At 68.0% G+C, this 55,948-nt stretch carries 54 protein-coding genes, 1 tRNA gene and 3 pseudogenes (1 of these 58 cut by a window edge); 26 read left to right on the plus strand and 32 right to left on the minus strand.

Features of this window, described 5'->3' with window-relative positions:
- A partial coding sequence (locus SALPAC6_RS0100005) for a hypothetical protein (protein WP_018251389.1) occupies positions 1 to 206 on the minus strand: 206 nt, incomplete at its 3' end.
- A 90-nt stretch (positions 207 to 296) separates the two neighbouring features.
- On the opposite strand from SALPAC6_RS0100005, the gene SALPAC6_RS0100010 reads away from it, so the two are divergent.
- On the plus strand, positions 297 to 1,259 hold the full coding sequence (locus SALPAC6_RS0100010) for a phosphatase PAP2 family protein (RefSeq protein WP_026189173.1): 963 nt from the start codon (positions 297 to 299) through the stop codon (positions 1,257 to 1,259).
- A gap of 15 nt (positions 1,260 to 1,274) precedes the next feature.
- On the opposite strand, the gene SALPAC6_RS0100015 is transcribed toward SALPAC6_RS0100010, so the two are convergent.
- From SALPAC6_RS0100015 to SALPAC6_RS0100025, 3 genes are read right to left on the minus strand one after another with little or no spacing between them, the layout of a single operon-like run.
- Positions 1,275 to 1,835: an AfsR/SARP family transcriptional regulator gene (locus SALPAC6_RS0100015; RefSeq protein ID WP_018251391.1), complete on the minus strand. Its 561-nt coding sequence runs from the start codon at positions 1,833 to 1,835 to the stop codon at positions 1,275 to 1,277.
- 4 nt (positions 1,836 to 1,839) lie between these two features.
- The gene (locus SALPAC6_RS0100020) at positions 1,840 to 3,042 is read right to left on the minus strand and encodes a TIGR02679 domain-containing protein (protein WP_018251392.1); all 1,203 of its coding nucleotides are present in this window, start codon (positions 3,040 to 3,042) and stop codon (positions 1,840 to 1,842) included.
- Positions 3,039 to 3,245: a hypothetical protein gene (locus tag SALPAC6_RS0100025; protein WP_018251393.1), complete on the minus strand. Its 207-nt coding sequence runs from the start codon at positions 3,243 to 3,245 to the stop codon at positions 3,039 to 3,041. Before SALPAC6_RS0100025 ends, SALPAC6_RS0100020 begins: the two co-directional genes overlap by 4 nt.
- A gap of 53 nt (positions 3,246 to 3,298) precedes the next feature.
- Between SALPAC6_RS0100025 and SALPAC6_RS0100030 the strand changes: the two genes are divergently transcribed.
- Positions 3,299 to 4,141: an IS5 family transposase gene (locus SALPAC6_RS0100030; protein ID WP_018251394.1), complete on the plus strand. Its 843-nt coding sequence runs from the start codon at positions 3,299 to 3,301 to the stop codon at positions 4,139 to 4,141.
- 479 nt (positions 4,142 to 4,620) lie between these two features.
- Positions 4,621 to 6,294 carry a recombinase family protein gene (locus tag SALPAC6_RS27025; protein WP_080635978.1) on the plus strand — a complete coding sequence of 558 codons (1,674 nt, stop codon included), beginning with the start codon at positions 4,621 to 4,623 and terminating at the stop codon, positions 6,292 to 6,294.
- On the opposite strand, the gene SALPAC6_RS0100045 is transcribed toward SALPAC6_RS27025, so the two are convergent.
- A tRNA-Leu gene (locus SALPAC6_RS0100045) sits at positions 6,276 to 6,359 on the minus strand. The genes SALPAC6_RS27025 and SALPAC6_RS0100045 overlap by 19 nt on opposite strands.
- A gap of 212 nt (positions 6,360 to 6,571) precedes the next feature.
- On the opposite strand from SALPAC6_RS0100045, the gene SALPAC6_RS0100050 reads away from it, so the two are divergent.
- The 5 genes from SALPAC6_RS0100050 (at position 6,572) to SALPAC6_RS0100070 (ending at position 15,163) form a co-directional block, all read left to right on the plus strand.
- On the plus strand, positions 6,572 to 7,834 hold the full coding sequence (locus SALPAC6_RS0100050) for a tetratricopeptide repeat protein (protein ID WP_018251396.1): 1,263 nt from the start codon (positions 6,572 to 6,574) through the stop codon (positions 7,832 to 7,834).
- A 147-nt stretch (positions 7,835 to 7,981) separates the two neighbouring features.
- Positions 7,982 to 10,585: a fibronectin type III domain-containing protein gene (locus tag SALPAC6_RS0100055; RefSeq protein WP_018251397.1), complete on the plus strand. Its 2,604-nt coding sequence runs from the start codon at positions 7,982 to 7,984 to the stop codon at positions 10,583 to 10,585.
- Positions 10,586 to 10,610: 25 nt separating this feature from the next.
- A complete protein-coding gene (locus tag SALPAC6_RS0100060) occupies positions 10,611 to 11,603 on the plus strand; it encodes an AAA family ATPase (RefSeq protein ID WP_018251398.1) in 993 nt (330 codons plus the stop codon).
- Between the two features lie 3 nt (positions 11,604 to 11,606).
- Positions 11,607 to 12,821 (plus strand): DUF58 domain-containing protein, encoded by a 1,215-nt coding sequence (locus SALPAC6_RS0100065; protein WP_018251399.1) that lies wholly within the window; start codon positions 11,607 to 11,609, stop codon positions 12,819 to 12,821.
- A complete protein-coding gene (locus tag SALPAC6_RS0100070; protein ID WP_018251400.1) occupies positions 12,797 to 15,163 on the plus strand; it encodes a DUF3488 and transglutaminase-like domain-containing protein in 2,367 nt (788 codons plus the stop codon). The genes SALPAC6_RS0100065 and SALPAC6_RS0100070 overlap by 25 nt, the downstream gene beginning before the upstream one ends.
- On the opposite strand, the gene SALPAC6_RS0100075 is transcribed toward SALPAC6_RS0100070, so the two are convergent.
- Both SALPAC6_RS0100075 and SALPAC6_RS0100080 read right to left on the minus strand, forming a co-directional pair.
- On the minus strand, positions 15,051 to 15,959 hold the full coding sequence (locus tag SALPAC6_RS0100075) for an SDR family oxidoreductase (RefSeq protein WP_018251401.1): 909 nt from the start codon (positions 15,957 to 15,959) through the stop codon (positions 15,051 to 15,053). The two genes, SALPAC6_RS0100070 and SALPAC6_RS0100075, sit on opposite strands and share 113 nt — an antisense overlap.
- Positions 15,956 to 16,930 carry an LLM class F420-dependent oxidoreductase gene (locus SALPAC6_RS0100080; RefSeq protein WP_018251402.1) on the minus strand — a complete coding sequence of 325 codons (975 nt, stop codon included), beginning with the start codon at positions 16,928 to 16,930 and terminating at the stop codon, positions 15,956 to 15,958. Before SALPAC6_RS0100080 ends, SALPAC6_RS0100075 begins: the two co-directional genes overlap by 4 nt.
- A gap of 100 nt (positions 16,931 to 17,030) precedes the next feature.
- Here SALPAC6_RS0100080 and SALPAC6_RS0100085 point away from each other — a divergent pair, with 100 nt between their 5' ends.
- Positions 17,031 to 17,909 carry a DUF1028 domain-containing protein gene (locus SALPAC6_RS0100085; protein WP_026189175.1) on the plus strand — a complete coding sequence of 293 codons (879 nt, stop codon included), beginning with the start codon at positions 17,031 to 17,033 and terminating at the stop codon, positions 17,907 to 17,909.
- Between the two features lie 13 nt (positions 17,910 to 17,922).
- Here SALPAC6_RS0100085 and SALPAC6_RS25155 read toward each other — a convergent pair.
- Positions 17,923 to 18,309: pseudogene (locus SALPAC6_RS25155) on the minus strand (maleylpyruvate isomerase N-terminal domain-containing protein); the annotation flags it as partial.
- A 3-nt stretch (positions 18,310 to 18,312) separates the two neighbouring features.
- Positions 18,313 to 19,194 (minus strand): phosphatase PAP2 family protein, encoded by an 882-nt coding sequence (locus tag SALPAC6_RS0100095; RefSeq protein ID WP_026189176.1) that lies wholly within the window; start codon positions 19,192 to 19,194, stop codon positions 18,313 to 18,315.
- 263 nt (positions 19,195 to 19,457) lie between these two features.
- On the opposite strand from SALPAC6_RS0100095, the gene SALPAC6_RS0100100 reads away from it, so the two are divergent.
- Positions 19,458 to 21,575: an MMPL family transporter gene (locus tag SALPAC6_RS0100100; RefSeq protein WP_018251406.1), complete on the plus strand. Its 2,118-nt coding sequence runs from the start codon at positions 19,458 to 19,460 to the stop codon at positions 21,573 to 21,575.
- A 34-nt stretch (positions 21,576 to 21,609) separates the two neighbouring features.
- On the opposite strand, the gene SALPAC6_RS0100105 is transcribed toward SALPAC6_RS0100100, so the two are convergent.
- Complete coding sequence (locus SALPAC6_RS0100105) at positions 21,610 to 23,067, minus strand: MFS transporter (protein ID WP_026189177.1); 1,458 nt, start codon at positions 23,065 to 23,067, stop codon at positions 21,610 to 21,612.
- 368 nt (positions 23,068 to 23,435) lie between these two features.
- Between SALPAC6_RS0100105 and SALPAC6_RS0100110 the strand changes: the two genes are divergently transcribed.
- Entirely contained in the window at positions 23,436 to 24,350 is a 915-nt protein-coding gene (locus SALPAC6_RS0100110; RefSeq protein WP_026189178.1) for a PhzF family phenazine biosynthesis protein, read from the plus strand.
- A 378-nt stretch (positions 24,351 to 24,728) separates the two neighbouring features.
- Here the strand turns inward: SALPAC6_RS0100110 and SALPAC6_RS0100115 are convergent, their stop codons facing one another.
- Positions 24,729 to 25,370 carry a hypothetical protein gene (locus SALPAC6_RS0100115; protein WP_026189179.1) on the minus strand — a complete coding sequence of 214 codons (642 nt, stop codon included), beginning with the start codon at positions 25,368 to 25,370 and terminating at the stop codon, positions 24,729 to 24,731.
- A gap of 158 nt (positions 25,371 to 25,528) precedes the next feature.
- A complete protein-coding gene (locus SALPAC6_RS0100120) occupies positions 25,529 to 25,879 on the minus strand; it encodes a histone-like nucleoid-structuring protein Lsr2 (RefSeq protein WP_018251410.1) in 351 nt (116 codons plus the stop codon).
- A gap of 452 nt (positions 25,880 to 26,331) precedes the next feature.
- Here SALPAC6_RS0100120 and SALPAC6_RS0100125 point away from each other — a divergent pair, with 452 nt between their 5' ends.
- The gene (locus tag SALPAC6_RS0100125) at positions 26,332 to 27,882 is read left to right on the plus strand and encodes an MFS transporter (protein ID WP_018251411.1); all 1,551 of its coding nucleotides are present in this window, start codon (positions 26,332 to 26,334) and stop codon (positions 27,880 to 27,882) included.
- Between the two features lie 4 nt (positions 27,883 to 27,886).
- Here SALPAC6_RS0100125 and SALPAC6_RS0100130 read toward each other — a convergent pair whose 3' ends face one another.
- From SALPAC6_RS0100130 to SALPAC6_RS0100150, 5 genes are all read right to left on the minus strand, one after another.
- Positions 27,887 to 28,678: a YaaA family protein gene (locus SALPAC6_RS0100130; protein WP_018251412.1), complete on the minus strand. Its 792-nt coding sequence runs from the start codon at positions 28,676 to 28,678 to the stop codon at positions 27,887 to 27,889.
- Between the two features lie 152 nt (positions 28,679 to 28,830).
- Positions 28,831 to 31,227, minus strand: coding sequence for an arylsulfatase (locus SALPAC6_RS0100135; RefSeq protein WP_026189180.1), 2,397 nt, complete (start codon positions 31,225 to 31,227; stop codon positions 28,831 to 28,833).
- A gap of 60 nt (positions 31,228 to 31,287) precedes the next feature.
- Complete coding sequence (locus SALPAC6_RS0100140) at positions 31,288 to 31,962, minus strand: hypothetical protein (protein WP_026189181.1); 675 nt, start codon at positions 31,960 to 31,962, stop codon at positions 31,288 to 31,290.
- A gap of 131 nt (positions 31,963 to 32,093) precedes the next feature.
- A complete protein-coding gene (locus SALPAC6_RS0100145) occupies positions 32,094 to 33,359 on the minus strand; it encodes a DUF2254 domain-containing protein (RefSeq protein WP_018251415.1) in 1,266 nt (421 codons plus the stop codon).
- A gap of 207 nt (positions 33,360 to 33,566) precedes the next feature.
- Positions 33,567 to 34,076: a GNAT family N-acetyltransferase gene (locus SALPAC6_RS0100150; RefSeq protein ID WP_026189182.1), complete on the minus strand. Its 510-nt coding sequence runs from the start codon at positions 34,074 to 34,076 to the stop codon at positions 33,567 to 33,569.
- Positions 34,077 to 34,334: 258 nt separating this feature from the next.
- Between SALPAC6_RS0100150 and SALPAC6_RS0100155 the strand changes: the two genes are divergently transcribed.
- Complete coding sequence (locus SALPAC6_RS0100155; protein WP_018251417.1) at positions 34,335 to 34,805, plus strand: DUF6328 family protein; 471 nt, start codon at positions 34,335 to 34,337, stop codon at positions 34,803 to 34,805.
- Here SALPAC6_RS0100155 and SALPAC6_RS0100160 read toward each other — a convergent pair.
- Entirely contained in the window at positions 34,795 to 35,730 is a 936-nt protein-coding gene (locus tag SALPAC6_RS0100160) for a formylglycine-generating enzyme family protein (RefSeq protein ID WP_026189183.1), read from the minus strand. The two genes, SALPAC6_RS0100155 and SALPAC6_RS0100160, sit on opposite strands and share 11 nt — an antisense overlap.
- A 247-nt stretch (positions 35,731 to 35,977) precedes the next feature.
- Between SALPAC6_RS0100160 and SALPAC6_RS0100165 the strand changes: the two genes are divergently transcribed.
- Positions 35,978 to 37,195 carry a globin domain-containing protein gene (locus tag SALPAC6_RS0100165; RefSeq protein WP_033666728.1) on the plus strand — a complete coding sequence of 406 codons (1,218 nt, stop codon included), beginning with the start codon at positions 35,978 to 35,980 and terminating at the stop codon, positions 37,193 to 37,195.
- A gap of 72 nt (positions 37,196 to 37,267) precedes the next feature.
- On the opposite strand, the gene SALPAC6_RS0100170 is transcribed toward SALPAC6_RS0100165, so the two are convergent.
- Entirely contained in the window at positions 37,268 to 38,050 is a 783-nt protein-coding gene (locus SALPAC6_RS0100170) for a YwiC-like family protein (RefSeq protein ID WP_018251420.1), read from the minus strand.
- Positions 38,047 to 38,745, minus strand: coding sequence for a helix-turn-helix transcriptional regulator (locus SALPAC6_RS0100175; protein ID WP_018251421.1), 699 nt, complete (start codon positions 38,743 to 38,745; stop codon positions 38,047 to 38,049). The genes SALPAC6_RS0100170 and SALPAC6_RS0100175 overlap by 4 nt, the downstream gene beginning before the upstream one ends.
- A 176-nt stretch (positions 38,746 to 38,921) precedes the next feature.
- Here SALPAC6_RS0100175 and SALPAC6_RS0100180 point away from each other — a divergent pair, with 176 nt between their 5' ends.
- On the plus strand, positions 38,922 to 40,331 hold the full coding sequence (locus tag SALPAC6_RS0100180; protein WP_018251422.1) for an acyl-CoA synthetase: 1,410 nt from the start codon (positions 38,922 to 38,924) through the stop codon (positions 40,329 to 40,331).
- A gap of 10 nt (positions 40,332 to 40,341) precedes the next feature.
- On the opposite strand, the pseudogene SALPAC6_RS28745 reads toward SALPAC6_RS0100180, so the two are convergent.
- A pseudogene (locus SALPAC6_RS28745) lies at positions 40,342 to 40,479 on the minus strand (chlorophyllase); the annotation flags it as partial.
- On the opposite strand from SALPAC6_RS28745, the pseudogene SALPAC6_RS27030 reads away from it, so the two are divergent.
- A pseudogene (locus SALPAC6_RS27030) lies at positions 40,469 to 40,681 on the plus strand (TetR/AcrR family transcriptional regulator); the annotation flags it as partial. The pseudogenes SALPAC6_RS28745 and SALPAC6_RS27030 overlap by 11 nt on opposite strands.
- A 72-nt stretch (positions 40,682 to 40,753) precedes the next feature.
- Here the strand turns inward: SALPAC6_RS27030 and SALPAC6_RS0100190 are convergent.
- Complete coding sequence (locus tag SALPAC6_RS0100190; protein WP_018251423.1) at positions 40,754 to 41,722, minus strand: TerC family protein; 969 nt, start codon at positions 41,720 to 41,722, stop codon at positions 40,754 to 40,756.
- A gap of 288 nt (positions 41,723 to 42,010) precedes the next feature.
- Here SALPAC6_RS0100190 and SALPAC6_RS0100195 point away from each other — a divergent pair, with 288 nt between their 5' ends.
- Both SALPAC6_RS0100195 and SALPAC6_RS0100200 read left to right on the plus strand, forming a co-directional pair.
- Entirely contained in the window at positions 42,011 to 42,340 is a 330-nt protein-coding gene (locus SALPAC6_RS0100195) for a helix-turn-helix transcriptional regulator (RefSeq protein ID WP_018251424.1), read from the plus strand.
- Between the two features lie 52 nt (positions 42,341 to 42,392).
- Positions 42,393 to 42,935, plus strand: a complete 543-nt coding sequence (locus tag SALPAC6_RS0100200) for an AAA family ATPase (protein ID WP_018251425.1) — start codon at positions 42,393 to 42,395, stop codon at positions 42,933 to 42,935.
- A gap of 25 nt (positions 42,936 to 42,960) precedes the next feature.
- Here the strand turns inward: SALPAC6_RS0100200 and SALPAC6_RS0100205 are convergent, their stop codons facing one another.
- The gene (locus SALPAC6_RS0100205) at positions 42,961 to 43,458 is read right to left on the minus strand and encodes a GNAT family N-acetyltransferase (protein WP_018251426.1); all 498 of its coding nucleotides are present in this window, start codon (positions 43,456 to 43,458) and stop codon (positions 42,961 to 42,963) included.
- A gap of 140 nt (positions 43,459 to 43,598) precedes the next feature.
- Between SALPAC6_RS0100205 and SALPAC6_RS0100210 the strand changes: the two genes are divergently transcribed.
- The 4 genes from SALPAC6_RS0100210 to SALPAC6_RS28750 all read left to right on the plus strand — a co-directional run bounded on the left by SALPAC6_RS0100210 (position 43,599) and on the right by SALPAC6_RS28750 (position 45,765).
- Positions 43,599 to 43,979, plus strand: coding sequence for an ArsR/SmtB family transcription factor (locus SALPAC6_RS0100210; RefSeq protein WP_018251427.1), 381 nt, complete (start codon positions 43,599 to 43,601; stop codon positions 43,977 to 43,979).
- Positions 43,980 to 44,104: 125 nt separating this feature from the next.
- Positions 44,105 to 44,887, plus strand: a complete 783-nt coding sequence (locus tag SALPAC6_RS0100215) for a bestrophin-like domain (protein ID WP_018251428.1) — start codon at positions 44,105 to 44,107, stop codon at positions 44,885 to 44,887.
- Positions 44,888 to 45,303: 416 nt separating this feature from the next.
- The gene (locus SALPAC6_RS0100220) at positions 45,304 to 45,573 is read left to right on the plus strand and encodes a DUF4190 domain-containing protein (protein ID WP_026189184.1); all 270 of its coding nucleotides are present in this window, start codon (positions 45,304 to 45,306) and stop codon (positions 45,571 to 45,573) included.
- A 45-nt stretch (positions 45,574 to 45,618) separates the two neighbouring features.
- A complete protein-coding gene (locus tag SALPAC6_RS28750) occupies positions 45,619 to 45,765 on the plus strand; it encodes an AAA family ATPase (protein ID WP_223874314.1) in 147 nt (48 codons plus the stop codon).
- A gap of 3 nt (positions 45,766 to 45,768) precedes the next feature.
- Here SALPAC6_RS28750 and SALPAC6_RS29830 read toward each other — a convergent pair whose 3' ends face one another.
- The gene (locus SALPAC6_RS29830) at positions 45,769 to 46,365 is read right to left on the minus strand and encodes a hypothetical protein (RefSeq protein ID WP_018251430.1); all 597 of its coding nucleotides are present in this window, start codon (positions 46,363 to 46,365) and stop codon (positions 45,769 to 45,771) included.
- Positions 46,366 to 46,472: 107 nt separating this feature from the next.
- On the opposite strand from SALPAC6_RS29830, the gene SALPAC6_RS0100230 reads away from it, so the two are divergent.
- Complete coding sequence (locus SALPAC6_RS0100230; RefSeq protein ID WP_026189185.1) at positions 46,473 to 47,057, plus strand: AAA family ATPase; 585 nt, start codon at positions 46,473 to 46,475, stop codon at positions 47,055 to 47,057.
- Between the two features lie 367 nt (positions 47,058 to 47,424).
- Here SALPAC6_RS0100230 and SALPAC6_RS0100235 read toward each other — a convergent pair whose 3' ends face one another.
- Together SALPAC6_RS0100235 and SALPAC6_RS0100240 are read right to left on the minus strand one after the other, a co-directional pair.
- Positions 47,425 to 48,267: an IS5/IS1182 family transposase gene (locus SALPAC6_RS0100235; RefSeq protein WP_018251432.1), complete on the minus strand. Its 843-nt coding sequence runs from the start codon at positions 48,265 to 48,267 to the stop codon at positions 47,425 to 47,427.
- 220 nt (positions 48,268 to 48,487) lie between these two features.
- On the minus strand, positions 48,488 to 48,928 hold the full coding sequence (locus SALPAC6_RS0100240; protein WP_026189187.1) for a hypothetical protein: 441 nt from the start codon (positions 48,926 to 48,928) through the stop codon (positions 48,488 to 48,490).
- Between the two features lie 570 nt (positions 48,929 to 49,498).
- Here SALPAC6_RS0100240 and SALPAC6_RS0100245 point away from each other — a divergent pair.
- Together SALPAC6_RS0100245 and SALPAC6_RS0100250 are read left to right on the plus strand one after the other, a co-directional pair.
- On the plus strand, positions 49,499 to 49,861 hold the full coding sequence (locus tag SALPAC6_RS0100245; RefSeq protein WP_018251434.1) for a type II toxin-antitoxin system RelE/ParE family toxin: 363 nt from the start codon (positions 49,499 to 49,501) through the stop codon (positions 49,859 to 49,861).
- Positions 49,858 to 50,175 carry a helix-turn-helix domain-containing protein gene (locus SALPAC6_RS0100250; RefSeq protein ID WP_018251435.1) on the plus strand — a complete coding sequence of 106 codons (318 nt, stop codon included), beginning with the start codon at positions 49,858 to 49,860 and terminating at the stop codon, positions 50,173 to 50,175. The genes SALPAC6_RS0100245 and SALPAC6_RS0100250 overlap by 4 nt, the downstream gene beginning before the upstream one ends.
- Before the next feature lie 426 nt (positions 50,176 to 50,601).
- Here SALPAC6_RS0100250 and SALPAC6_RS29290 read toward each other — a convergent pair whose 3' ends face one another.
- The 3 genes from SALPAC6_RS29290 to SALPAC6_RS0100260 form a co-directional block, all read right to left on the minus strand.
- Positions 50,602 to 50,961 (minus strand): hypothetical protein, encoded by a 360-nt coding sequence (locus SALPAC6_RS29290; protein WP_162561561.1) that lies wholly within the window; start codon positions 50,959 to 50,961, stop codon positions 50,602 to 50,604.
- A gap of 484 nt (positions 50,962 to 51,445) precedes the next feature.
- Positions 51,446 to 51,919: an NUDIX domain-containing protein gene (locus tag SALPAC6_RS0100255; RefSeq protein WP_018251436.1), complete on the minus strand. Its 474-nt coding sequence runs from the start codon at positions 51,917 to 51,919 to the stop codon at positions 51,446 to 51,448.
- On the minus strand, positions 51,916 to 52,638 hold the full coding sequence (locus SALPAC6_RS0100260) for a helix-turn-helix domain-containing protein (protein ID WP_026189188.1): 723 nt from the start codon (positions 52,636 to 52,638) through the stop codon (positions 51,916 to 51,918). Before SALPAC6_RS0100260 ends, SALPAC6_RS0100255 begins: the two co-directional genes overlap by 4 nt.
- 290 nt (positions 52,639 to 52,928) lie before the next feature.
- On the opposite strand from SALPAC6_RS0100260, the gene SALPAC6_RS29835 reads away from it, so the two are divergent.
- Positions 52,929 to 53,162 (plus strand): flavin reductase, encoded by a 234-nt coding sequence (locus SALPAC6_RS29835; protein WP_223874409.1) that lies wholly within the window; start codon positions 52,929 to 52,931, stop codon positions 53,160 to 53,162.
- Positions 53,163 to 53,578: 416 nt separating this feature from the next.
- Here the strand turns inward: SALPAC6_RS29835 and SALPAC6_RS0100270 are convergent, their stop codons facing one another.
- The 3 genes from SALPAC6_RS0100270 to SALPAC6_RS0100285 all read right to left on the minus strand — a co-directional run.
- Positions 53,579 to 54,067, minus strand: a complete 489-nt coding sequence (locus tag SALPAC6_RS0100270) for a hypothetical protein (RefSeq protein WP_018251438.1) — start codon at positions 54,065 to 54,067, stop codon at positions 53,579 to 53,581.
- 3 nt (positions 54,068 to 54,070) lie between these two features.
- On the minus strand, positions 54,071 to 54,466 hold the full coding sequence (locus tag SALPAC6_RS26855; protein ID WP_162561562.1) for a hypothetical protein: 396 nt from the start codon (positions 54,464 to 54,466) through the stop codon (positions 54,071 to 54,073).
- 1,049 nt (positions 54,467 to 55,515) lie between these two features.
- Positions 55,516 to 55,948, minus strand: partial view of an RHS repeat-associated core domain-containing protein gene (locus SALPAC6_RS0100285; protein ID WP_109746774.1) — the end only. The gene runs 6,392 nt beyond the window's last position; 433 of the gene's 6,825 nt are visible here — the last part of the coding sequence; its start codon lies off the right edge, out of view; the stop codon is at positions 55,516 to 55,518.

Genomic DNA, 55,948 nt, shown 5'->3' on the forward strand with positions numbered 1-55,948 from the left:
AGGCGGCCCTCGATGCGGCCGACCCGCGTCATGAGCCCGGGGCGGCCGTCGGGGAGGCCGGGGCGGGGTGGCTCGCCGACGAGGTCGTCAACGAGCCGGGACACCTTGCGGCTGGTGGTCAGCGTCCCGCGGGCGGCGCGGCGCAGCACCTCGCCGGCGGCGCCGACGGCGGCGATTACCGCCGAGATGTAGAGCAGTGTCTCCACCGCGGACTCCTGACGTGCGGCTAGCTAGCCTTGACGGTCATGACTAGCACCATTCCTCGGAACGAGAGCGGACAGCAGCCCCACCCTCCGGTGACCCACCGCCGGATGTTCGCCCTGTCGCTCTGGACGGCCGCGTTCGCGATCTCCGCGGTCTTCCTCGGCGTACCGACCAGCGATCCGTTTCTCCTGCTCGGCTGGCTGTGGATGGCGACGATCGCGTGGAACAGCCACCTGCCGTGGCGGAGTCACCTAGCGTTTGTCCGGGACTGGGCGCCCGTCCTGCTCATCCTTTTGGTCTACAACATCTCCCGGGGGTACGCGGACGGGCTGTCGGCGCCGCACGCCATCGAACTCGTCCGGGCCGATCAGTGGCTGTTCGGCTGGCTCCTCGGTGGCGATGTCCCGACTGTCTGGTTGCAGCGGCACCTGTGGCAACCGGGGTCGGTGCAGTGGTGGGAAGTCGCGGTCTCGCTAATCTACTTCTCGCACTTCCTGGCGGTGCCGGCCGCCGCCGTGATGCTCTGGGTGCGGTCGAGACAGCGATGGAAGCGGTACATGTGGCGATGGATCGTGCTGACGCTTGCGGGTTTGGCCACCTATTTCGCCTACCCCGCGGCGCCCCCGTGGTGGGCAGCACAGCCGCAGCACGGCTCCCTCATCGCCCCGGTGGAGCGCATCTCCACAAACGGTTGGGAGGCGCTCGGGCTGCATAGCGCGGGCAATGCCCTCAACGCGATGCAGGTGGAGGCATCGAACCCAGTCGCCGCCATGCCGTCCCTGCACACCGCCTATGCGCTGCTGGTCATCGCGTTCTTCCTGCCGACCGTGCAGCGACGGTGGTGGCCACTACTGCTTGCGTACCCGTTGGCCATGGCTTTCACTCTAGTATACACCGCTGAGCATTACGTGATCGATATCCTGGCCGGCTGGACCTATGTGGGGGTCACCTTCATCGTCGTCGGCCGAGTGGAACGGTGGACCCGATCTCGCGATGAGGGGGAAGCCGAACAGGGGCGGCCGGCCATGCCGGCCGCCCCTGTTCGACAACAGTAACGGTTCGGTGTGCGGCTACAATAACGTCTGGCCCGTGAGAATTGCGACATGCGCTTTTTTGAGGTCGGGTCCGGGTTCAATTCCGAGGTCGCCGACAAAAAGCTGATGGGTGGTCTGATAAAACGCCAAGGCCTCGACCGAACGTCCGCTCCGATAGAGGGCGACCATGAGCCGCAGACGTAGACCCTCGTCGTAGGGGTCCTCAGCGAGGCGTTTGATCAACTCGGGAGCCACCGCGGCGTGTCTGCCGAGCGAGAACTCGAGATCTACGAGCAGGAGCAACGCCAGTCGCTGCCGCTCGCGGAGCATCGTCCGGCATTCGTCGGCGAAGGGAGCGTCGACGTCGGCCAAGGCGGGGCCACGCCAGAGATTGAGCGCGCCCCGCAGCCTCGTGGCCGCCCGCTCTCGGCAGCCTTTGGCCGACTGCCGCTCCGCTTCCGCACAGATGTCCTTGAACTGGCGCACGTCGGTGTCAACCTGCGCCTCCGCCAGCCGATATCCCCCGGGGAGCGTCTCGATGACGTGCCGCGGCTGGCCGAGGCGTTCGAATGTGCGCCGCAGCCGCGAGACGTGCACTTAGCTATGGCTCGGCTCCGTCGGTCATGGCGTGGCGAGACAGCCCCCGGAGCCGGACCACCGGGTCAGTTGTCGCGCGGCTGGTTGGAGTGAGGTCGGCGATCAAGGCTTCGAGCCGGGCTTCCTCGTACAGGCCGTCGGCGTCGGGCAGCCATTCGGTGGCACCGGGCAGGGCGAGCATTTCGGTGAGGAAGCTGCGGCCTGCGGTGTCGCGGTCAGCGGTGACCCGTAGTTGGACGCCGGCGGCGGCGAGGTCGCGCAGCAGTGTCCATGCCGCTGAGGAGGGTCGTCCGTAGATGCACACCAGCGGTAGGCAAGCGGTGCCGAGTCGATCGGCGGCGGCCTCGGCGACGGCGGGGTTCTCGCAGACGCGCACTACGGTCAGTCCGGATGCGAGCGCCCAGTCTGCGCGCAGGCTGCGGCTGGTCAGCCATACCGGTTCGCCATGTTCGGCTGCCGCGCCCGCGATCCGGGCTGCCGGGGCTTTCCCGGTCAGGGGGAGGTTGAGAATCAGGACCGTGGAGGAGACTCCATCGCAGCTGATGCCGTGCTCGGCCCACACTTGTCGCCACTGGTCAGCGGTCAGCGCGGTGTCGGCGGCGGAGGCGGCCTGGTCGGCGGTGGCGGTGGTGGCTGCGAGCAGGCGGGCGGCGGTGCGGCCGAGGTCGTGGTCACGGTCGAGGCGGTGCGGGTCCCCGTAGAGGGTGTTGGCGATTTCAGCGAGGGGTCGGCCGGTGCCGGGCAGAGCGTGCCACAGGTGCTGCAGGTCGTCGGAGCGGCGGGTGGCGGTGTCGGGGTCGGTGCCGAGCCAACGGCGTTTACGGGCAAGCTGTACGGCGTGGTCGGGAAGGCCTGTGGTGGTGAGGCTGGTGTAGGCGGCGTCGATGGTGGCTGCGGTGCGGGCGGCGGCTTGTTCGCGGCGGCCGCGGACGTCGTCGATGGCGCCGCCAGTGCGGGTCAGTAGGTCGAGCAGGTCGTCGCCGGTCCGGGTGAGGGCGGTGCGGAGTTTGCCGAGGGTTACGGGCTGACCGGATGTGTCCCACGCCACGCCAAGGTAGCGGGCCACTTGGGCTCGTTCGGTGGCGGTGAGCTCGACGCGGACGGTGACGCCGTTGCCGGTGCGGCGGTCCTGCAGCAGTTCCCGGACCGCGGTGAGAACCTTGTGCGGGCCGGGCTGAGCGGCCCACCGGTCGGTTGCCGCGCTCATGTGGGCTCACTTTCCTCGATGCCAGCCGCGTCCGGGGATTCCTCGGTGCCGGTGTGGTGGGCGCCGTTGGTGTGCGGTGGCTCGACCGGTGCCGGGTCGGTGAGCATCGTGGCGAACAGGTCAGGGCCGAGATCTTCGGTGCTGCGGCGTGGGGTGAGAGGGTGGTTCGGTAGCTTTCGTCCCTTGTGGGTTTGGGTTGGCATGTGAATGTGAGCCGTAGTCGTAACCGGGGAGGCCCGGCCGCGTTGGGCTGATCATGAATGGACGTGCGGCGTATCCGAGTGACCTGACCGATGATCAGTGGGCGGTGGTCGGGCCGTTTCTGCAGGCGTGGAAGGACCGGCATCCGTCGGTGTCGGGGCATCAGGGCCGCTACGAGTTGCGGGAGATCGTGAACGCGATCTTCTACCAGAACCGGACCGGGTGTCAGTGGGCGTACCTGCCACACGACCTGCCGCCGAAGTCGGCCACCTACTACTACTTCGCCCTGTGGCGTGATGATGGCACCGACCAGGTGATCCACGATCTGCTGCGCTGTCAGGCGCGGGAGCGGGCCGGCCGCCGGGAGGATCCGACCGCGGTGGCGCTGGACACCCAGTCGATCCGGGCGGCCAACCACGTCCCGGCCGCCACGACCGGCAAGGACGCGGCGAAGAAGGTCCCGGGGCGCAAGCGAGGCCTCGCGGTCGACGCCCTCGGGTTGATCATCGCGGTGGTGGTCACCGCCGCGTCGGTCACCGACAACACGATCGGTGTGAAACTGCTGGACAACGTGGTAGCGCACACCCCGACGGTTACCAAGGCGTGGGTCGATGCCGGGTTCAAAGACGACGTGCAGATCCACGGCGCCATCCGAAATATCGACGTCGAGCAGGTCCTTCGGTCCGACACGACGGCCGGGTTCGTGCCGGTGAAACGCCGGTGGGTGGTGGAGCAGACCCACGGCACCCTGATGCTGCACCGCCGCCTGGTCCGCGAGTACGAGAGCCGACCCGCCTCCGCGGTGTCCCGCACCTGGTGGGCCTCCACAGCGAACCTCATCCGCCGGCTCACCGGCACCGCCACCACGTCCTGGCGCGACACAGGCCAGCAGCGGTGACCCCGCCGTCGCTACTGACCCTGCTCACCGAACGCGAAACCGCCGCCGGCCTCACCGTCGAACGGCTCCGCGCCCAAATCGCCACCCTCAACGAACAGCTCACCACGGCCGAGACCGAAGTCNCCGAACTCGCCATCACCCGCAAAACGCTCCTGAGCCTCGGCGACCCACTCGACGCGGCACCACCCGCTGACCCGACCATCGCCAGCCCCGCCTACCAACAGATCCTCACCGTGTTCCACACCGCCACCACACCGATGCGCGCCAAGGACATCTGCCAGGCCCTGGGCACCGGCACCACCGCGAAGGACACCGAGAACCTCCGCGCCAAGCTCAAACGCCTCGTCACCCGCCAGATCCTCACCGAACCCGAGGCCGGACTGTTCACCCTGACCCCACCGTCGACGTAACCCCGACCACCAAGGCCCCTAATGAGCGGTCAAACCCAGTCCGGACATACGCTTCCGAACCACCCTCTGATGCCCACCCCTCAACCAAAACCCTTCGCCTTCTACGGACGCGTGTCGACCGAGGACAACCAGGACCCCGAGTCGTCCCGGAGCTGGCAACTCACCCGGGCGACCACCATCATCCGCCCGCACAGTGGACAAATCGTCACGGAGTACTTCGACGTCGGCCAGAGCCGCTCCCTCCCCTGGCAACGCCGGATCCAGGCCAGCCGTCTTCTCGCCGCGCTCCGCGATCCACGTCGCGGGTTCTCTGCCGTCGTGGTCGGCGAACCCCACCGCGCGTTCTACGGCAACCAGTTAGTGCCACTGTTCACCCACTACGGCGTCGAACTGTGGGTGCCCGAAATCGGCGGTCCGATCGACCCTGACAACGAAGCCCACGAACTGGTCATGTCCGTCTTCGGCGGCATGAGCAAAGGCGAACGTAACCGGATCAAACTGCGCGTCCGCACCGCCATGGCCGCCCAGACCCTCCTCGAGGGCCGCTACCTCGGCGGACGCCCGCCATACGGCTACACACTCCGCGAACTCGGACCCCACCCCAACCCGGCCAAAGCCGCCAACGGCAAACAACTCAAAGGCCTCACCCCAGACGAACAGACCGCCCCGATCGTCCGGCAGATCTTCACCGAATTCCTCGCCGGTATCGGCCTGTTCGCCATCGCTGAAGGACTCACCGCCAACCACGTGCCCTGCCCCTCAGCCCATGACCGCGCCCGCAACCGGCACCGCAGCGGCATCGCCTGGTCCAAAAGCGCCGTACGGGTCATCCTCACCAACCCCCGCTACACCGGCCGGCAAGTCTGGAACAAACAACGCACCGACGAGGTACTGCTCGACGTCGACGACGTCGCAATGGGCCACACCGGCGTCATGCGCTGGAACCCCCGCGACAAATGGGTGGTCTCCAAGGAGATCACCCACGAACCACTCATCGACGACACGACCTTCGAGCAAGCCCAAGCGATACTGCGACATCGCGGACGGGGAACCGGCGGCCAACACCTCCGGCAGCGCACTCGCAACCCGTACGTCTTCCGCGGCATCATCTACTGCGCCGCCTGCGACCGACGCATGCAAGGCCAGTACAACCACGGCGACGCCTACTACCGCTGCCGATTCCCACAGGAGTACGCCCTCGCCAACCATCTCCCACACCCCCGCAACGTGTACCTACGCGAGGACGCCCTCACCGACCCACTCGACACCTGGCTCGCCTCCGCCTTCGCCCCCCAACGCCTCGAACACACCATCACCGCGATGGCCGACGCCCAACCAGTAGCCCATCCGCCCGCAACCGGCATACCAGCCCAGACCATCATCACCGAGTGCGACGCCAAGCTAGAGCGCTACCGCGCCGCCCTCGACGCTGGCGCAGACCCGACGGTAGTTACCACCTGGATCACCCAGACCCAGGCCGACCGCGCCCGCGCCGAAGCAGAACTACACGCACTCGCGAGCACCACCCCACACCGGCTGACCCGAGCAGAAATCACCGCCCTGGTGACCGCACTCGGGGATATCGCCGCCGTGCTCCGCGACGCCGACCCAGCCGACAAGGCCAAGGTCTACCGGCAACTCGGCCTCCGGCTGAACTACCAGCCCGAAACGCAAACGGTGCGCGCTGAAGTGAATCTCAGCGCGCACCGTGGGGAAATGGTTTGTGTCCGAGGGGGGACTTGAACCCCCACGCCCTATACGGGCACTAGCACCTCAAGCTAGCGCGTCTGCCATTCCGCCACCCGGACTTGCGTTGTCCAGCCTACCGCGATGACCGAAGTGATCTTCTCACCTGTCGGCTACCCAGCGGGCCGCACGAGCAGTTACTGTACACCGCCCGGATGGATCATGCACATCGGCACTCGGCGGGCGGCAATACCGGACAGGAGGGCTGTTGCAGTAGCGTCGGGGCACGTCGGGCCGGCAGCATGACCACGTGTCGTATCCCTCGTCCTCCCCCTTGGCCGCGGTGCAACAGCGGGCTCTCGCTCTGCGTCACGTCGGTGACCTGGCCGGCGCGCGTCGACTACTCACCGACAGCGTGGAGTCGGCCCATCCGCCACCGTACGGCCTGGATCATCCCGACGTGCTGGACACCGCGCACCTCCTGGCGCGACTGCACCGGGAGGCGGGCGACCCGAGCGCCGCCCGCCGGGTGTTGGAGGAGGCGCTCGCGGCGGGTGAACGCCTCCGGTCGGATGCCGACCCCCTGTTGCTGGCGCTCGTCTTCGAGCTGGCGACCGTGGCGGACGAACTTGGCAACCGACACGAGGCCCGACGCAACTTCAACCGGATCCTGACCGCCGGTCCGGGCGCGCTCGGGGCCGACCATGCGTCGGTCCGCGCGGCGCGGGCCTACCTCAACGAGGCCGGCCTGGCTGACGGCTCGTCCGGCACGCCGAGCCCTCCGCTTCCCACGCAGCACAGTCCGGGGCGCCCGGGGGCCGGGACGGTCGCGGCGCAGCCCTCGGACGTTCGGCGGGCGCAGCCGCTGGTTCCACCGGTGGCCGCCCCGGGTCCACCGGGTCCGTTTCCCGATCATGCCGGCCATGCGACACCACAGTGGCCGGCGGTCGGACCGAGGCCGGACGGGCACGGCGGCAGGCGACGGCCCCGACCAGACCAATCCTGGGGGCCGCGATCCCCGTACAACTCTGTCGACGCCCGCCCCGCACCTGGGGTTCCGGCCAGTGAGCCCGCGCCGGGCCCGTCCCGGATGGGCGGCGACACCGTTGTCGGTCTGCTGTCCGCCGCACAGCCGGCTCGGGAGCCGCAGCGGCACGGCCGGAACTGGACCGTGGGGGTGGCGGTGCTCGCCGCCACGGGCGTGGCCGCGGCGGCGATCGTCGGCACGGGCGTGGTGATGCACTTTCGGGCCGGTCCGGAGGCCGCTCCGCTGCCGGAGACGCTGCGGGCGTCGGCGGGGGGAATGCCGAGCGGGGCGCCGAGTGCGCCGCCGCCGACGGAACTGAGTTTGCGGGACGACCTGACCTCGGTGACTCTCACCTGGACGGATCCCTCCGGCGGCACCGTTCCGTTCGTGGTTGCCGCCGGTCAGGCGGGGCAGCAGCTGGGGGCGAAGGGGCAGGTGGAGCCGGGGCGGACCAGCTACACGCTCAATGGTCTGAGTGCCGAGGTGGACTACTGCTTCACGGTGTTGGCGGTGTATTCGACGGAGACGTTCACCACGTCCGGGCAGGTGTGCACCAATCGCGAGCGGTAAATTGCCGGGAAGTGCGCTGCGTGCACACCGGTGGACGGTACGGGTTTCCTTGCCGATACAAGCCAAATAGGATGGCACCCGACTTCTGGGAGGGCCGCCGTCTTCGGACCCGTCACCTGCTCAACCGACACGGGGAGGCAATTGGTTGTGGCCACCGTCAACGATGTTGTGACTCCACGTCGCCGGCTTCGTGGTGGGCTGGTCACCATCGCCACGGTGACGGCGCTGCTGGCCGCGATGGGGCTCACCGTGCTCGGGGTGGGTGCCGCCGACAACGCGGTGGCCACCTTCGACGCCAGTTCCTGGCTGTGGAGCAGTGTGCGCGGTGAGTTGGCTCGGGTCAACGGGGTGACGGCGCGGGTGGACACCCGGCTGGAGGTTCCGGGTGCGCGGCAGCATCCGGTGCAGGTCGCCCAGACTGACCGGCTGCTCGTTCTGCGGGATCTGAGCACGGGCCAGGTCAGCTCGCTGGACCTCGCCACGTTGCGGATCCTCGCGACCTCCCCCACCACACCCGGTTTCGGGGTGAACGTCGTGCTGCACGAGGAGGCGGCGTTCGTGGTGGACGCGGTGCAGGGCGTTGTCCGGCAGCTCGACCCGCGTTCGCTGGCACCGATCGGCAATTCGGTCCACTTTCCTCCCGGCATCACCGGTGGTTCATTTGACGGTAAAGGTCGACTGTGGATTGCGGTGCCGAGTGAGGGAACCGTCTCGGCGATCAGTGCCGCGCCGCTGCCGTCACCATCGGCCTCTAGCGAGGGGGGCCTGAACCCAGAGCTGATCGAGACGTACGACATCACCGAACCGCATCACGAGTTGATCGTCTCCGCGCTGGACGACGGTGTGGCGGTGCTCGACCGGACGGCGGGCTCACTGATCATGGTGCGCCAGGGGGATGTGACGCGGACACCGCTGGAGACCTCCGCGCCGGCGGTGCTGCCCGCCCGTACCAACGGGTCGGCGGTGCCGGTGACGGTGCCGTCGCAACGGCAGGTGCACGTGGTCGCCGGCGGGGTCGTCACGAACTTCACGGTTCCCGGTGATGGGGGCGACCTCAGTCCGGCGGTGTCGTGGGCGGGCCGGTTCTACTGTGCCGACGAGGCGACCGGCACCGTCTATGTGCTCGACGAGTCCGGCCGGCTGGTCGATTCGATGTCCGGCGCACCGCTTGGTCCGCTTGAGCTGGAGGTTCGGGAGAACCACCTGTTCATCAACGCTCCGGACGCGTCGACCGCCCGGGTGGTGGACGACCGGCACCGCATGCGGGAGGTCGACAAGTACGCCAACGACGTGCTGGGCGGCGACCCGCCGCCCGCTCCCCCACCGCCGCCCCCGCCGCCGAAGAAGCCGAAGGAGAGCCGGCCGGGTCCACCGCAGGCGGTCACCGCGGCGGCCGGGGACGCCCGGGCCCGGGTGAGCTGGCGGGCCGCCGCCGCCAATGGCGCCGAGATCATCAAGTACGTGGTGTCCGGTGGTGGGCAGCGTGTCGAGGTCGGCGCCAACCAGCGGGCGGTGGAGCTCAAGGGGCTGACCAACGGGGAGACGTACGCGTTCTCGGTGTTCGCGGTCAATGCCAAGGGGGACGGACCGGCCCGGACCAGTAACCCGGTGACGCCGACGGCGGAGGTGCCGGACCCGCCGGCGAGCGCGACCGCCGAGGCGCGCCCGGACGGGACGGTCGCGGTGCAGTGGCCGGCGGCGAACGGGCAGGGCAACACGATCGACCGGTACGTGGTGACGGCCACCTCGGCCGGCACGAACTCCCTGGCCGGGGAGGCGACCGGGACGGAGCTGGTGGTGCCGGCGGGCGAGTTGGAGTTCGGCCGGCAGTACGCGTTCTCGGTCGTCGCGGTCAATGACAAGGGTGCGGGTTCGGCGGCCTCGCCGGTGAGTAACACGGTGGTGCCGTACGCGCCGCCGGGGGAGCCGGGGGAGCTACAGGCCACGACGGTGGCGGAGCAGCCGGGGACGGTCGCGGTGCGGTGGGGACCGGCGGCGGCGAATGGCCGGCCGGTGACGGCGTACCTGGTGGACGTGGGTGGTCAGCAGAGCGAGGTGACCGACACCCGGACGACGGTCGGCGGGCTGGGCGACGGGCAGCAGGTCACGGTCAAGGTCCGGGCGGTCAACGAGGCCGGGCCGGGGCCGGAGTCGACGGTCACCGCGCGGACCGTGGCCGCGCCGAAGGTGACGGTGACCGGTTCGTCGGCGACCGCCACGTCGGTGACGGTGAACTTCACTGTGGATGCCGGCGGTGGCAAGGCGACCTGCGCGCTGAGCACCAGCGGCAAGCCGGCGCAGTCCGGCCCGTGTTCCAGGATCACGTTCTCCGGGCTGACGCCGAGCACGGCGTACACGTTCACGGTGACGGCGACGAACGCGGCCGGCCCGGGCAGCGCGACCCGGGCGCAGTCGACCGCGGTGCTCTACGGGACGGCGACCTGCGAGAACGGCGACTCCGGGGACCAGGCGACATACTGTGACGCCGAAATTGACGGCCACCGCAACGGCAATGAGGTCTTCTCGGTGCCGCGGCAGGATGACCCCCGGCAGGTTGGCTGGGCCAAGCCGGGCACGCGGTTGAAGGCCTACTGCCGGCAGGCGGGCGAGGAGGTCTACGCCTTCGTCTACAACGGGCACAAGAGGAGCACGTGGTGGGTGCAGGTCGATTTCCAGGGGCGCAACTACATTCCGTGGGCCTGGCTGAACCTCGACGGTGGTGACGACATCAACGTTCTGCCGACCTGCTGACCGACGCCAGGCAAGGAGCACCAGCGTGAGTTCCCCCGAGTTGCTCAGTCAGTCGGAGGTGCAGGGCTTCGCCGCCCTCGCCGCCCGGCTGGCCGAGAACATCAACGCGGTTGTCCTGGGCAAACCGGAGGTGGTCCGGTTGGCCCTGACCGCCCTCTTCGCGCGGGGTCATGTGCTGCTGGAGGATGTGCCGGGGGTCGGCAAGACGACGCTGGCCCGGGCGGTCGCCGCCACGGTGCAGGGGCAGTGGCGGCGGATCCAGTTCACCCCGGACCTGCTGCCGTCGGACGTGTCCGGGGTGACGATCTACAACCAGGCCAGCCGGGAGTTCGAATTTCATCCGGGCCCGGTCTTCGCCAACATCGTCATCGCCGACGAGATCAACCGGGCCTCGCCGAAGACCCAGTCGGCGCTGCTGGAGGTGATGGAGGAGCGCACGGTGACGGTGGACGGGGTGCGCCATCCGGTTCCGCAGCCGTTCCTGGTGGTGGCGACGCAGAACCCGGTGGAGATGGACGGCACGTACCGGCTGCCGGAGGCGCAGTTGGACCGGTTTCTGGTGAAGTTGTCGGTCGGCTATCCCGATGAGGCGGTGGAGGTGGAGGTGCTGCGGGGCGCTACGGCGCGTTCTCCCGAGGCGCTGACCCCGGTCACCGACACCGCGGCGGTCGAGGAGATGGTGCGGATGGCGCGCCGGGTGCACATCGCCGAGCCGTTGTACGCGTACGCGGTGCGGATCGCCGCGGCGACCCGGGACCATCGGCAGGTCCGGGTGGGGGTGAGCCCGCGTGGGGTGATCGCGTTGACCCGGGCGGCCTGCGCGTACGCGCTGATCGACGGGCGGGGTTGGATTATGCCGGAGGATCTGAAGCTGCTCGCGGAGCCCGTGTTCGCGCATCGGCTGCTGCTCACCCCGGAGGCGCAGGTGCGGGGGGTGACCCCGACGGAGGTGTTGCGCCAGGCCATCGCTTCGGTGCCGGTGCCGCTGCCGTCCGGGCAGGCCGCGGCCCGCGGTTGAGCTGTGGGGGTTACTGCCCGGGGAATCGGGTTGTGTGTCGCTGCCGCTGCCCTGCTGGCAGCGGGCTTCGGGTTCGCGTACCCGGAGTTGGCGTTGCTGGGCGCGGCGGGGGCGACCGCGGGCGGCTACGCGTTGGCCGTAGCCGCGTGGCGGCCCCGGTTGGCGGTGGTCCGCCGGGCCGAGCCGGACCGGGTGGGGCGCGGTGAGCCGGCGACGATGACGGTGACCGTCCAGAACAGTGGCCGGCTCCGGTCGGCGAACCTGGTCGCCGAGGACCGCTGTGGTGGGGTGCCGGTGTCGGTGCCGGTGTTACGGCTGCGACCGGGGAAGGACACCACGGCCCGGTACGACGTGCCGACGACCCGCCGGGGCGTGGTGCCGGTCGGGCCGCTGCGGGTGACCCGGCGGGACCCGCTGGGCCTGGTGTCCTTGTCCCGCCCGTACGGCGAGACGGTGCCGGTCTGGGTTCACCCGCGGGTCCATCCGCTGGATGTGATGCCTACCGGCGCGGGGCGCAGCCTGGACGGCCGGGTGGATTCCGTCCCGCACGGTTCGATCACCTTCGACTCGCTACGGGAGTACGTGGTCGGGGACGAACTGCGTCGGGTGCACTGGCGGACCAGTGCCCGGGTGGGTGAGCTGATGGTCCGGGAGAACATGGACACCAGCCTGCCTCGCCTGGTGGTGTTGCTGGACAACCGGGCGGTGGCTCATCCGCAGCGGTCGGCGGGGCTGGCGGAGTCGTTCGAGTCGGCGTGTGAGGCGGCGGCGTCGGTGCTGACCGCCGCGTACCGGGCCGACCTGCCGGTGGTGCTGGTGCTGGTGGCCCCGGATGAGGAGGTCAACGCGACCGGTGCACCGGCGGCCGGGGTGGTCGGCCTGGAGCAGGAGGTCAGCGCGGCGGGTGCGCCGGATGCCGGGGTGACGGGCCCGCTGGACCGGTTGGCGGCGGTGGGACTCGGTGCCGACACCCTGGACGCCACCCTGACCCGACTGCGGGGGGACCGCCTCGGCGACACGCTGATCGCGCTCACCGGTCCGGGTGGGCGGGCGACGCTCGGCCGGTTCGGTGCGCTCCGCGGCGCGTACGCGTCGGTGGTTGTCGGGGTTTTCGGGGCGGCGGAGCCGGCGCAGCCGCCGACGACCGGCTTGGTGGTGATCGACGCTGTGGACGGGGCCGCGTTCGCCGCCGAGTGGGATCGGGTGCGACGGTGGTGAGGATCGCCGAACGCGGTGCCGGCCTCCCCGCGGGCAGGAGATCACTGCTGGCCTCGGAGCTGCTGCTGGCGGTGGTGCTGGTCGTGCTGGTGGCGCTGGCCGGGGTCGTCCTCGGGCGGATGTACGCCGGGGGTTTGCTCCCGCTGCTGGTTGCCGGTGCCGCGACCGGCTCGGTGCTGGTGGGGGTGCTCTGCCGGCGGCTGCCCTCGTGGCTGGTGGCGCCGCTGTCCGTCCTCGGGCTGGCGGCGTGGACACTGTGGTCGTTGCGGCTCACCGCCGATCGTGCCGACCTGCCCGGCCCGCTCGTGGAGATCGCTGGCGAGGCCGCCCGCAACGGCATTCCCCGACTGTTGACCGCCATGATTCCGGTGGAGCCGACGCCGGACACGGTCCTCGTTCCGGTGGTGGCCGCCTGGTTGGCCGGGCTGGCCGCGAGTGAGGTGGCGTTGCGGGCGGGTCGGGTGCTGCTCGGGTACCTGCCGCCGGTGCTGCTCTTCGCGGGCGCTGTCTACCTGGTCGGGCCGAACGCCGAGCCGGCGGTCGGGCCGACGCTGGTCTTCGTGGCGGTGGCGGTGCTCGGGCTCGCGTTGCCGGGACGGGGCCGGCCGGCCGCTGCGGACCGGATGGCCGGGCTGCCGCCGAAGGCCCGCGCGGCGACGCGGATTCGGCTCGTCGGGGCGTCCACGGCCGGTATGGCGGTCGTGGTGGCACTGGCGGTCCTGCTCGGTCCCGCGCTCGTCGGCATGGTCGGCGGCCGGCCGGTTGATCCGCGCCGGTACGTGGAGCCGCCCCGCGTGGACTCGCTGGACGAGAATCCGTTGATCCGTATCTCGGGTTGGGCGCTGCATCCGGAGCAGAAGCTGCTGGACGTGACGACCCTCGCCACCGCCGGGGCAGACCCGGCCACCAACGGGGCAGACCCGGCCGGCGCCGGGGCGCGGATCCGGCTGGCGGTGCTCAGTGACTATGACGGGGTTACCTGGCAGGTCGGTGCGACGTACCGCAACGCCGGCCGGATCCTCCCGGCGACGGACACCGCCCCGGGGAGCGTCGTGGAGACGGTCCGCCAGGAGCTCACCGTCGCCGAGTTGACCGGGCGGTTGCTGCCGGCCGTCGCCACCCCCCGGGAGGTGACCGGGGCGCGGGTGGCGTACGACCCGGCGACCGGGACCCTGATTCACCCGGAAGGGCTGGCCCCCGGGCTGCGGTACACGGTGCTGTCGGCTCAGGAGCGGCCGGAGGTCAACCTGCTGGCCATCGCGGAGGTGCCGGCCGGCGCGGAGGTGGCTCGGGTGCTGCGGGTCGCCGACGGGGTACCGGAGTCGCTGCGCCAGCTGGCGGAGCAGCTCGGCGAGTCGGCCGGCGCCCCGTACCAACGGGCTGCCGCGGTGGAGCAGTTCCTCGCCGAGCACTATCGGCTGGTTCCGGACGCGCCGAGCGGGCACGCATACCCGAATCTGGAGTTCTTCCTGTTCGGCCCACGCAACGCGGGTGGGCAGCGGGGAACGTCGGAGCAGTTCGCGGCGGCGTTCGCGGTGCTGGGCCGGCTGGTGGGGCTGCCGACCCGGGTGGTGGTCGGCTTCCGGCCGTCGGGCGACGGGCCGGTGCGGGCCGGGGACGCGTACGCCTGGCCGGAGGTGTTGTTCGACGGGCTGGGCTGGGTGCCGTTCGATCCGCTACCCCAGCCGGACACCGAGCCGCGGCCGGTCGAGGAGGGGTTGCGTCCCCCGCCGGAGAAGCCGCCGTCGCCGACGCCGACGCCGAGCACGGAGCCGACGGTCACTCCGCAGGCCTCCGGCGCACCGGTGGGGCCGGCAGACGCCGCCGGCGGTTCACCGTCGGTGCTGCTGGTCGGGGGTGTTGCGGTCGGGGTCGGGCTGGCCCTGGCGGCGATACTGCTGCTGACGCTGCTGTGGCTACGCCGGGCACTGAGCCGGGGCCGGCTGGAGCGGGGCTCCCCCGGTGCGCGGGTGGGTGGGGCCTGGCGGGAGGTGACCGACGCGCTGCGGCTCGCCGGGCAGCCGGCCACCGGTGATTTGGCCGCCACCGAGGTCGCCGTGGTGGCGCACGACGTGTTGGTGCGAGCCCGCGGGGCCGACGGTGAGCCGACGCTGGTCGCGGCGGTGGGGGTCACTGGGTTGGCGGACCTGCTCAATCGGGTGGCCTTCGCCCCGGGCACGCTCACCGAGCAGCAGGCGGAGCGGGCCGCGGCGATCGCCCGGGCGTATGTCACGGCGCTGCGGGTGGCCCGTCCCTGGTGGCGCCGTCTGCTGTGGCCGGTCCACCCTGGTCCGCTGCGCCGGGAGTGGGCGGATCGGCGCCGGCGGAGCGCCCGGACCTGACTGTCGTCCCGGTCAGCCGACGTACGAGTTTACGCAGCCCGGCCTGCCAGCCGTCGGGGTCCTCCGCGCGGCGGCGGGCGTACTCGGCGACCTCCGGGTGCGGCAGGATCAGGAACCGTTCCTCGGCCAGCCCGGCGACCACCGCGTCGGCCACCTGCTCCGGGGTGAGCACCGCGCCGGAGGCGGCGACGACCCGCGCGGCCAGGTGCCCCGCGGCCAGTCCTTCGGAGAGCATCGGGGTGGCGACGCCCTGCGGGCAGAGCGCACTGACCCGGATGCCCCGGTCTCGGTAGGTGATGGCGAGCCACTCGGCGAAGGCGACCGCGGCGTGCTTCGTGGCCGCGTAGGGCGCGTCGCCCACCGCGGTCAGCACCCCCGCGGCCGAACAGGTCATGAGCAGGTGCCCGCCACCGCGGGCGAGCATCGTCGGCAGCACCGCTCGGGCGGTGTAGACGTGGGCGAGCACATTGACCTGCCAGGCCCGATCCCAGTCGGCGTCCGGGGCGGCCACTCCCCCACCGGTAGCCACGCCAGCGTTGGCGCAGAACAGATCAATCCGCCCGTAGCGTCGCTCGGTCTCGGCAACCAGCGCGTGGACCTGCTCCTCGTCGGTGACGTCCACCTCGACGGGCCGGGCGACGGGGCCGACCACGTCGGCGACCGCGCGGGCGGCCGTGGGGTCCAGATCCGCTACCACCACGGCCGCCGCTCCCTCCGCCGCGAACCGCCGGGCCAGCGCGGACCCGATCCCCCCGGCCCCGCCGGTGATCACCGCCACCCGGTCGGTGAGGTTCATCGGGGCTCACCCCCGCCCAGCCCGGCGAGCACGTCGAGGAGAACCGCTGCGGCGCCGGCTGCCAGCTCGGGCGTGGGCAGCAGCGCCAGTACGGGCACGTCCACCCCGGCGGCGGCGTACCGCTGCACCTGGGCCCGGCACTCCTGCGGGCTGCCGTGCAGGACGAGCGCGTCTACCACCTCGTCCGGCACCGCCGCCCCGGCGCCCCGCCGGTCTCCCGCGGCCCAGGCCGTCCACATCGGGCCGAAGAGCTCGGCGCGCCCCAGCCAGCGGTGAAACTCCGCGTACGCCGGGACGGTCAGGTAGCTGGTGATGAGCCGGCGGCCCAGCGCGCGGGCGTACCCGGCGTCCGTGGTCGGGCAGACGAAGATCCGCGCGACGACCTCGAAGCCGGGGCGACGTCGGCCGAGTGCGCCCAGCACCTGCGGTAGGTCGGTGGCGGCGAGCCAGTTGAGAATCACGCCGTCGGCTTCAGCCGCGGCGAGCCGCAGCATGCCGGGGCGCAGCGCGGCGAGCAGCAGCGACGGGGGCACGGCCGGCGGGCGTTCCAGGGTGAAGCGCCGGACGGCGAAGGTGTCGTACGCTCCGTCGACTGTCTCTCCGGCCAGGGCTGCGCGCAGGAAGCGAAGCACGTCGCGGGTACGTCGGTACGGCTCGCTGAACTCGCCGGCGTTCCAGTCCCGGACGATCACCGGCGACGAGGCGCCGATGCCGAGGGCGAACCGATCGGGGGCGGTCTCGGCGAGGGCGGCGGCGCTCATCGCGAGCAGAGCCGGTCCGCGGGTGAAGACCGGTGTCACCGCGGTGCCCAGCCGCAGCCGCGGCGCCCAGGCGGCGGCCAGCGCCAGCGGCGTGAAGGCGTCCGCCCCGGTCACCTCGGCCGACCAGACGTCGGTGAAGCCGACCTGGTCGAGCGCGCGGTAGACCGCGGCGTGGTCGGCCAGTGGGATCCCGCTCAACGGTACCGTCATGCCCCATCGCGTCGTCATCGGTCGATGATGTCCGGCCGGCGGGCGGTGGGCAAGATCTGGTCTGGCCTCCCTGCCCGCTGCCCGCGCTACGCTGCGGCTCGTGACTTTCTCCCTCGTCGCCCGCTCCACCGACGGCCGGCTACACGGAGTGGTTGTGGCCAGCAGGTTCCTCGCCGCCGGGGCGCTGGTGCCGGCCGCGGAGGCCGAGGTGGGCGCGATCGCCACCCAGGCGCACGTTAACCTGGCCTACCGGCCGCAGGGCTTGGCGCTGCTCCGGACCGGGGTCGGCGCTGTGGGCGTGGTCGCCGGGCTGGTCGCCGCCGACGACGAGCGCGACCACCGCCAGCTCGGTGTCGTGGGTGCGACCGGCCCGGGTGCCTGCTGGACCGGCCCGGCCTGCCGATCCTGGGCGGGCGGGCAGTCCGGGGATGGCTGGGCTGCGCAGGGCAACATCCTCGCCGGCCCGCAGGTGATCGACGAGGTCCGCGACGGCTGGCTCGGTGGCCGGGGGCTGCCGTTCCCACAACGCCTCCTGGCCGCGTTGCGCGCCGGAGACGAGGCGGGTGGAGACCGGCGCGGGCGGCAGAGCGCCGGGCTGCTGGTGGTCGAGCGCGGCGCCGGGTACGCCGGCACCGGCGACGTCCTGATCGATCTGCGGGTGGACGACCACCCGGATCCGGTCACCGAGCTGAGCCGGCTCCTCGCGGCACACACTCGGCTGTTCGGCCGTCCGGACCCGGGCACCCTGCTGGATCTCACCGGGGCACTCGCGGTCGAGGTGGCCGGCCTGCTCACCGCGCTCGGGCATCCCGCCGAGCCGGCCGCTCCACAGGAGGCGCTGGTCGCTTGGGCGGGTCTGGAGAACCTGGAACGGCGACTGGTGCCGGGCCGGATCGACCCGGTCGTGCTGGAGCAGCTACGCCGGGCCGCCCCGCAGGTTCCCGCGCCCCGCGCTGGCCGCACCCGACCCACTACCTGAGCCGCTGGCGCGAAGCCCCAGCAGCGCGGCGGCTCGGGGCCTGCCCCGAAAGCGGGTCGTCGGCGAGCGTCGTGGCAGTCAGGCAGCGTCCCGCTCGGTGGCCACCTTCGATGCGGTCGGCGTCTACCGGCGGGGTGAACTTGGCCGCTCCGAAGTAGCCGGCGGCGTCAACCCGTGCCCGGGGCGGGGCGGGGGCCGCGAGCATCCCGGCGAGCCGGCCGACACCGGTGTGCACGTGGGCGATCAGGTCTCGGACGGTCCACGGCGGGCAGTTGGTGAGCCGGTCCAGGTCGGCCTCGGTCAGGTCCCGCAGCTCGGCCGCGAGCCGGACGCATTCGTCCCGAAACGCCGCCCGCACCGGCGTGAGCTCCGGCGGGTTACCGATCGTCTGTTCCACCATGGCTCAGCCCGCGTTACGGGGGATGAGGCGGTGCGCACTGACCAGGACCAGGGCCATGACGATGGCCATCGTACCGGCGATCTCGGTGGCGCCGCCCGCGTAGCCGGCGAAGAGGGGCCGGCGGGCCAACTCGTTCGGGGCGATCCGGGGACCGTCGGCGAGCCAGGCCAGGGCGAGACCGCCGGCGACGACCGCGAGCAGGCCGCCCGCGCCGAGTAGCACGGCGGCGAGCCGGTGCGCGTCGCCGGGGTCGACCTTCGCTCGCCCTCGCTGCATGATCAACAACACCAGCCCGCCGAGCGCCGCCCAGACCCCGACCACCAGGTACGCGGCGATGGCGTCGCTGGGTCGGTGCCATCCGGCGGAGAGAGTGGCCACGCCGACGGCGGCGGCGTAGCCGGTGCCGAGCAACGCGCCCAGGACTCGGACCGTCGGCGGCAGGACGAGGACCAGCGCCACCGCGACCGAGGCGGCGACGGTGGCGTGGCCGCTGGGCAGACTGTTGCCGGCGAAGATCCGTTGCGGGTCGATGCCGAAGTCAGGCCGGGCGAGGCTGTACTTGAGCGCCTGGGTGGTCAGGTTGGCGCCGACGATGAGCAGGGTGGCGGTGACCGCGAGCGCGACGCGGCCACGGATCAGCGCGATGAACCCGATCACGGCGGTGGCGGCCAGCAGCGCCGCCAGCGACATGGCGTTGAGGATGCGGTTGACCGGTCCCTCGATGCGGTCCTGGCCGATCCGGTTACCGGTGAGGGCGACCGTGTCGAGCCACTGGCCGAGCTCGGTGTGCAAGGCGGTGCGCCACACCACGATGAGGGCGACTGTCTGTGCCAGCGCCAGTATGGCCACCCAGACCGCCGTCCCACGCCTTGCCGTGTCATGCACCCGGACAACCTAACGGCAGGTGACATCGACTGGCCGGGCGGCCCGCACCTTCGACTTTTCACCTGTTCAGCGGAGCACGGCGGGAAGTCGGGGTGTGATCTGCCAAGACCCCGGACAGTTGACCCATGTCAGATCCGGCCGTGCGCTCGCGCCCGAGTGAACGGAGGGCACTGCTGTCGGGGGCAGACCCGCTACTGAGCGCGGGGCCGCTCGGCAGGTCGGGCCACCGGTACCAGCAAGCCGACCGGTGACGGGGGGCTGCGATGCCTTCTCGCCACGTCGGCACCCTGATCGCGGTGGTGGTGACCCTCGCGTGGCTCGTGATCGGCGGTGTGGCTCACTCCTTCCCCGGCCGTCTCGGCGAGGTGGAGACCGACAACTTCCAGACGTTTCTTCCCGCTGACGCGGAGTCGCAGCAGGCGCAGCGGGACAGCCGGGACATCACCGGTGCGGATACCACGCCCGCCCTGGTGGTCTACGAGCGTTCGGCGGGGATAACCGCCGACGACCAGGAACGGGCGATGTCTGACCTGAACCGCTTCGGTCAGGTGCAGTGGGTTGTCGGGCCCCTCGCACCCCCCGTCCAGAGCCAGGACGGGCAGGCCCTGCTGGTGGTCGTCCCGATCGACAACGCCGTGGGGCAGGCGGAGAACGACGTCATCGACCAGCTACGCGCGATCACCGGCGGCGACCAGGGCGGACTGACCATCGAGGTCACCGGTCCGGCCGCCTTACGTGGCGACCTGATCACGGTGTTGGCCGGGGTGGGCGGCGAGTTGCTGGTCGTCACCCTGGGGGCCGTGCTGGTAGTCCTGCTGATCATCTACCGAAGTCCGATCTTGTGGGCGCTTCCGCTAATCTCCGCCGGGCTCTCGTACGGGTTGGCCACGGTCTTCGTGTACTGGCTGGCCGACGCGGATGTGATCAAGCTGAGTGGGGAGTCGCGGGGGATCCTCACCGTGCTCGTCTTCGGGGCGGGCACCGACTACGCGCTGCTGCTCATAGCCCGCTATCGGGAGGAGTTGACCAAGCGGGCTCGCCCCGTTGACGCGATGAAGGTGGCGTGGCGCGGTGCTGCTCCGGCGATCGTCGCCTCCGGCTCGACGGTCATCCTTGGCCTGCTCGCCCTGCTGTTGTCGGTGCTCAGCTCCACCCGCTCCCTCGGACCGGTCTCCGCCATCGGCATCGCCTGCACGCTGCTGGTGATGCTCACCTTCCTCCCCGCGCTGCTCGTCCTGGGTGGGCGGCGGGTGTTCTGGCCGCGGACTCCGCGGCCAGAACAGCGGGCCGCAACCACCTCGCACCGATTCTGGACCCCGGTCGCCCGCCTCATCGGCCGGCGAGACCGACTCGTGTGGGTGACCGCCGCCATTGGTCTCGGCGTGGCCGCGATCGGGGTCACCCAGCTCGGAAAGCAGGCAATCAACCAGGATGACCTGCTCTTCTCCGGGAACCGGTCGTCGGTCAGCGGGCAGCGTCTGCTTGACCAGCACTATCCCGGCGGCACCGGCAGCCCGGCCATCATCGTGACCAACGCGGAGGCCGTTGACCAGGTCACCGCCGCGGCCCGTCAGGTGTCGGGCATCGCCTCCGTCGCACCAGTCACCGCGGCGGGTGGGGCCTCGACCGCAGCGGAAGAGGCCGGGGCCGCGCCGAAGGTGGTCAACGGACGGGCGCAGCTCAACGCAACCATGAGCGACGCGCCGGACGGTGACAGCGCCGAGCAGACCCTGCGTCGACTCCGCACCGCCGTGCACGCGGTTCCCGGCTCCGACTCCGTGGTCGGTGGCTTCACGGCAACAAATGTGGATACGGCCAACGCCGCCGACCGGGATCAGCAGGTCATCTTTCCGGTCGTCCTGGCCGTGATCCTGCTCTGCCTCGCGGTGTTGTTGCGCGCCCTGCTCGCACCGATACTCCTGGTCCTGACCGTGGTGCTCTCCTTTACCGCCACCGTGGGTATTTGCGTGCTGATCTTCCGGTATCTGCTTAACGTCCCCAAGGTGGACCCGGAGTTCCTCCTGTTCGCGTTCGTCTTTCTGGTCGCCCTGGGAGTGGACTACAACGTCTTTCTGATGAGCCGGGTTCGGCAGGAGTCCGAGCGGCTGGGCACCCGACGTGGAGTGCTGTCCGCACTCACCGTCACCGGTGGGGTGATCACCTCAGCCGGTGTCGTGCTGGCGGCGACCTTCGCGGCGCTGACCGTGCTCCCGGTTCGAATCCTGGTGGAGTTGGGCATCGCCCTTCCGATCGGGCTTCTCATCGACACCATCGTCGTGCGCTCCCTGCTGGTGCCGGCCCTCACCCATGACGTTGGTCGCCGAATCTGGTGGCCGAGCCGGCTTGAGCGAAGCGGCGGTGGCCCACCGGGCACCGATTGACCGAAACAGCATTCATATCCGGCGAGGATGCGCCTCACCGCGATCGGGAACGATTCGCCAAGTCGGTCAGAACAGCGACAAACGCGATGACGAAGAAGCAGATAATGACCGCTATCGCAATTCGGAAGGCGAGGAGCCAGTCACCGGTTCTGTCCAGGCTGGCGAAGAGCGCGGTGCCGACGACGGCGACCCCGAACCCACCCCCGAAGCGCTGACCCGTCTGGAGCATCCCCCCGGCACTGCCACCCTGGGCCGGTGGCACGTGTGCCAGGGCCAAGGTCTGGTTCGGAGCAATGACCAGCCCGCCGCCGACACCGGCGGTGACCAGTCCACCGCCCAGGCCAGCCAAGAGCAGTGGCAGGGCGGCCGTATGTGGGGATCGGGGACCCGGTAGGAACAGGTCGATGATCAACATCAGGGCGAGCCCGACCGCTCCGCAGGCCAGCCCCGCGGCGATCAGTGGCCGCCCGATCCGTTTGGACTTGGCGCCAGCAGCCGCCGAGCCGACGGCCGTGCCCAGAGCCAACGGCATGAGGGCGATGGCCGCCACCAACTCGTCGTGCCCGAGCCCTCGCTGCAGATACTCCGATACCAGGTAGTAGATGGCCTCGTAGCCGGCGAAGTAGAACGTGGCGATGAATGCGCCCAGGGTGAACGACCGGATCCGGAACAGGCCCAGGTTGAACACCGGCTCGCCGCGGCGGGCATAGAAACGCTCCCAGTAGAAGAAGGCGACCAGCGTCGCCAGGCCGGCCGGTAGGAGCAGCCAGCGGAGCAGCTCCGGCCACTGTTCTCCCTGCATCAGCCAGAGCAGCCCCAACCCGCACATCAGCAGGAAAGCACCGATCAGGTCCATGTCGGGTCGCTGCCCCCGCTCGGCGACGGGGAACAGCCGCCACCCGAAGCCGGCGACGATGACCCCAAGCGGAACATTGATCAGAAAGATCCACCGCCAGCCCTGCTCGCCGCCGACGGTAACCAAGGCGCCGCCGAGTATCGGACCGACCAGTCGGGAACCACTGACTCCGACGGCCAACAGCCCGAGCGGGCGCTTCCGGTCTCGGGGCGAGAACATCCGCTGGATCGTCCCGAACACCTGGGGCAGCGCTATCCCGATGCCAACTCCCTGCGCCAACCGACCAATAATCAGCCACTCCCCGGACGGGGCGAGACCGCAAACCATGCTCGCCACCACGAACAACATGACGCCGGCCACAAAAGTGTTGCGCCGGCCACGCTGGTCGCCGAACCGGCCGGCTGGCACCAGCGTCAGTCCGAAGGTAAGAAAATATCCGGAGACCAGCCATTGCTGACCGCTCGAGCTCAGGTCGAACACACGTCGGATCGTCGGCAAAGCGATCACGAGCAGGGAGATGTTCAACCCGCCCAGAAACAACGCCAGCAGTCCGACGGTCGCCGCCGGCCAGGGCCGGACCGACCGACCCGACCCGGTCCGGGGCGCCTCCCCCGCCTCCAGCTCACCCTCGTGCATCTGGCGATCCGGCACCAGGAAGAACCATCGTGGTCAACTCTTCGGACAGGCGGTGGCGAGTGCGATCACTCCGACAGGCATCGCCAACCCCACTCACCCCGTAGCCGCACGTCAGCTTCCGACCGGACAACATCGACTCGGCGGCCCGACCACCGGCGCTCCCCAGCTTGAAGAGTGCGCCGAAGCCCACCTTATGGGTGACACCAGCAGGCGGCCGGATCATCGGAACCCACTCACCCCAACGTGCCGGGCGAAGCGATGGCGTTACGGGCACTCAGGCGTGCAGGACTCCACCCCAGAGCTGGCACCAGCAGCGTCGAGCGGCAAGGCCTTCGCCAAGGTACGAGACATCCCCTAGAATCATGATCATGCAAGTTCTTCGATACACCGCGTTCACTGACGATCCAGCGGGTGGCAACCCGGCTGGTGTGGTGCTGGATGCCACCGGGGTTGACGACGCGGAGATGCAGCGCGTAGCGGCCGAGGTCGGGTACTCCGAAACGGCTTTCCTCGTGCCCAGCGATCAGGGGCACTTCGTGGTCCGCTATTTCAGCCCGAAAGCGGAGGTCCCGTTCTGCGGCCACGCGACCATCGCGTCAGCCGTCGCGTACGCTGAGCGACACGGTCCGGGAGTGTTGCACCTGAGTACCCGCGCCGGGGCGGTTGAGGTTTCCACCACGGTGCCGGCGGAGGGCACCGTCACCGCGACGTTGGTCAGCGTCACACCACAGACCCAACCGATCGCCGCCGACGACCTTGCGACGCTACTGGAAGCGTTGCGCTGGACACCGGGCGACCTGGAGGCGACGCTACCGCCACGGGTCGCCTTCGCCGGGGCGTGGCACCCGATTGTCGCCGCTGGAAGCCGCGCACGCCTGGCCGATCTGGACTACGACATGGCGGCGCTGACCAATCTGATGGCCGAGCGTGACTGGACAACCATCAACCTGGTGCACCAGGAGTCGGCAACGGTGTTCCACGCGCGGAACCCCTTTCCACCCGGTGGTGTCGTGGAAGATCCCGCCACTGGCGCGGCGGCTGCGGCGCTGGGTGGCTACCTGCGCGAACTGGGGCTGGTGACGCCCCCCACAACGGTGACTGTGCACCAGGGTCAGGAGATGGGCCGTCCAAGTCTGCTCACCGTCCGGATTCCCGCTCGACCCGGAACGGGGATCGCGGTGACCGGTGCTGCCGTTGCCCTCTCCCCACTCGGTGCCACCGGTGCGGGCACGGCTCCTCGGGCCCGGCGCCCAGCAGCGCCGGAACCACGGTCAGCACCATGAATCCGTGGTAACTCGCCGAGTGTATCGATCGTTCGCCTCGGCCCGACTCCGGCGGCATGCCAGCCGAGCCGGGCAGCGAGTGCTGCGGGATGCATCCCCCCGTTGCGCTCCGAATGGAGCTGATCCATCCCGCCGGCTATCCCCGTCCGGGTCAGCGACCCGTCGCCAGAAGGCTCTGAAAACGTGCGTTCGGTGTGCGGAGCTCCTAATAAACACACGTTTCTCAGCGCAAAGTCGATCTTACGCTCACCTTCGGCATGCCTGTCAACACCTGTGTCGCGGGCACTCGCGGTCTCGACACTGTCGTTTACATCACCAACGGCAACGATCACACTGAACAACACGGGGAGCGGGTGTTTCCGCCCGGGCTGCGCGTCTCTACGTCTTGAGGAGCAGCGCTTCTGCGCCGACCGGTCGGAACCCCGCCGCCTGGAACACCCGCACACTGCGGGCATTGCCCGCGGCCTGCTGCGCCCAGACCGGCTGCCCGGTCGGCACCAGGTGCCGAGCGGCCGTGGCCAACGCGCGTCCGAGGCCCGCCTCGCACCGCCCCTCGTCAACCTCGATCGCCGCCTCCCAGCGGCCGGCCACACCCCGGCCGAGGATGACCACTCCCCCATCGGCTGCCCAGGCCCGGATGTCGTCCCGACGCTGGCGCGCCCTGACTTCCCGAGGATGAGTAGCGTCGGCTAGCTCGGTGAGCCGCAGCGGGGGTGCACCCGCCAGTGGGCTCGCGACCGTCAGTAGGTCGATCGTGTCCATGGCACGTCCGGTGCGCTCGAGCAGTGCAGCCAGGAAGCGTGGATGCATTGTGGCTGCCAGCCGATCACAGTCGAGAGCGGCCAGAGCTTCACGGACCCAATGCGGATCCTCGTCGGTGAAGACCACGGAGTGGGCAGTGAACGCGATCACCCCGGCGTCGCGGTCGCAGGGCTGCGGCAGCACGGTCGTCCCGCCGTCCGGCGGGGGGAAGCGCCCGGCGGCCACGGCGGCCAGGATCTCGGCCAGCGTACCTCCCATGGTCATTTCCCGATGGTAGAGCCCTTCTCCAAGCGAAGAGGCTTCGCCGCCCGGCCAGGGCGAGGCGGGACACAGCGAAGGGCCCCAGCCCGGGGCCCTTCGTGCTGTGTCGGGTTGACTCGACCGTCGCCATTACTGGCGAACCGACCGCCCGCCATTCACCGCTTGTCGTACGCCTCCATCACGCCAACCGGGATGCGCCCGCGGTCCGAGACCTGGTATCCGTTGGCCCGCGCCCAGTCCCGGATCTCCTCGTTCCGCGCGCGGGTGGAACGCTGCGCGGTCGCGGCGGCTCCCCGCACCGCCCTGGTGATCCCACCGTGGCCGCTGGCCCTGCCGACGCGCTGGCCAACGGCGATATAGGGGGCGAGCGCCTGCCGAAGCGTGGATGCGTTCTCGTCCGAGAGTTCGATCGTGTATGCCCTGCCGTCGAGACCGAACTCAATCGTCTGGTCGGCCTCACCACCGGTTAGGTCGTCAATCAGTTGGGTGATTACCTGTCGCGCCATGCTCGGGTTAGCTCCATTTCACGAGTACGAAGACGAGGACATTAGCATCTAGACAGGGTGGTTGCTAAAGGACCCACAGGCGGGTTTCGCTGGGCCACCAAATCTCTCCCGTGGGTAGCGGTTACCACACCCGCCGTGGCTGTTCCTGAGACCACCGATCCCGGGCCACCAAGCGCCGGCGGCGAAGTTTCTGGAAGCCGCTATCCCGCCTACACGCCGCGCCATGTCGAGAACCGAGGCCACCAATTGCGGGAACGACCACTTTTGTCGTCGAGGTTGCGGGCCTCGCATTCCCGCCGGCACCGCGCCCGCCGCCAGGCTCCCCCGGCCGCAGCGCTTGGCGCCCAACGCACCGCCATCGCCGAAAACCGGTCCGGCCCGCGGGCCGGACCGGCCCGGCCACACCTAGTTTACGGACACCTGGTAGGGAATTTTCCTATATTGTCCGGGTCATGCACTCCCGGTCCCGCCGGTCATCGCCGTCCCGACGGGCCGCCCTGATCAGCCTCTGCACCGCCGCCACGCTGGTGTGGCTCGCGTTCTCCAACCTCGGGGTGGCGTTGCCGACCATCGCCACCGAGCTGAACGTCAACCTGACCGACATGCAGTGGGCTAATAACGCCCTGAGCATCTCCTGCGGAACACTCCTGTTGGCCGGCGGTCGCCTCACCGACCTCCACGGCCATCGAAAGATGCTGCTGCTCGGCCTGGTGATCTTCGGTGTCGCCGCCCTGGCGACCGCCTTCACGCCCAACCTCGCCGGCCTCATCGCCGGCCGCGCGTTGATGGGCGCCGGAAGCGCACTCATCCTGCCCTCCACCCTGGCAATGATCCCGGCGCTCTTCGAGCGGACCGAGCAACCCCCGGCCTTCGCCGCGTGGGCCGCGGCGACCTGGGCCGGCCAGGCGGTCGGACCGGCCATCGGTGGAACCCTGACCACTCTGCTGGGCTGGCGGTCCCTGTTCTGGTTGACCGCACCAGTGGTGGCCGTCCTGTACGTCGTGACCAAACGACACGCACCCGAGGCGCACAAGGGCCGCGGACGGGTCGACCTGATCGGGCTGTTCACCGGGGCCGGGGCCGCACTGTGCCTGCTCTTCGCGCTGACCGAGGGGCAACAGGTCGGCTTCAACGATCCGCTGATCATTGCTCTCTTCGGCGCCACCGCAGCGCTTACCCTGACGTTCGTCTACGTCGAGTGGAGAGTCACCGACCCGCTGGTGGATCTGCGGCTGTTCCGCACCCGCAGCTTTGACGGCGCTCTCATCGTCAACCTGACGATGAACATGTCCTTCGCCGGCACCCTCTTCGTGCTGTCTCTCTATCTACAGGACGTCCGCGGCTACAGCGCGTTCGCGGCCGGCCTGCTCCTGGTTCCGGCCGCCGGAACAATCCTGGTGTTCAACGCCGTCGGCGCACGGATGATCACCCGACACGACGCCCGCTCCCCCTCGATCTGGGGTCTCGTCCTGGTCGCCGTCGGCTGCTTCGCCATCAGCGCCCTGCTGCCCAGCCTCTCGGTTCTCGCGGTGATCCTGGGCCTGCTCATCATCGGTGTCGGGCTGGGCATTCTCTCCGTGCCCGTGGCCGACACCATCGTTGGCGGCCCACCGGTCGCCCTCGCCGGCGCCGCCTCGGGGCTCTACAAGACCAGCAGCATGTTGGGGGGCGCACTCGGCGTCGTCCTGCTCACCGCCGCGACCAACCGCTTCGGTCGGGCCGAGGCAGCCCCGGTGAGCACGGCGGCCGGACTCACCGAAGCCGAGTCCAACCAGGTCGTCAACGCGCTGACCAACTCCCAGACGGCGACCGCCGTCCTCGACAAGCTGCCAGCGAACGAGCGGAGCCTCGTGATCGCGGCCTACCATCAGGCATTCTCGGACGGAGTGTCAACCGCCCTCGTGTTCGGTGGCGTGATCGCGGTGATCGGCGCGGTGCTGGCCGCCTGGATCTGGCCCCGCCAGCGAAAGGCCCGCGGCCCGCGGCAATCCCAACAGACCTGACCGCTCAGCCCAGGTCTTGTCGTCGGACGCTGAGCCCCTTACCCCCAAACTCCTGACAAACGAAAGCAGGCTGGTGGGGCGTACTGAGCGCCGGTGCGTAGCGGTAGCCGATCTCGGCAAAGTCAACGATGTCCGCCGGGTCCTCAACCTGGGCGGTCAGCAGCCACCGGGCGAAGGCACCGCGGGCAATCTTGGCATGCACGACAACGAACCGCGGCTCGCCGGTCTTCGGATTGACCGTCAGGAAGCGGGGGCTGACAAACCGGTCGCGGGGCAGAAACCGGGTGACGGTCCGGTTGTACTCGATGGCGGCCAGATCAATGATGACGCCGGTCGGCGGTAGGCGCCGGGCAACGGCATCGCCCCAGAACTGGTAGAGGTTGGCATACCGCGGGTCCGGCAGGCGATAGCCCATCTCCAGCCGGTAGGGCTGGATGCCGTCGTCCGGGCGCAGAATCCCGTACAGCCCGGAGAGGATTCGCAACCGACCTTCGGCGTACGCCCGGTCGGCCGGGGTGAGGTCGCGGGCGCGGAGCCCGCTGTAGATGTCACCGGCAAAGCTGTCGATCGCCGGTGACTGCCGTTCCGGGTCGGTGCCCCAGTCGGCGAAGAGCCCGTGCGTTCGGTCGGCCAGCTCCGGGGAGAGCGCCATGACGGCGGCGAGCTGCTCCACCGAGAGGGTCTTCAGGTACGCCGCCAGCTCCTCGGCCCGGTCCCGTAGGGCGGGCACGGTGAGGGTCGCGCCGCCCTGGGGCGCCGGTCGCATCGCCTTGGAGGTGTGAATCAGAATGATCATTTTCGCCTCGTGCCGAGATCAAGATCCCCTGAGCATAGCGGCCCGATCGGAACTCGCTCACCTCCTCGGACAGTGCGTGGGGGTATCCCGCCGTCCGGCGGATACCCCCACGCCCGAGCTCCGAGCCAGCCCGTCGAGGCTGGCGGTCGCACTCAGTCCCGGGACATCATGGCGGCCGCCTCCCGCTCGACATCGACGTAGGCCTCACCGGAGACATCCGCGATGACCTGCTTGATCGTGGCGCCGGTCAGCTTCCAGGGACGGGCACCGGAGTAGTCATAGGTGACGGGAGCGCCGCGGTCCTGGCCGACGTTGAAGCCTTCCCCGGCGAGCGCGAAATTGCCGAGTTGAGTCTGCATCCCCTTGCACTCACCCACCTTCTTCTTGCCGATGAACAGCGAGGCGGTACCGATGCAGGCACTGGGCCGGTCGGAGTCGGGCGGAGTTAACATCTTCTCCTTCTCGAACGCGATGCCGAGCACCACCTTCCCCTTCGGCACGTCGATGTTCGAGGCGATAACCTGTTCCTTAGACCCCAGGTAGTTGTAGACGTACTTCAGTTTGCCGTCCTTGAGGTAGAGAGCGTGCCCGCCGAAGTTGGAGCCCTGCGCGAAGAGGACACCTTCTGCGTCGGGACCATCGATGACGACATCGGCCGCCAGGATGTAGGAACGCCCCCGAATGTTGACCGCGACCGCCTCGGGGACCTCCAGCGTGTTCGGATAGTAGACATAGTGGTCTCGCGACGGCGCGACCTGCGGTCGCGGCGTGCTGAGCAACTCGGCGATGGGCCGGTCGTCCACCGGTAGACCAGAGAACTTGCCAGCCTGGTGATACCAGAGCGCCACCAGCTCCGCGGCCAGCTCGGGGTGCTGGTCAGCCACGTTGTGGATCTCGGCACGGTCGACATCGGTGTGGTAGAGCGCCCACTGGTCCAGACTGAAGTGACCCCAGTCCGCCGGGGAGCTCGGGTGCAGGGCGTCCACCTTCCAGCCGTCCCGCCACAGCGCCCGCGTGCCCAGCATCTGGTAGAACTGGCTTTGCTTCGCGGTCTTGGCCTTCGGCTTTTCGAAGGTGTGTCTGAAGCTGGTGCCCTCCAGCGGCCACTGTTTGAAGCCCTTGACCGTCTCCGGCAGCTCGATGCCGAGGCAGTCATACACCGTGGGCACGATGTCGGTGACGTGTGTGTACTGGTCGCGTAGCTCGCCTTTTGCCTTGATCCCCGCCGGCCAGTGCACGATCATCGGGTCGCAGATTCCCCCCTCCCACACGTCCTGCTTGAACAGCTTGAACGGGGTGTTGAAGGCGAAGGCCCAACCGGTCGAATAGTGGTTGTACGTGCCGGGAGAACCAAGAATATCGAGCATCTTGATATTCTCGTCGATACTGCTCGGGACGCCATTGAAGAACGTGTTCTCATTGACGGCGCCGTCCGGCCCGCCCTCACCCGACGCGCCGTTGTCTGAGATCACGAAGATGAGGGTGTTGTCCAGCTCTCCGGCGTCCTCAAGATAGGAGATCAGCCGGCCGATCTCGTGGTCGGTGTAGCTGGAGAAGCCGGCGAAGACCTCCGCCATCCGCGTCTGCAGCTTCTTCTCGTCGTCGCTGAGCGACTCCCACGGCCGTACGTCGCTCGTGGCGGGGAATGGTTTGCCGTCCGCGCTGCGTACGTCGCTGAGCGGGTTGATCGGTGCGAGCTCGGTCCCCTTCGGGAGGATACCCATCTTGATCTGCTTCGCCAGGATCTTCTCGCGGATCGCCTCGTAGCCCATGTCGAACTTGCCCTTGTACTTGTCGGCCCAGGCCTTCGGTACGCTGTGCGGGGCGTGATTCGCACCGGGGCAGAAGTACATGAAGAACGGCCGGTCCGGGGCGGTCTGCTTGGCGTCGCCGATCATGCCGATCGCCCGGTCGACGAGGTCGGCGGTGAGCAGATATCCGTCCTTGCCCTCCTTCCACTCGTCAATACTGACCGGATCGGCGGGCTGGTCGACGAACTGCTGGTCCTGGACGAGGTTCGGGTAGTACTGGTTGGCCTCTCCACCGAGGAAGCCGTAGAAGCGTTCAAAGCCACGGTAGGTGGGCCAGTTCCGCTTGGAGGAGGCCATGTTGGTCTCGTCTTCGGCGACACAGTGCCACTTGCCCAGCGCGTAGGTGTTGTAGCCCCGGTCGCTGAGAATCTCCCCGATGAGGGCCGCCTCCCCGGGGATGTGCCCATTCATCCCCGGGAATCCCTGGGTCGCCTCGGCGACGCAGGACATGCCGACGGTGGTGTGGTTACGCCCGCTCAACAGCGCGGCTCGGGTGGGCGAGCAGAGCGCGGTGGTGTGGAACTGGGTGTACTTCAGTCCGTTGTTGGCGAGCTTACTCATGGTCGGCATCTCGATGGGCCCACCGAAGAAGTCCCAGGAGCCGAATCCCGTGTCGTCCCAGACCAGGACCAGCACGTTGGGCGCGCCTTTCGGTGCCTGGGGTTGGGCGTAGGGGTCCCAGTCCGGCGTCGAGTCCGCGGCGCCCAGGTTGATAACGCCCTTGAATTCTCTACTCATGAACGGCTTCTCCTTCTCCCGCTCCGCGGCGGGACACGCGACCTGCCCGTACTTTGCCAATCAACTCTTCGCGGTGTCGGATGGCGCCACCTGGCCGGTGACCAACATTCGGATGCTCACCAGGAGAACCCAGGCGGGGAAGATGAGCGTGAACCAGAGGTTCTGGTTGGTAACGACGAGAAGCAACACGGCGAGAACGTAGGTCAGGATCCAGAGCCACTTCGGCATCAGCCGGGTCTTGAGCCCCACCGTTCCGAGAGCGATCATGAACACCGCGGCCATGCGTACCGCGTAGACCCCACTCGCCTCAAGCATGATCGAACGGCCGAACCCGACCGTCTCGGTACCCAAGGACTGGGACCCACCTTCGGGGACACCCTCCAAAATGGCTCCTGCGACCACGACGGCGACGAATATCATGGCCAGGAAGAGCACCCCACTCCCGATGAGCAGGGTGGAGAAGAACCAGTCTCCCAGGTTTCCCATGTACTCCCGCACCACGCCCATGAACCAGAGGAAGAAGATTCCGGCGAACGGGATCAGGAACAACGCCACCCGCATCCGGCCAGCTTCTTGTCGCACCCACTCCACATCGGCGAAGGGCTCCTTCGGCAGGGCCGACCGAAGCAGGATAATACTAATCGAGAAGACCACTGCGAAAAGTATTCCTGCGACCGCGACCCCGCGCGGGTTTCGGAGCGCCCGAAACGTCTCTTGATCAGAACTCTTGCCCATCGGCAACACCCTTCACCAGCCGTTTCCACTGTCCCATGGAATGCGCACACCTCCTTTTCTCGTTGTACCAGAGAACGGGGCAACAGTGGCTGGAATGCGTCCGACCGCATGCTGGGCTCGGATTCGCAGCCTCAGCCCCGCCCCGGACCGCCGATTCCCTGCCGGTCCGACACCACGGCCCGGTCGTGGTCGACCTTGCCCCCGAAGCTCGCGGCCAGGGTCTGATCGAGCCGGTCGAGCTCGGCGTCCACCGCCGGTCGCCGGTCAGCCGGAAGCACCTCGCGAAGGTCTTCGAGCATGGCGCGGAGCCGCCGCAGCACCTGGACGGAGCTGGCCCCGTACTCGCGGATCTCGGTGACCGCCAGAGTGAGGTAGTCCTCCCACGTCCGGCCGGGCACAATCAGGCGTGGCTGGCCGGATTCGTCGCAGTAGCGCACCGTGCCGAGGGGCTGCTTCCCGATCATCCGGAGCAGTTCCTCCAGGTAGTCCATCATCTGCACCGCTGTTGTCGGATCATTGATGGCCGAGGAGAGCGCCCGCGCCGCGCTGTCCACCAGTATCCGCACCGGAAAGGCCGGATCACGCTCGATGGTCCGCTCGGTACCCATGGCCACCATGGCGTGGATCTGGCCGGTGGAGTCACCCGACGGCCTCGTTCCGAATATCTCCATCACTGGTTGCCCGGTGATGACGTAGTCGCCGGCCGCCACCTTTGATCGGAGCTGACAGCCGTGCTGGCTGGCCCAGCGGACCAGGGCTGCCTCATTCAACGCCTGCACCGATCCGGATCGTTGGGCCTGAATCACCACAGTGGGCTCCCCGGCCGGTTCCTCCTTGGTCACCACCGAGCCGCCCGTCTGGTCGCGCGCCGCCATCAGCTTCCGGGCGGTCCTGGTCACGTCGGCCGCGACCGCCACCGGTCGTAGTTGATGCACCAAGTGGTTGAGAAAGACCACGAAGAGCACGAAGCTGACGATGAGGCAAATCCCCGAGATACCGACACCGAGCGGCGGGATATCCGCTGACCCACCCAGAACAAGGAGCGTGAAAGCGAAGGAGACGGTCCCGAGGATAAACGTCACGATGGCCAGGTGGAATCGGTCCCGGTACAACAGCCGCAGATAGCGAGGAAAACTGTCGGCATGGAGTTCGAGCACCACCACGCTCACGGACACCACAAATCCGGCCAGCACCCCGGCGACCTCGACCACGATCGTGAGGAGCTCCTGTGCCGCGGACAGCTCGAACTCCCACGCCGAGGGCAGGGGAATGACGGCGTCAACCTCGCGGACCACGAGGGCGAGTAGCCCTCCCGCCACCAGCCCCAGCAGCGGGAAGAACCACAGGCTCCCCACCAGGTTCTGGCGGATTCGGAAGAACTTTGCCCACAGCATCATCGAACTCCTCGCCGCTTCGGGTAAGGACCCGACCGGAGCGTGCTGACGACCCGCCGCCGCATTGCGCTGGGGCAACCGATGTCTGCGGTTGTCCGCTGAGGGCCGGAATCACCCCTGGACCGAGCGGCTGTATGTGAGCCTTCCACACGTTCCGGCTCCGCTTGGGCGGAACCGTCAATCCGGCCGCGGCGGGCCGTCGTTCCCGCGCTACCTCGAGCAGGTGTAGCGGACGGTGGTCAGCCGGTGTCCGCTGATCTCGTAACTGCCGGTCGCCCCGTCCAGGACGAATCCCCGGTGCTCGTAGAACCTTCGGGAGCTGTTGTTCGCCGCGGCGCACCAGAGCCGGACAGTCGCTGCGTCGAGTGGGGCGATCGCGGCGTCCAGCAGGGCCGCGCCGACCCCCTGACCTTGGAGCTCCGGCAGCACGTAGATCGCGTAGATCTCGGCGAGTAGCGGATCCTGCCGGTCCGGCCCGGCCATCACCACACCGACGACCCGGCCCGGGGTGAACGCCAGCAGCGTGCTCCGGGCCGGGTCCCGCCGGCTGCGGAACCGCCGAGCCCAGTCCGCCTCGTCCAGGGACGCCAGCACCTCGGTGGGCAGGAGTTCCGCGTAGGCGGCACGCCAGCTCCGCACGTAGACCGCCGCGACCGCCGCCGCGTCCTCGGCGGTGGCCGGCCGGATGGCAGCACCGTGGGTCGGTTCTGCACCATTCATGATCACGATTGTGCCCCAGACCGAGAGCACACCCGAGCCGGACCCCCACACCACCGGTGTCGGTGCGTTGGGCGATTTCCGCGGCGAGGTATCGCATTGGTGCCAGACTGTGACTGGACGGTACGGTTCCACGCACAGCTCCCCACCCGCAGGGACGGTCGACCGTGGAAGCCCGGGAGACGCCGACGGGAACGAGCGTGGTGTGGAAGGGGGCCCGGCTCCCGGCCGGCCCGGACCACACTGAGTGCGGAGGCAGGGGTGGCGGAGAAGACGGAGACCCGCTGGCGGCGCCGGTACACCGAGCTGTTGCAGGAGCTGCGGATCGCGCAGACGGGGGTACAGATCCTCTTCGCCTTTCTGCTCGCCCTCCCGTTCAGCTCCGCGTTCGGCGAGACCACCACCTTCCAGCGGACGCTCTACATCATCTCGTTTCTCGCCACCGCCGCCGCGGCGGTGGCGACCATCGCCCCGGTGGCGTTCCACCGGGCGCTGTTCCGGCAGGGGCGTGATCCGGAACTGGCCCGCTTCACGCACTGGATGACCACCACCGGCTTACTGCTGCTGGTCTTGGCCGTGGTCGTCGCGGTACTCCTCGTCACGGATTTCGTCCTCGAGCTGCCGCTCGCGCTCGCGCTGACCGGCCTGACCCTGCTCTGGCTGCTGCTGCTCTGGGTGCTCGTGCCGTTTGGCCGCAGCCGGACCGACAGCGACTCCGGTGCTAGCGGATGACGCACCGGAAGCCGAGGTGGCAGGTGGAGGTGTCGATCGCTTCACCCTGCCGGGCCGCCGGCCGATACCGCATGCAGTAGTTGGGGGCGCACAGGTGGGATCCGCCCTTGATGACGTGGCGAGGAATGACCGCGCTCGGTCCGTCGGCGGTGACCGGCATCGTACAGCACGCCTTCGCAGACGGGTCAGCGGGGTACGAGAAGACGTCCCGGGTCCACTCCCAGACGTTGCCGGCCATGTCGTAGAGGCGGTGACCGTTGGGCGGGAAGGCTCCCACCGGCGAGGTTCCCGCGTACCCGTCGAGAAGGAGGTTCTGCCAGGGAAACGCGCCCTGCCAGGTGTTGGCCATCATCGTGCCCTCGGGGGCGAACTCGTTGCCCCAGGTGAAGGCGGCACCGTCGAGCCCGCCACGGGCGGCGAGCTCCCACTCGGACTCGGTCGGGAGTTCCTTGCCGGCCCAGGTCGCGAAGGCCACCGCGTCGGAGTACGCGACGTGGGTAACCGGGTGCAGCTCTCTGCCGTCGATGGTGCTACCCGGCCCCTCGGGATGACGCCAGGTCGCGCCCGGCGTCCACGACCACCAGTTGCGGTAGTCGGCGAGGCTGACCGGGCCGGAGGCCTTACGAAACACGAGGGAGCCGGGGACGAGCAGCTCCGGGTCGGCGTCGGGATAGTCGGCCGCCGTCGGTGCCACCTCGGCCATCGTCACGTGGCCGGTCTCCCGGACAAATCGATCGAAATCTCGGACGGTCACCAGGTGCTGGTCGATCCAGAACCCGTCAACCTCGACCCATCGGACGGGCCCCTCTTCCGGATAGAAATCCGCTGATCCCATGCGAAACCGACCGGCTGGGATCCAGACCATCTCCGGAGCAGGACGGGTCGTCGCTGGTGAGCTGAGCGCCTCGTGTACCACACCCCTCACCCTAAACCACCCGAAGCGCGACAACTCGGTGATTATCGGATCACGCGGATGAGCACGGCGTTGCGGGCGGGAATCCACCAGCAGCACCGGGATGGGCGATCGCGCCGCCGCGCAGAATCCAGGACCTTCGGCCCTGATTTGCGCTGTTGTGTGTCTGTTCGGTGGAACCAGGGTCACGTTTCCGCAGACTCGACCGGGAGGCGAGCCGAGGAAACCGCGGCCTTCACACCGATCGATGCTCAAAGGAGTGGTCTTGCTCTCGCAATCCTCAGCAGCAGTGGTAACGGCGACCCTGCCCGCTGTGCAGGCGCACGGTGAAGCGATCACCAGCCGTTTCTACCAGCGAATGTTCAAGGCCCACCCGGAGCTACTGAACATCTTCAACAAGAGTCACCAGGCCACCGGGGAGCAGCCAGCCGCGCTCGCCGCCTCCGTGGTCGCCTACGCCGAGCACCTCATCGGCGGCGGTGACGACAGGTCGTGGGAGCTGATCCTGAGCCGGATCGCGCACAAACACGCCTCGCTCGGCATCACCGCCACCCAGTACACGATCGTCGGCCGACACCTGCTCGCCGCGGTCGGCGAGGTGCTCGGTGAGGCCGTGACCGCCGAGGTCGCGACGGCCTGGGACGAGGTGTACTGGCTGCTCGCCTGCGAGCTGATCGCCCGGGAAGCGCGGCTCTACACCCAGGCCGGGGTGGGCGAGGACGGGTCGGTGTGGCGGCACTGGCAGGTCGTGGAGTGCATTCAGGAGACAGCGGATGTCGTCTCCTTCCGGCTGGTCCCGGCCGACGGCGGCCCGCCACCCACCTTCACGCCCGGGCAGTACGTCTCCGTCGCGGTCGACCTGGACGGCGGGGGGCAGCAGATCCGGCAGTACAGCCTCTCCGGCCAGCCCGGCGCAACCTACTGGCAGATCACCGTCAAGCGGGTACGCGCCACCGGCGACGCCCCCGCGGGCGTGGTCTCGACCCTTCTGCACGAGCGGGTGACCGCCGGTGACACGCTCCGCCTCAGCCCGCCGTTCGGCGAGGTCAACGCGGTCGGGGATGCGGGTCCGCTGCTGCTGGTCAGCGCCGGGATCGGCCTCACCCCGGCGATGTCGGCCCTGCACCACCTGGCCGCGACCGAGACCGACCGGGAGGTGGTGCTGGTGCACGCCGACCGCAGCGCCGCCGCGCACGCCCGCCGCCACGAGCTCCCGGATCTGGCGGAGCAGTTGCCGAACCTGTCGGTGCAGCTCTGGTACGAGGACCCCGCCGAGGGTGCGTCGGATCGGCTGAAGGCGGAGGTCAACGTCGGCCGCGTGGACCCGAGCCGGATCCCGCTACCGGCCGGAGCCGACATCCACCTCTGCGGGCCGGTGCCGTTCATGTACCAGGTCCGCGCCGAGCTCCTCCGCCGAGACGTGTCGAAGGACCGGATCGGCTACGACGTGTTCGGCCCGGGGATGCTGCGCGACTGAGTCCCTCGGGCTGATCCCATGGTGGGATCCTTCGGGCTGACCCCACGGCTGCCCGGCCGTGGGGTCAGCCCGTCAGGAGACCAGCACCAACGTGACGAGCACCAGAACCGAGCAGGCGATCTCGATCATGCCGACCGGGGCGGGACGCAGCGCACGGCCGGGCAGCAGCCACGCCCGGATCACCAACACCAGGAAGAGCGGGGCGAGCCTCACGTCGAGCAGGGTCGCCATGACCAGCGCCGCCAGGTGGAAGCCGATGGACAGGCGCCGGTAGGAGGTGCTGCCGCGCTCCCGGATCATGGTCTTGACGTAGCAGACGGTGCCGGTCAGGTAGAGCAGCAGCACCACGAAGGCCGGGACGACCCGCTCCGGCGACACCCCCGCGACTGTGGCCACGACAAAGATCAGCAGGCAGCTCTGCACCACCGAGGCGAGGTCGTTGAGCAGGGTCCGCTCGCGCCGGCGCCATGCGTACCCGGCGTTGACCGCCAGCAGCGCCGCGAAGGCGGGCGCGTACCAGAGCACAGCCGGCCGGACGACCACCACCGCCAGCGCCAACGGCGCCGCGACCAGGGCATAGAGCCGGATCTGGGCCAGGAAGCGGCGCGGTCGACGACTCTTGACGGCCTGGAAGACGTAGTAGGACAGCAGGTAGCCGGCCAACCAGGCGCCGAGCAGCGGAAGCTGCGGCCACCCCGGTCCGACCACGACGACCCCGACCAGGTACGGCAGGAGCAGCATCGCCCACGCACCGTGCTGCGGTGGCAGATAGCGGCGGAGCACGCGCTGGCGCCCGACCGGCCGGCGGGTCGCGGGGCCGTTGGTCCCGGGTGCCGTCGGCGACTGGGTACTCATACCGGTCGGGTGGCGTCGAGCGGGAGAGAGAGCCGCACCACACAGGCGGTGGGCGCACCGAACGGCTCCAGCACGGCGTCGGTCGCAGGGGCGCCCGCCTGCTCCAGCGCGCCACGGACGACGCCGACGTGCAGCCCGCAGATGGCCTCCGGATTCTGACTCACCAGTTCGAGGAAGGGGCAGGTGTGCAGGTGGATCTCGGTGTGCCCGTCCGCCGTCTGCTTCAGGTCGGGGTCGAAGCCCAGGCCGCGCAGGACCGCTATCGCGGTGTCGACCGGCTTCTTCCCTCGGGGCGTCGCCGCCGCGAGATGCCGTCCCCAGTCGTGGCCGGCGCGGGCGGCCTCGGCCCGGGCATCGCCCCGGCTCTTCCGGGCCAGGTGATCGAGCAGAGCCGCGGTGAGAGCGCGGTACGGCGCCGGCGCGGGGGCCTCCTCGGGCACCGTCCGGTAGCGCCAGGCCGGCCGCCCCGGCTGGCCCCCGGTGGCGCGCGCCTTGACCACCAGACCGGCGTTGACGAGCCGGTCGAGGTGGCTCCGGGCGGTGGAGGGGTGCAGGCCGGTCCGCGCACTGATCTCGGCGATGGTGAGGCCACCGTCCGCCGCACGGGTCAGCTCCAGGATTGACGCCCGGCTGACGGTGCCGAGCGCCCGATGCCGGGCGGTGTCGATGGCCTGCCCGGTCGGCCCGATGTTCACGGTTGTCACGCTTGGCAATGTTACAACGTCAGACATCGTCAAAACCCGGAGGCGAATCCGCCTCGGCCCCGCCGCACCGCCACTGTGCTGCCCCGACGTGGCCGGGGGCGGGGTAGCCGGAAAAGGAGGGGCGGGGCTACGGTCGGAGGATCCGACGCACGGAGAGGTGGGCCCCGGTGCGGCTACTCGGCTGGCTGTCTGAGTCCGTTGACGAGCGGCCGGACGCGGTCCAGATCAACGACTGGGGCGTGTCCTGGGCAGAGCTGCGGCGGCTCGCCGCGGCCGTCGCCGACGACCTGCACGGCCTGGACCGGGTGGCCGTCGAGGCCGGCACGGATCTGGCGACGGTGGTCGGGGTAGCCGGGGCGCTGCTGGCGGGCACGACGGTTGTGCCGGTGCCGCCAGACGCCGGGCCGAGAGAACGGGACCACATCCTGCACGACTCGGCCGCCGAGGCGGTACTCGTGCCGGCAACCGGCAACCGTCAGGACGACTACCGCGGCCGGCCCCTCATCCCGGTCGACCTCACCCGCCGGGCGGACAGCATCCGCCCGGAACCCGACCCCGCCGACACCGCACTGATCCTCTACACCAGCGGCACCACCGGAGCCCCGAAGGGGGTGGTGCTCTCCCGCCGGGCCATCGCCGCCTGCCTGGACGGGCTCGCCGACGCCTGGGGCTGGACCCCGGACGATCTGCTGGTGCACGGGCTGCCCCTGTTCCACGTGCATGGCCTGGTCCTGGGTGTGCTCGGCCCACTGCGGCTGGGCAGCCGACTGCACCACGTGGGCCGGCCCACCCCGGAGCGGTACGCGGGCGCGGCCGGCACGCTGTACTTCGGGGTGCCGACCATCTGGTCCCGGATCGCCGCCGCGCCGGCCGCCGCCCGGGCCCTGCGCTCGGCCCGGCTGCTGGTGTCAGGCAGCGCCGCCCTGCCCACGGCCGTCAGCACCGATCTCGCCGCCTTGACCGGCCGCCGAGTCGTGCAACGGTACGGCATGACCGAGACGTTGATCACGGCCAGCGCCCGCGTCGACGGTCCGCACCGGCCGGACACGGTAGGGCTGCCGCTGCCCGGGGTGCATACCCGCCTGGTTGACGACGGCGACGCTCCCCTACCCGCCGATGGGGAGACGATGGGTGAGTTGCAGGTGCGCGGTCCCACCCTCTTCGACGGGTACCTGCACCGGCCGGAGGCCGATGCGGCCAGCCACACGTCCGACGGGTGGTTCCGCACCGGCGACGTGGCCACGATCGGTCCGGACGGCTGGCATCGGATCGTCGGCCGGGCCGCCACCGACCTGATCAAGAGTGGCGGCTATCGGATCGGCGCCGGCGAGGTGGAGGACGCGCTGCTGGCCCACCCGGGGGTCCGGGAGGCCGCCGTGGTCGGCATCCCCGACTCCGACCTCGGCCAGCAGGTGACGGCGTACGTGGTGAGTGACGGCGTAGCGGAGTCGGATTTGATCGACTTCGTGGCCCGGCAGTTGTCGGCACACAAGCGCCCGCGGCAGGTACGGCGGGTTGACGCTCTACCCCGCAACGCCCTGGGCAAAGTGCAGAAGTCCCGCCTGACGACGCAGTGACCGGTGGCACCGCCCCGTGCAGGGTGAGCAGGCTCTTGGGGCCAGGGCTCAGGTGATACGGATCGGTGAACCAGTCCGGCCCGCGCACGGAGAGCGGCGACTGGTCCTTGTCCCCCGCGACCACGAGAGCCGGCGTCGTCATCGACGCGGCCGCCGCCGCCTTTCTCGCCGCCGGCGTGGACGTGCCGGTGCGCGACATCGCCGCCCGGGCCGGGGTGGGTGTCGGCACGATCTACCGCCACTTCCCGACCCGCGCCGACCTCGTCGTCGCCGTCTACCGGCACCAGGTCGAAGCCGCCGCCGAGGCTGGCCCGACCCTGAGGAACCGTTCGTCGTGGCCGAAGGACGCGGCGGGCCGTCAGCGCTTCCTGCTGGTCGCTGACGGCCCCCGCCGGGTCCACCCGCTGGCGTGGTGTCCCGGCTCAGGTGCCGGCCGACACCCCCACCTCGGGCCGGTCATCGGCGGCCGTGCTGGTGTTCCCGCGGGTGCTGTGCAGGCTCCACCCGATGGAGACCGCGATGGTTGCCACGATCATGCCGAGGGTGACCGGGATGGGTAGCTTGCCGACCGGGGTCTCGGAGAGGATCAGCTTGACGCCGGCGAAGGCGAGCAGCACGGCCAGGCCGTAGTGCAGGTGCACGAACCGACGCAGCAGCCCGGCGAGGCAGAAATACAGGCTACGCAGGCCGAGAAGGGCGAACGCGTTCGCCGTCCAGACGATGAACGTGCTGGTGGTGATAGCCAGAATCGTCGCGACCGAGTCGAGGGCGAAGATCAGGTCGGTGGCCTCGACCGCGATCAACACCACGAACAGCAGGGTGGCCACCCGCGTGCCGTTGATCCGGGTAAAGAACCGGTTGCCGTGGTAGGCCGAGTCGGTGGGAATGAGCCGGCGGACGATGCGGACGACAAGGTTGCGGTCCGGCGGTGTCTCTCCGCCGTGCCGGAAGGCCAACCTATAGCCGGTGAAGATCAGAAACGCACCGAACAGGTACGCAGTCCAGAAGAAGCTCTCCAGCAGTTCGGCGCCGACGATGATGAACACCATCCGAAACACCAGGGCACCGATCACGCCCCAGAACAGCACCTTGTGCTGAAAGGCAGCCGGTACGGCGAAGTAGCCGAAGATCAGCGCGAAGATGAACACATTGTCGATCGACAGCGCCTTTTCGATCAGATAGCCGGCGAAGTAGGTGCCGGCCACCTCGCCGCCCTGCCACACCCAGAGGATGCCGCCGAACGCCAGGCCGGCAGCGATCCAGATACCGGACCAGACCGCAGCCTCCCGGAAGCCGATGACATGGTTGTCGCGGTGGAAGAACAGATCGATTGACAGCATCACGGCGACGACCAGAATGAGGACGGCCCAGACCCACCAGGACACGGACATGGACGGAGTGATCCTTTCGACCAGCCGAGCCCACGGCAGTGGGCCGGCGCAACGTGGCCGAAGGTCTTCCCGGGCCACCGTGGCAACCGGCGACCGCGCCGCCGGGACCCGGATAGGCCGGATCCGTACTGACGACGGCGCGTCGTACGTCGGGTACTCCCCCTCGAACTACGCCCCAGTATTCACGAAGCACAGTTCACCTGTCAACGTCGCAGAGCTGCGGTCACGATGCTGCATTCGTGTCTTGGGGTGCCTATATTGGCGGGCAACACACCAGACAACGACGGGATGGTGGTCATGACACAGGCGGCCCAGCCCAGGACGGCGGACGGGGCGAAGGGGTGGACCTTCCTGACCAATCACGCGCATGTGCTGCTGGCCATCGCCCGCGAACCGACAACGCGACTGCGCGATGTCGCCACCGCTGTCGGCATCACCGAACGCGCCGCACAGGCCATCGTCGCCGACCTGGAAGCCGCCGGATACCTGCACCGAGAGCGGGTTGGCCGGCGCAACGCGTACACCGTCAACCCGGCCGGCCGATTCCGGCACCCGGCCGAGGCCGACCACCGCATCGGCGAACTGATCGACCTGTTCACCGAGGCACCGAACCCCTGACCCGTTCCACCCTCACCCATCACCCTGGCCAGGACACGAGGAGCACGTTCGAATGAGGATCGGGGTCTCCGGGACGCACGGGACCGGAAAGACGACACTGGTCGAGGCGCTGTGCGCCCGACTACCCGGCCACGTGGCCGTGGACGAGCCGTACCACCTGCTCGAAGAGGAGGGCCACGAGTTCCAATATCCACCGTCCTCAGCGGACTACCGGGCGCTGATGGCGCGCTCGGCCCGAAGTCTCTGCTCGCCCCCGTCACCGTCCGCCACAGTCTTCGACCGCACCCCGTTGGACTACCTGGCGTACCTGGTGGCGACCGGTGCGGACCCGTCGGAGGAGGCCGGTCACGCGCCCCTCCGAGCCGCCTTCAGCCACCTCGACATGCTGGTCATCACAGTGATCACGCCCGAGACGGAGCGACTGCTCCCCGGAACGGAGTGGCCCGGCCTCCGGGCACGCATGAATGAGGCACTGCTGGAACTCGTCTATGCCGACCCGCTGGACGCCTGGCCGGACACGCCCGTGCTGGAGCTCAACGGCCCGCTGGACGGCAGAGCCGACCTGGTCCTCGGCGCCGTCGCGCAGCGCGGCTAACCGGGCGGTCAGGCCTTGGGCTGGGTCAGACGATGACCGGGCTGCGGCGTTCCAGCAGCACCACGTCGCGCCACCGGCCGTGCTGACGACCGACCCGCTCCCGGGTGCCGACGACCCGGAAACCCGTTCGGGTGTGCAGGGCCAGGCTGGCGAGGTTCTCCGGGAAGACGGCGGACTGGATGGTCCAGATCCCGGCTGCCTCGGTGGCGGCGATCAGCGTGGTGAGCAGCAGCCGGGCGACACCGCGCCCCTGTTGGTTGGGGTCGACGTAGACGGAGTGTTCCACCACTCCGGCATACACGCGACGGCTGGACACCGACGATACGGCGATCCAGCCAAGAGCCGTGCCGCTGTGGTCAACGGCGACGTAGCGGTGCTCCGGTAGCCGGCCGGCGTCAAATTCCGTCCAGGTCGGGGCCTGGGTTTCGAGGCTGGCATCGCCGGAGTCGAGGCCCGCCTGGTAGATCGCCAGGATAGTCTCGGCGTCATCGCGACGCATGGGCCGGACAGTGATGTCATCCATCAGTACACTCCTCGGCTCCCTCCGCCCAAAGCGCCGGATCGCGCCCCGAGCAACGGATGCGCATCTTTCTCAGGTCTGTCACGTCAACGCCGACAGACTGATTGCTTGCACGCTGATTCGAGAAGTGTCAACCTAGACGAATGCCGAAGCAAGCGACACCGCTCCCCCACACCGTACTCGGCGACGACACCACCTGCTGTCCACCCCTGGCGCAGCAGCGCGTTCCCGCTGACGTCGCCACCGCACTCGCTCCGGCGTTCAAGGCACTCGGCGATCCGGTGCGGCTGCAGCTGATGTCGATGATCGCCTCCGCCGAGAATGGCGAGGCGTGCGTGTGCGACCTGACCCCCGCCTTCGATCTGAGCGGGCCGACGATCTCGCACCACCTCCGGACACTTCGCGAAGCCGGGCTCGTGGAGGCCGAGCGTCGGGGCACCTGGGTGTACTACCGGGCGCGGAAAACCGTCCTCAGTCAACTGGCAGCGCTACTCGCCAGCGAAGGTAGGACGACAGCCCCGTAGGCTCCACCACCACTTTCGCCCGGCAACGCCGTCACCCAGTCGCGAAACTCCCGCCACCAGAGTCGCCAAACTTGGCACACTGCTCTCATCTAGGTATAAAACCCATCAGATGAGGAGCAGCCGTCGTGCGCGACTGGAGCCACCTCGTACCAGGCTGGGCACTCTTCCTCACCTTCCTGACGTTCTTCGTCGGATTCGCGATGTTGGGTGCGCTCCTGCTCCACAGGCGGGCCAGGCAGATGTTCAGCGAAGAACCGAGGTGGCTGAACTTCATCACGCACACCATCATGATCAGCGGCACTTTCTACGCACTCCTGCTCGCCCTGACCGCCTTCTCCGCGTACGGGACCTACACCCAGGCCAGCCTCGCGGTCGCTACCGAGGCGGCGGACCTGAGCGCCCTCTACCGCACAGTGTCCAAGCATCCCGAGCCCGCCCGAACCGAACTTCAGGGCCTACTACGGGCCCATGTCGACTTCATGGTCGACGAAGCCTGGCCCGCCTACCAGCGAGGGCACAGCGCGGACGGCGAGCTCAAGGCGGAGAACAACGTTCACGACGTGTTGCTGACGTTCGATCCAAAGTCAGAGAAGGACGGGCAGCTCAACACTCTCGCCCTGTCGGAGCTGGAAAAGTGGAGCGAAGCGCGCCAACTCCGCTACACCTACACCACCGCCGCACTTCCGACGACGCTGTGGTTCGCGCTCCTGTTCGGCGCGCTGGTGGTCATTCTGCTGTCCTGCCTGATCCCCACCCGGACCCGACGCACTCTCACGATCATGGTATGCACCGTCGCCACTATGATCAGCCTCCTGCTCTTCGTGGTCGAGGGCATTGACGAGCCATTCCGAGGATCGATGATCGTTTCCGTTGATCCCTATCTCAAAGCCGGACAAACATTCAACTGACCGCCCCGGCTCGCCTGCCGCCGAGGAGGAGGACACCGCCGCTGCCGGACCGCTTTCTCAGAAACTGCCGGCACAGGTCACGCAACGACCTCAGCCGAGGCTGCTGCGACACGTCGCGACGGTGGTCGCCGACCTGAAGTTCGGCCTGGTCGACATTGCCCTGCCCGTCATCGCAGACAGGAGGCTGGGTAGGACCGAACGTGTAGATCAGCCACTCGACGCTGCTGGCTGCCCCGCCGTGAACCGGTCCACCGGGGTGCGGGGGGCGCCGCGCTGGGAGCATGTCGGTGCCGTGACACGGGAAGGTACCCTGACGGGCCGGTTGCGGTTCCTTCACGCACTAACTCTCTGCCACCCCGGAGGGCAACATGACAGACCAACCGCCGGCTCAGCACTCCTCGCCGACGCCGAACCCGATGCCGGGCCACCCGCCCTACCCACCCCATGCGCACCCTGCACCATTCAACACCTATGCGATTCTCGCGTTGATCTTCGGCGCCATGGTGTTTCCACCGTTGGGCATCTACTTTGGCAACAAGGCCAAGGGTCAGATCGCTCAGACGGGCGAACGCGGGGTTGAGCTGGCCACCGCTGGAGTCGTGGTTGGTTGGATCTTCACTATCCTCTACGGGCTGTTCTTCGTCGTCTGGTGCGGCATGATTGCGGTCCTCCTCGGCTCGGCATAGGGGTATGGCCCTGAGGGGAATCACCGGCAACGCTATAACCGTACGGTGACTGCCCGCCCCACTGTGGTCGTCGTGAGCGGACCTCCCGGATCAGGGAAGACCACCCTCGCGCACGCACGTGCCCAGACGATCGGCGCTCCGGCGATCTGCCGGGACGAGAGCAAGGAGCTCAGGCCGGCGGTCTCCGATTGATCCTCAGTCGTAACTGGGTTGATCCTCTGTGGGATGGGCCGGGACGACATCGAGCCCCTGGTCGCCGACCAACGCCTCGACAGCGGCCTGCTCGGCGCCGATTCCCGCCCAGTGCGGGTCAACATCGCTGGCCAGACACCAGCGGTGATCCGCGGGCCAGACGAACGCCGGCGGCGCGATGGTGCGCCCAGCCCCAAGCTCGGCCGCCCAGACATCGATGTCGTCGAGAGAACCGCGAAACAGGGCATAGGCACGATGGGGCAACTCAAGCAGTGGGCCGTGCCGCGCCTGCGGCGGCAACGGGGCATCCGAGTACCCCTCCCACAGGCAGAAGTAGCACTCCTGCGGAGTGGACGTGAACGCTTCGAGGAGATGCAGGGCGCGACGGGTCTGCTCGAGATCGCACGGGTGCTCGTCGGGAACAACAACATCCGCCTCCGACTCGTCCGGGCCCACGGGGTCCCGGATGAAGCGAAGCCGGGCGTATGCCGCAAAGCCAGCCGGGCCAAATGTGATCAATCGCCCCGCGGAGGCACCCGAGCGCGTGAGCCAGTCACCGGCGCTGGTCTCCGGGCAGTAGCTGAGTCGTCGCACGGCCACCCTTCCCTGGCAACACCTTCCACCCGAACGAAGATCTAGCAGGAACCGGGCGCGATGGGAAGCCCACCTGCTGCCGGCACCCCAGGTGAGACCGCTATAACCGTACGGTGACTGCCCGCCCCACTGTGGTCGTCGTGAGCGGACCTCCCGGATCAGGGAAGACCACCCTCGCGCACGCACTTGCCCAGACGATCGGCGCTCCGGCGATCTGCCGGGACGAGATCAAGGAAGGAATGGTGCACGCGTCAACATCCGCCGCCGGCCTGTTTACGGCGGGACCGGCCGACGAGTTGGCGCTACGGACCCTACCGACCTTCTTCGGCGTGTTGGAGTTGCTCCTTCGGGCCGGGGTGACAACCGTGGCGGAGGCCGCGTTCCAGGACCGGCTCTGGCGGCCGGGCCTGCAACCGTTGAGGGAGATTGCGGAGCTTCGGGTCGTGCACTGCATGGTTGACGCGAGCACGGCGTGGACCCGGATTCAACGTCGATGGGAGTCGAATCCGCTCCGCCGCGCCCACGCCGACCTGCAGGACCCCACTGACCACCCGCTTCGCCATGCGAACTTTGATCGCGTCGCGCTGGACGTCCCGCTCTTGGAGGTCGACACCACAGACGGCTACCATCCGGCGCTCCCGAAGATCATCTCGTTTGTGGACAGAACGAGGCAGGCCCCGCAGCGACGGCACAATTAGGGACCGCAGCACGTGCGCGCCGTGGGCAGGGCAGATACGGAAGGGCGGCGTGCTCCGGCGGGTTGCCGGAGCGCGCCGCCCGAGGGGCTTCAGGTGGGTTCGGCGAAGACCGTCCTGACCAGGTTGTCCAGGGCCGGGGGAAGGGTTTCGGCCGGGACTATAAATAACGGCCCTGTCTCACTTTCGGTTTGCGCCGTGAGGTGCTGTTGGTTCGAGTGGAGGTGAGAGACCACCACCTTTGGCCTGTCGCAGCAGGTTGATGCAGCTGGGGGCAGCCTTGCGCCACCGCCCTAACCCGCCACAGGGCGGCCTCAAACTCACCACCTAGAACACGGACCCAATGCATCATGTTGCCACTGAAGTAATCTCAGCGACTTTGCGGTAGGTACTTGTACTCGAAGTGGGTCAGGTGAAGTGCGGCGGCGACGATGTCGCTGATCCGGCGTGGGCTGGCGGTGGTGCGCCGGAGGGTTTTCCAGCGTCCGGTCAGGATCGCGAAGCCCCGTTCGCCCTGCCAGCGCAGTCCGCGTAGTAGCCGGTTGTAGGCGCGGTTGTCGGGAGCGAGTTGTTGCCTGCCGGTGGGTTGCTTGATCGGGACTTTGACGCCTTGGCCTGCGCCTTCGTAACCGGAGTCGGCCAGGGTGGGCAGGTCGAGTTCGGAAGCGGCCCAGTTCAGGGCGGCGGTGATGCCCTGCACTTGGGCGCAGGTGAGGTCGTGTAGGTGCCCCGGCATCACCTCGGAGGTCCACACGGGCAGTCCATCCGGACGCATGATCGCTTGAACATTTCCGCCGAAGTCGCGGTGCTTGCCGCAATACCAGGCGTCGATCGTGTCGCCCTTGACGCTGACGGTGGTTTCAGCCACCCGGTCGCAGTCGAACAGTTTCCCGTCCAGGATCACGTACGACCAGCCGTCGTCGGCGACACGGCGCAGGGCCGCGTGCAGATCCTGGGCCTGCGCGGCCAGCACCGTGACGCCTTCAGCCAGGTACCGGTACGCGGTCGCGCGGGAGATCCCGAACCCGGCGCCCAGCAGGGTCACGTCCTCGCCTTTACGGAACCAGACGAGCACCAGGAGCGCTTGGTGGAAGCAGGTCAACGCGCGAGTGTCGCGTCGTGTCCCCTTGGCGTTGCGTTGCGCGGCCAGCAGCCGGCCGAGGTACTGCACGAGTTCCCTGGGGACGTCGGCCGTGGCACGATATGCGATCACGTGGGGTCCTCACCGTGTGGGTGATCTTGTGGTGAGAACTACCTACCGAGGGCCCCACGCCCACTTCCAGCACCGTCCGATCTCATCGCTTTCGCCCGTGTCGCACCAATCAACACCTTCGCGTCGCTGAGATCAGTTCACTGGAGCAACCGCATTCTCCGACGAAGGCGGCTTCGCACGCATGTCAAGCAATGGTCCAGGATCGACGATAGATTCTGCATCACTGAAGGTTCAGCCAGTAATTCCGGGCCGCGTCAACTACGGAGTTGAAATCGACTTCTTCAATATTTGTCATGAAAATTGGACTGGGTTCCAGCGTCCCAGCCTCTTGCGCCACGATAATGAACCGCTCTCCGCGCACATAGCTGTAAACCGTCCAGCGGTCCAGTGACTCTACACTCGACATCGTGGTCACATCATGGAGAAATTCATCAACCGCCAATAATTCCATGAACTTGAAGAGATCAATGTCTAGCAAATCAAGTCTTCTGTCGTCGATTCGCGGACGATTCTTTAGCTGCGTCATAACTGATCCGATGATACAACCCTCGCTATCACCAACCAGTCGGCCATCGACGATCAGATGGAAGCGAAGCATGCGATGCCCAGAGAGTGGGCTCACCAGCAAGCCGAATTGACCGTCATCGTCTAAGAATCTCAATCTTCACCTCCGCCGAACCTGAATAGAAATATGATTCAAAGGTATCTCCACCGAATTACCCCGACTATCATGGCCGTTAGAGCTGCCGCTCCAATATCAGTTCCCATGCTCATCGTTGGAGTATCTGTAGTAGACAGCTTTCTTGCCGGACCCGATTTTAGTCCAACGCACGTCGCCGACAAGCACACTATTCGGAAAATGCTCTGCCGCGTCAGTCGGCAGGACGCCCTTCTTGGGATTGTATGGGTTCGGTCCACCGCGTGGATCATGGTGTCCAGGATTCTCATAGCCAGGAATCCTTGCGCAGGTGTTGTGTACGAGGACCGGGGTGTTGCCAGCTATCACATAGTACGTGTGGATTTTTAGCCCGTCACGTAGCGTGACTTACGTGTTCATGGCGTTTCACCTGGCCTTTCGTGTATAGCGCCAACTTGCCACATCAAAATGTATCGGTGTTGACGGCAACTCGAAGAGACCGTCACCGACAGCCCAGGACCTCGCTGCGCTGCCAGGCCAAACGCATCCCGCTCTCACCAGCACACCTGGTATAGTGTCCGCTATACTCTGGGGATGGCTACTGACGAATGGGAGATCTACCTCGTCAACGAGGTACAGGAGTGGATCGACAACCTCGATCCACTCACCCACGCCCGCGTCGTACAAGCCATCGACCTACTCGCCGAAACCGGCCCAGGACTCGGCCGGCCACTGGTCGACACGATCCACGGCTCCACCCTCGCCAACCTCAAAGAGTTACGCCCCGGCACCGTCCGCATCCTGTTCGCCTTCGACCCGTGGCGCGCCAGCATCCTGCTCGTCGCCGGAGACAAGGCCGGACGATGGCAACAGTGGTATACCGAAGCGATCCCCCTGGCCGAGCAACGCTACGAGATCTACCTCAAGGAACGCGCCAAGGAGGACCGACAGCTATGAACAGCTACGCACGCTGGAGCGACATCCGCACCGCCCACGTCGAACGCGCCGGCGGCGAACAAGCCGTCGAAGACGGCAAACAGGCACTCCTCGCCACCATCGTCGGACACCGCCTCGCCGAAGTACGCCGCACCCGCGGCCTGACCCAACAGCAGGTCGCCGACCGCATGGGCGTCACCAAAGGCCGCATCTCCCAGATCGAACAAGGCAAAATCTCCGGCCAAGACATCGTCGCCCGATACGCCACCGCCCTCGGCGGACGCCTCCACCAAGCCATCTACTTCGACGACGGCAACATCGCCGCCATCGCATAGCCCAACCCCACACCAAGATCCGACTAGCTCAAAACTGCTCTACAGGATCAAGAACGGCCCGGCAGAGCCGAGCCGCGCACGCGCTGTAGCCGTTCCGGCCCCGCGCGCACGCCCACCACACCAAGAAGCAAGATCACGGTAAGAACTGCCGAGCCGAACCGTCGGCCGGGGCCTCGACGATCGCCCAGGGTCAGCACCCACCGCCGAGGCTCCCGGTGATCGGCCGCACCGCTATGCGGCACGCCAGCGAAGATCTGACGTCCGACCACGACGCAGAGACACTACATCGATTGCCTCGGATGTATACCTCGCCGTTGACGGCAACGGTGACGGCAACCCGAGCAAACCCCGACAGCCGCCGACACTCTCCCGTCACGCACCGTTATGGTCGGTAAGTGCCAACACTTTGTACTCGATGACTCCGCGCTAATCAGTCGATCGCCGTTCTTGATCAGCAAGGCCACCAAGCTCCGATACCACGCGCCTCAGAGCCGCCACATATGACCGATAGTCACCAATCGATTGGCGATCCTCATCTGTCACCGGCTCGATCTGATCGAGCGACGACCCCAGTGAACTCACTTCAAGAATAAGTTGATCGAGATTTGGAACATCTTGTGCGCGCATTCGACCATCATGGACCTTAGATGCGTATCCAGCGATGTGCCCATCAATGGTTAGAAGCAGGGAGTTCCAATCTTGCAGCTCCAGTAGTTGCGGATAGGCCGGATAAGGCACGGATCGGAACATCATGAAGGCGTGCCGGAAGTCAGATGAATCAGTCATGCCAGGTCACGATCTTTCCGTCCTTGGTATAGATTCCCTCGCCTCCGCGGAAACCACCTCTGATCTTCCATCCTTCGCTGCCATCTCTCAGTTTCCAAGGAATACGATCTCCTTCGGGAGTTTTGGCCCACAGATTCTTCGCCTCATCTGTGTATTCGGCTAGCGTTCTCCCCTTACCATGCTTACCGACATGATACGTTGCCGATTCTTCAGCGCTTCTGAATGTTCCAGGCGACCAAGCGTCCACCGGGTCGCACGGTCCCGTGTTGTGAACCAAGACCGGCGTGTTGCCGGCTACCACATAGTACGTGTGGGATTTTCAGCCCGTCACGTAGTGTGACTTACGTGTTCATGGCGTTTCACCTGGCCTTTCGTGTGTAGCGTCCACCCTGGGCATCGAAATGTATCGGTGTTGACGGCGACGGTGACGGCTACCTGGGGAGACGTCCGTGCCCTTCAGGGGCCTGGGTATCGATGGCCGGTGTTATCCGAGGTAGGGGGTGTCGCGGTGTTGGGTGTGGTGGTGGAGGCGGAGGCGGACGGTGTCGTGGATGGGGATGTGGTCGAAGTCGGTGGGGTGGATGTAGCGGAGGTCGGTGGATTCGTCGCTGACGGTGAGTGTGCCGCCGGTGGCTCGGGCGAGGTAGGTGATGGTGAATTCTTGGCGGACTTCGCCGTCGGGGTAGGCGATGACGTGTGCGGGGTCGGTGTAGATGCCGAGGAGGCCGGTGATGGCGATGTCGAGGCCGGTTTCTTCTTTGACTTCGCGGATGGCGCATTGTTGGAGGGTTTCGCCGATGTTCATGGTGCCGCCGGGGAGGGACCAGTTGCCGGAGTCGGTGCGCCGTTGCAGCAGTATGCGGCCGTGTGGGTCGGTGATGATGGCGGCGGCGCCGGGGATGAGGCTGTTCGGGGTGGGGGCGTGGGGGTCGTGGTAGTGGTCGCGGCGGCCGGTCACGGGGTGTGCGTGGGGTAGGGGGTGGTGGTTTGCCAGATCTGTTCGAACTGGTCGGCGTGGGCGGCGAAGATGCCGTGCGGGGAGAGTTCGCGTAGGTGTAGGGCGGGGTGTTGGTAGCCGCGGGCGCGGTACAGGTGTGGGGTGACGATCATTTGGTGGTCGAAGCGGAACACCGAGTTGTACAGGTGCACGGTGTGCAGGCCGATCTGGACGCCGGGCACCTGGTGGAGGGGTTCGCAGAAGTTGAGTGCGTTGCGGATGCGGCCGGGGAGGGTGCCGCCGATCTGTTCGAGGTTGTCGCGTTCGGCGACGTGTGGGCAGTCGGGGTCGGCGAACGCGAGCCGAACCTGGGCGCCGTTGGTGGCTTTGTCGGTGATGAGTTGCATGGTGTGGGGCAGCAACTCTAGGAGGAATGGGTAGGCGTAGCCGAGCAGGTCGATGCGGGTGGTGGCGCCGGTGAGTAGGGCGGCCCAGATGTGGTGGCCGATGTCGGCGCGGTGGGCGTAGGCGGCGACGACCTCGGCGGTGGCTTCCGCGCCGGGTGCCTGGTCGGGTCGGGTCTGTGGCCACAGGTCGGCTTCGGTTTCGCCGAGGGCGTCGGCGACGGCGAGGCGGGTGCGTTGGTGCGGGACCCGGCCGGTGAGCCACCGGGTGACGGTTTTGACGTCCACTCCGACGGCTTCGGCGAGGGCTGCGGGGTTGAGGTGGGCGCGGAGCATGGCCGCGCGGAGTCGGTGACTCATACCGTCCCACGGTAGTGGATACGGTGGGACGCACCAGGGTCGTGGAAGTGTCCAGCATGGTGTCTGTCGGGACGTTGGGGTGTCCCGGGGTTGGTTCGTAGGTTCGGCGGCAAGGGCCTCGCCGGTTCGCTTGCGGCACTTTCGCCGGGCTGGTGGGCGCCAGGGGGAAGGGGCTGTCGCCGGAGACGGGGAGCGGCCCGGTCGCGGGCTGCGTGGTGGCCTCTTCCCTCTTCCAACGATCCGGGAGGGTGGTGGGGTTGTTGTCGATGCATCAGCCGATACGGCCGCAGTGGGTCTGTGCGGGATGCGGGGTTCCGTGGCCGTGCCGGACCCGGAAACGGCAGCTCGTGGCGGAGTTCACCGGGGCCCGGGTGTCGCTGATACTGCACCTGTCGGCGTACCTGGTCCAAGCATGCGAAGACCTACCCCACACCCCATCAGGAGTACTCCACGCACGGTTCCTCGCCTGGCACCGCTCACCCGCACTACACCACGAGTAGCGACACCCCAACCAAGACCGTGCTGGGTCAGGTCGGAGCGCCGCTGACGGGTGGGCCTGTCGGCGACAAGGCCTCAGTTGTCGGTGGGCGGGGTGTAGTCGTCCGGGTCGGTGTCGTCGGGGTGTAGGGCGCGGTTCATGGCTTCGATGTCGACCAAGAGTTCTCCCGCCCCCGCACCTCGCGACATTCACCACAGTGCATCGAAGTATTTGCGGCCGTGCCAGCTATCTGACATCAGCCTTGACGCACAACCACGCACTTCTATGCACAGGGACTGACGCAAATACGCAAAGAACGATATTACTCCGCCGCGGATCCATGAGTTACGTGGCCGCCTACCCCCTCGTCGACGCCGCGGCCGAAACGAGTCAGTTCATGAACAGCCTCCGCCGCCGAGCTACGCAACTCAAGCGAGTTCAGCTTATCTCGGTTACGGCCTGGCGCAACAGATCAAGCACGTCATCGCGAAAATCGGGTGCCCCATCAGGAGTTACGATGGTGAGCACCGAACAGCCATCTCCCAGGAGCAGTGCATCGAAGGGAGAGAATCCGTATTGAGAATCTCGTTGATACGGCTCCTCCCGCATGACGGTCTTGATCAGACCTCTCTCGCACGGCTCGTAATAGATAGTCAGCGGGCCCTGCCCTTTCGGATCGGTGAAGTATCCATGTTCTTCCCACGCATCGCTGAGCGCCGAGTCGCGAGCCACCATCACATCCCCCCGCAAACCGGGGAGTGTGACGGTACCACTTCGCCACTGGGAAAACTCGTGCTGTCGCTCGCCATCGTTGATCGACACCAGCATCGCTGGCCAACGTTTTCCTAGGGCGTCAAGCATCCGGCCGACCGTGGATGCCAAATCCGCTAGCCCCACGACGACAACCGTGTCCTCGCCGGTAATCATCCCTCAACCCCACTTACTGGTGGGCCCGAAGAATCTGGCCCGGTCTCTCGGCACCAGGATTCCACCGGGAATCTCGAAAATATGCCGACCTCTACCTCCACGTAGCGGCGTCAGAGACGACTTCGGCACCAGAAGCTCCATCACATACTCGCTCTTGGCGGAGGTCAGACCGAGCTTGCTCTTGAAGGCACCCCTTCCGGCACGCTCGACGTCCGCCGGGCTCATATTGGTGAAGAACGGACCTGCCCCGTTTTTGGAGTCGCCGGGCCGAATATGGTATGGACTACCAGCCCGGATCGCGTTGTATCCTTTCTTGTCCGTGTAGTGGAACACCGTGTCGAGATCATCGCCGTCACCACAGTTGCTGTTGTGTACGAGGACCGGCGCGTTGCCGGCCACCACATAGTACGTGTGGGATTTTCATCCCGTAACGCAATGCAACTTACGTTCTCATGGCGTTTCACCTGGCCCTTCGTGGGTGGCACCAACTCACCGCATCGAAGTTTATCGGTGTTGACGGCAACGGTGACGGCAACCTGGGCAAACACCTGCGCTGTTCGGCGACCAGGGCATCGATGAGCGGTGCCATTGGGGCGGGACGTGTCGTCGCGCTCAGCTAAGCATGGCGGTGGAGGCAGACGGCGTTCCCAGCGACGAAGACTGGACGCCAGCGCCGCCAAACGCTCTCGCAGCAGCCGCAACCGCACCCGAAGCACAGCCGGACCAAGGCCCTCGGCCAAGATCCGACTGGCTCAAAACTGCTCTACAGGTATCAAGAAGCGGCCCGACAGAGCCGGGCCGCGCGCACGCGCTACGGCCTACGGCCACGCGCGCACGCCCACCAACACCGAGCCGCTAGCCAGGAGCCAGGGTGATCCACTCCAAGACCGGGACGATTCCTTCACTTGATACTCATCGTGGGTGGCTCCGGGGATCGACGCCGCACCGCCACGCGGCACGCCACTGGTCCCACTTCCGTCGCCATCCCGACCGGGCGACACGCCATCGATACATCGACAATCTTCGCGCGCCTTTGACGGCAACCGTGACGGCAACCCGAGCAGCCAACGATGACCCCGAACGGACGGCCGTTACGCTCTGCCATCCCCGACTAATCCGCAGCCCTCCGAGCAGCCCGGTCACCTTCAGGAGTGTTCGCTAACCAGCAGCCTGCACCGAGCGGCTCCCATCCCAGTTCATCGCACTGCCGAATCACCTGATTCGTCAATTGCTCATGAGTTCCCTTCCATGGCCCGAAACCGTCCTCAGTAATATCTCCGGGGGTCATTAATCCGCTGTCGACTAACGCACGGACTAGACCGACGGCTGCATCGCGCAATGTGACGCCCTCACTTGAGGCTGAGTCTCGTGCCCCGCCGATGACCCGGTCAATGGGCACCCAATCATCCAAACCCTCGGCTAATATTTCCCGAATGACCGATTCACGGCTACTCGACATGGACTTTCAGACCCTTCGAGTTTGGCGGGAAGATATCGATCGTGGCACCGCCTGATCGAGAGGCTCCACGCCATTGGATTACGGTTCCGTCGGCCTGTCGGTAAACCTCAGGAATCTTCGGCCCGCGAGCCGGAAGCTGCTCGGCACCATTAGTCATCTGACCGAATAGGTCGCGTAGTTCATCTTCGCTACCGACAGTTCTGACATGTGATTGCTTGCCGGTCGGCAAGTTATCAAAACTGCTCCTCCAGCAGCCGCCGGTGTTGTGTACGAGTACCGGCGTGTTGCCGGCTATCACATAGTACGTGTGGATGTTGGCGACGGTGAGATTGTAGGCCATGCCGCGTTGGGTGGCGACCCAGTCGAGACCAACGACGGCGAGCGTCTGGCCGCCAGCGGTGTGGAGTAGGTCGCCGGGGTCC

The sequence above is a fragment of the Salinispora mooreana genome (assembly GCF_000379065.1).
Classification (GTDB): domain Bacteria; phylum Actinomycetota; class Actinomycetes; order Mycobacteriales; family Micromonosporaceae; genus Micromonospora; species Micromonospora mooreana.

Coding starts and splice junctions, on each gene's coding strand:
- SALPAC6_RS0100020 (WP_018251392.1), bottom strand. CDS start 3,042: ATGAGCGCGGCAACCGACCGGTGGGCCGCTCAGCCCGGCCCGCACAAG.
- SALPAC6_RS0100025 (WP_018251393.1), bottom strand. CDS start 3,245: ATGCCAACCCAAACCCACAAGGGACGAAAGCTACCGAACCACCCTCTC.
- SALPAC6_RS0100030 (WP_018251394.1), top strand. CDS start 3,299: ATGAATGGACGTGCGGCGTATCCGAGTGACCTGACCGATGATCAGTGG.
- SALPAC6_RS27025 (WP_080635978.1), top strand. CDS start 4,621: ATGCCCACCCCTCAACCAAAACCCTTCGCCTTCTACGGACGCGTGTCG.
- SALPAC6_RS0100075 (WP_018251401.1), bottom strand. CDS start 15,959: ATGAACCTCACCGACCGGGTGGCGGTGATCACCGGCGGGGCCGGGGGG.
- SALPAC6_RS0100080 (WP_018251402.1), bottom strand. CDS start 16,930: ATGACGGTACCGTTGAGCGGGATCCCACTGGCCGACCACGCCGCGGTC.
- SALPAC6_RS0100100 (WP_018251406.1), top strand. CDS start 19,458: ATGCCTTCTCGCCACGTCGGCACCCTGATCGCGGTGGTGGTGACCCTC.
- SALPAC6_RS0100105 (WP_026189177.1), bottom strand. CDS start 23,067: ATGCACGAGGGTGAGCTGGAGGCGGGGGAGGCGCCCCGGACCGGGTCG.
- SALPAC6_RS0100110 (WP_026189178.1), top strand. CDS start 23,436: ATGCAAGTTCTTCGATACACCGCGTTCACTGACGATCCAGCGGGTGGC.
- SALPAC6_RS0100115 (WP_026189179.1), bottom strand. CDS start 25,370: ATGGGAGGTACGCTGGCCGAGATCCTGGCCGCCGTGGCCGCCGGGCGC.
- SALPAC6_RS0100120 (WP_018251410.1), bottom strand. CDS start 25,879: ATGGCGCGACAGGTAATCACCCAACTGATTGACGACCTAACCGGTGGT.
- SALPAC6_RS0100125 (WP_018251411.1), top strand. CDS start 26,332: ATGCACTCCCGGTCCCGCCGGTCATCGCCGTCCCGACGGGCCGCCCTG.
- SALPAC6_RS0100130 (WP_018251412.1), bottom strand. CDS start 28,678: ATGATCATTCTGATTCACACCTCCAAGGCGATGCGACCGGCGCCCCAG.
- SALPAC6_RS0100135 (WP_026189180.1), bottom strand. CDS start 31,227: ATGAGTAGAGAATTCAAGGGCGTTATCAACCTGGGCGCCGCGGACTCG.
- SALPAC6_RS0100140 (WP_026189181.1), bottom strand. CDS start 31,962: ATGGGCAAGAGTTCTGATCAAGAGACGTTTCGGGCGCTCCGAAACCCG.
- SALPAC6_RS0100145 (WP_018251415.1), bottom strand. CDS start 33,359: ATGATGCTGTGGGCAAAGTTCTTCCGAATCCGCCAGAACCTGGTGGGG.
- SALPAC6_RS0100150 (WP_026189182.1), bottom strand. CDS start 34,076: ATGAATGGTGCAGAACCGACCCACGGTGCTGCCATCCGGCCGGCCACC.
- SALPAC6_RS0100170 (WP_018251420.1), bottom strand. CDS start 38,050: ATGAGTACCCAGTCGCCGACGGCACCCGGGACCAACGGCCCCGCGACC.
- SALPAC6_RS0100190 (WP_018251423.1), bottom strand. CDS start 41,722: ATGTCCGTGTCCTGGTGGGTCTGGGCCGTCCTCATTCTGGTCGTCGCC.
- SALPAC6_RS0100195 (WP_018251424.1), top strand. CDS start 42,011: ATGGTGGTCATGACACAGGCGGCCCAGCCCAGGACGGCGGACGGGGCG.
- SALPAC6_RS0100200 (WP_018251425.1), top strand. CDS start 42,393: ATGAGGATCGGGGTCTCCGGGACGCACGGGACCGGAAAGACGACACTG.
- SALPAC6_RS0100205 (WP_018251426.1), bottom strand. CDS start 43,458: ATGGATGACATCACTGTCCGGCCCATGCGTCGCGATGACGCCGAGACT.
- SALPAC6_RS0100210 (WP_018251427.1), top strand. CDS start 43,599: ATGCCGAAGCAAGCGACACCGCTCCCCCACACCGTACTCGGCGACGAC.
- SALPAC6_RS0100220 (WP_026189184.1), top strand. CDS start 45,304: ATGCCGGGCCACCCGCCCTACCCACCCCATGCGCACCCTGCACCATTC.
- SALPAC6_RS0100245 (WP_018251434.1), top strand. CDS start 49,499: ATGGCTACTGACGAATGGGAGATCTACCTCGTCAACGAGGTACAGGAG.
- SALPAC6_RS0100250 (WP_018251435.1), top strand. CDS start 49,858: ATGAACAGCTACGCACGCTGGAGCGACATCCGCACCGCCCACGTCGAA.
- SALPAC6_RS29290 (WP_162561561.1), bottom strand. CDS start 50,961: ATGACTGATTCATCTGACTTCCGGCACGCCTTCATGATGTTCCGATCC.
- SALPAC6_RS0100260 (WP_026189188.1), bottom strand. CDS start 52,638: ATGCTCCGCGCCCACCTCAACCCCGCAGCCCTCGCCGAAGCCGTCGGA.
- SALPAC6_RS29835 (WP_223874409.1), top strand. CDS start 52,929: ATGCATCAGCCGATACGGCCGCAGTGGGTCTGTGCGGGATGCGGGGTT.
- SALPAC6_RS0100270 (WP_018251438.1), bottom strand. CDS start 54,067: ATGATTACCGGCGAGGACACGGTTGTCGTCGTGGGGCTAGCGGATTTG.